Source organism: Streptomyces sp. NRRL WC-3626 (assembly GCF_000718785.1).
Classification (GTDB): Bacteria; Actinomycetota; Actinomycetes; order Streptomycetales; family Streptomycetaceae; genus Streptomyces; species Streptomyces edwardsiae.
In genome coordinates, this window is record NZ_JOCA01000003.1 from 111,598 (window position 1) to 168,412 (window position 56,815).

At 72.0% G+C, this 56,815-nt stretch carries 50 protein-coding genes and 3 pseudogenes (2 of these 53 running past the window's edge); 25 read left to right on the forward strand and 28 right to left on the reverse strand.

The features are described from left to right. Positions 1-497 carry the 3' portion of a polysaccharide deacetylase family protein gene (locus IF28_RS0106150; RefSeq protein ID WP_030215112.1) on the forward strand. Its footprint begins 277 nt before the window's first position, so 497 of the gene's 774 nt are visible here — the last part of the coding sequence; its start codon lies off the left edge, out of view; its stop codon occupies positions 495-497. 73 nt (positions 498-570) lie between these two features. On the opposite strand, the gene IF28_RS0106155 is transcribed toward IF28_RS0106150, so the two are convergent. The 5 genes from IF28_RS0106155 to IF28_RS0106180 form a co-directional block, all read right to left on the reverse strand. Beyond that, positions 571-1,767: an NAD(P)/FAD-dependent oxidoreductase gene (locus IF28_RS0106155; protein ID WP_030215114.1), complete on the reverse strand. Its 1,197-nt coding sequence runs from the start codon at positions 1,765-1,767 to the stop codon at positions 571-573. Between the two features lie 111 nt (positions 1,768-1,878). Next, the gene (sigJ, locus tag IF28_RS0106160) at positions 1,879-2,823 is read right to left on the reverse strand and encodes an RNA polymerase sigma factor SigJ (RefSeq protein WP_030215118.1); all 945 of its coding nucleotides are present in this window, start codon (positions 2,821-2,823) and stop codon (positions 1,879-1,881) included. An 86-nt stretch (positions 2,824-2,909) separates the two neighbouring features. After that, on the reverse strand, positions 2,910-3,113 hold the full coding sequence (locus IF28_RS0106165; protein ID WP_030215121.1) for a DUF4287 domain-containing protein: 204 nt from the start codon (positions 3,111-3,113) through the stop codon (positions 2,910-2,912). Positions 3,114-3,273: 160 nt separating this feature from the next. Then, complete coding sequence (locus IF28_RS0106170; protein ID WP_030215122.1) at positions 3,274-6,000, reverse strand: helix-turn-helix transcriptional regulator; 2,727 nt, start codon at positions 5,998-6,000, stop codon at positions 3,274-3,276. Positions 6,001-6,502: 502 nt separating this feature from the next. Beyond that, positions 6,503-6,943 (reverse strand): SsgA family sporulation/cell division regulator, encoded by a 441-nt coding sequence (locus tag IF28_RS0106180; RefSeq protein WP_051713661.1) that lies wholly within the window; start codon positions 6,941-6,943, stop codon positions 6,503-6,505. Positions 6,944-7,239: 296 nt separating this feature from the next. Here IF28_RS0106180 and IF28_RS0106185 point away from each other — a divergent pair, with 296 nt between their 5' ends. Next, positions 7,240-7,845 (forward strand): sigma-70 family RNA polymerase sigma factor, encoded by a 606-nt coding sequence (locus IF28_RS0106185; RefSeq protein WP_106981998.1) that lies wholly within the window; start codon positions 7,240-7,242, stop codon positions 7,843-7,845. A gap of 140 nt (positions 7,846-7,985) precedes the next feature. Beyond that, a complete protein-coding gene (locus IF28_RS0106190; protein WP_406710879.1) occupies positions 7,986-9,560 on the forward strand; it encodes a carbohydrate-binding protein in 1,575 nt (524 codons plus the stop codon). 61 nt (positions 9,561-9,621) lie between these two features. Here IF28_RS0106190 and IF28_RS0106195 read toward each other — a convergent pair whose 3' ends face one another. Further along, a complete protein-coding gene (locus IF28_RS0106195; RefSeq protein ID WP_030215130.1) occupies positions 9,622-10,770 on the reverse strand; it encodes a sugar ABC transporter substrate-binding protein in 1,149 nt (382 codons plus the stop codon). Positions 10,771-11,000: 230 nt separating this feature from the next. Here IF28_RS0106195 and IF28_RS0106200 point away from each other — a divergent pair, with 230 nt between their 5' ends. Next, positions 11,001-11,840, forward strand: coding sequence for an SCO2400 family protein (locus IF28_RS0106200; RefSeq protein ID WP_030215133.1), 840 nt, complete (start codon positions 11,001-11,003; stop codon positions 11,838-11,840). Between the two features lie 9 nt (positions 11,841-11,849). Here IF28_RS0106200 and bla read toward each other — a convergent pair whose 3' ends face one another. Together bla and IF28_RS0106210 are read right to left on the reverse strand one after the other, a co-directional pair. Then, entirely contained in the window at positions 11,850-12,758 is a 909-nt protein-coding gene (bla, locus tag IF28_RS0106205) for a class A beta-lactamase (protein WP_030215137.1), read from the reverse strand. Between the two features lie 31 nt (positions 12,759-12,789). After that, entirely contained in the window at positions 12,790-14,418 is a 1,629-nt protein-coding gene (locus tag IF28_RS0106210; protein WP_030215140.1) for a penicillin-binding transpeptidase domain-containing protein, read from the reverse strand. An 86-nt stretch (positions 14,419-14,504) separates the two neighbouring features. On the opposite strand from IF28_RS0106210, the pseudogene IF28_RS37545 reads away from it, so the two are divergent. Both IF28_RS37545 and IF28_RS0106220 read left to right on the forward strand, forming a co-directional pair. Then, positions 14,505-14,737, forward strand: a pseudogene (locus tag IF28_RS37545) (LysR family transcriptional regulator); the annotation flags it as partial. Continuing rightward, positions 14,738-14,977, forward strand: a pseudogene (locus IF28_RS0106220) (serine hydrolase); the annotation flags it as partial. A gap of 110 nt (positions 14,978-15,087) precedes the next feature. On the opposite strand, the gene IF28_RS0106225 reads toward IF28_RS0106220, so the two are convergent. The 3 genes from IF28_RS0106225 to IF28_RS0106235 form a co-directional block, all read right to left on the reverse strand. Further along, complete coding sequence (locus tag IF28_RS0106225) at positions 15,088-15,291, reverse strand: cold-shock protein (protein ID WP_003969786.1); 204 nt, start codon at positions 15,289-15,291, stop codon at positions 15,088-15,090. Between the two features lie 241 nt (positions 15,292-15,532). Next, on the reverse strand, positions 15,533-15,913 hold the full coding sequence (locus tag IF28_RS0106230; protein ID WP_030215148.1) for a MerR family transcriptional regulator: 381 nt from the start codon (positions 15,911-15,913) through the stop codon (positions 15,533-15,535). A gap of 167 nt (positions 15,914-16,080) precedes the next feature. Beyond that, the gene (locus tag IF28_RS0106235; protein WP_030215151.1) at positions 16,081-16,785 is read right to left on the reverse strand and encodes a TetR/AcrR family transcriptional regulator; all 705 of its coding nucleotides are present in this window, start codon (positions 16,783-16,785) and stop codon (positions 16,081-16,083) included. A 124-nt stretch (positions 16,786-16,909) separates the two neighbouring features. On the opposite strand from IF28_RS0106235, the gene IF28_RS0106240 reads away from it, so the two are divergent. Together IF28_RS0106240 and IF28_RS0106245 are read left to right on the forward strand one after the other, a co-directional pair. Continuing rightward, positions 16,910-18,085: a cytochrome P450 family protein gene (locus IF28_RS0106240; RefSeq protein ID WP_030215154.1), complete on the forward strand. Its 1,176-nt coding sequence runs from the start codon at positions 16,910-16,912 to the stop codon at positions 18,083-18,085. 201 nt (positions 18,086-18,286) lie between these two features. After that, entirely contained in the window at positions 18,287-18,658 is a 372-nt protein-coding gene (locus tag IF28_RS0106245) for a DUF6479 family protein (RefSeq protein WP_030215157.1), read from the forward strand. A 2-nt stretch (positions 18,659-18,660) separates the two neighbouring features. Here IF28_RS0106245 and IF28_RS0106250 read toward each other — a convergent pair whose 3' ends face one another. Together IF28_RS0106250 and IF28_RS0106255 are read right to left on the reverse strand one after the other, a co-directional pair. Then, positions 18,661-19,398, reverse strand: coding sequence for an Ig-like domain-containing protein (locus IF28_RS0106250; RefSeq protein ID WP_030215161.1), 738 nt, complete (start codon positions 19,396-19,398; stop codon positions 18,661-18,663). Between the two features lie 304 nt (positions 19,399-19,702). Then, positions 19,703-21,406: a glycoside hydrolase family 13 protein gene (locus IF28_RS0106255; protein ID WP_030215164.1), complete on the reverse strand. Its 1,704-nt coding sequence runs from the start codon at positions 21,404-21,406 to the stop codon at positions 19,703-19,705. Positions 21,407-21,865: 459 nt separating this feature from the next. Here IF28_RS0106255 and IF28_RS0106260 point away from each other — a divergent pair, with 459 nt between their 5' ends. After that, entirely contained in the window at positions 21,866-22,684 is an 819-nt protein-coding gene (locus IF28_RS0106260) for a hypothetical protein (protein ID WP_030215168.1), read from the forward strand. A gap of 49 nt (positions 22,685-22,733) precedes the next feature. Here the strand turns inward: IF28_RS0106260 and IF28_RS0106265 are convergent, their stop codons facing one another. Next, positions 22,734-23,489: a GAF and ANTAR domain-containing protein gene (locus IF28_RS0106265; RefSeq protein WP_030215171.1), complete on the reverse strand. Its 756-nt coding sequence runs from the start codon at positions 23,487-23,489 to the stop codon at positions 22,734-22,736. Between the two features lie 157 nt (positions 23,490-23,646). Then, complete coding sequence (locus IF28_RS0106270; RefSeq protein WP_030215173.1) at positions 23,647-24,990, reverse strand: helix-turn-helix domain-containing protein; 1,344 nt, start codon at positions 24,988-24,990, stop codon at positions 23,647-23,649. Between the two features lie 97 nt (positions 24,991-25,087). On the opposite strand from IF28_RS0106270, the gene IF28_RS39390 reads away from it, so the two are divergent. Next, positions 25,088-25,252, forward strand: coding sequence for a hypothetical protein (locus IF28_RS39390; protein ID WP_199808958.1), 165 nt, complete (start codon positions 25,088-25,090; stop codon positions 25,250-25,252). A gap of 17 nt (positions 25,253-25,269) precedes the next feature. Here the strand turns inward: IF28_RS39390 and IF28_RS0106280 are convergent, their stop codons facing one another. Then, positions 25,270-26,349: a hypothetical protein gene (locus IF28_RS0106280; protein ID WP_030215176.1), complete on the reverse strand. Its 1,080-nt coding sequence runs from the start codon at positions 26,347-26,349 to the stop codon at positions 25,270-25,272. Positions 26,350-26,413: 64 nt separating this feature from the next. After that, a complete protein-coding gene (locus IF28_RS0106285) occupies positions 26,414-27,625 on the reverse strand; it encodes a PP2C family protein-serine/threonine phosphatase (protein ID WP_030215180.1) in 1,212 nt (403 codons plus the stop codon). Between the two features lie 109 nt (positions 27,626-27,734). Between IF28_RS0106285 and IF28_RS0106290 the strand changes: the two genes are divergently transcribed. The 3 genes from IF28_RS0106290 (at position 27,735) to IF28_RS0106300 (ending at position 30,332) form a co-directional block, all read left to right on the forward strand. After that, complete coding sequence (locus tag IF28_RS0106290) at positions 27,735-28,157, forward strand: hypothetical protein (RefSeq protein ID WP_030215184.1); 423 nt, start codon at positions 27,735-27,737, stop codon at positions 28,155-28,157. A gap of 226 nt (positions 28,158-28,383) precedes the next feature. Beyond that, complete coding sequence (locus tag IF28_RS0106295; protein ID WP_106981999.1) at positions 28,384-29,289, forward strand: hypothetical protein; 906 nt, start codon at positions 28,384-28,386, stop codon at positions 29,287-29,289. 44 nt (positions 29,290-29,333) lie between these two features. Further along, the gene (locus tag IF28_RS0106300) at positions 29,334-30,332 is read left to right on the forward strand and encodes an endonuclease/exonuclease/phosphatase family protein (RefSeq protein ID WP_030215190.1); all 999 of its coding nucleotides are present in this window, start codon (positions 29,334-29,336) and stop codon (positions 30,330-30,332) included. Between the two features lie 172 nt (positions 30,333-30,504). Here IF28_RS0106300 and snpA read toward each other — a convergent pair whose 3' ends face one another. Then, the gene (gene snpA, locus IF28_RS0106305) at positions 30,505-31,200 is read right to left on the reverse strand and encodes a snapalysin (protein ID WP_030215194.1); all 696 of its coding nucleotides are present in this window, start codon (positions 31,198-31,200) and stop codon (positions 30,505-30,507) included. A gap of 202 nt (positions 31,201-31,402) precedes the next feature. Here snpA and IF28_RS0106310 point away from each other — a divergent pair, with 202 nt between their 5' ends. Continuing rightward, on the forward strand, positions 31,403-32,329 hold the full coding sequence (locus IF28_RS0106310; protein WP_030215196.1) for a LysR family transcriptional regulator: 927 nt from the start codon (positions 31,403-31,405) through the stop codon (positions 32,327-32,329). Positions 32,330-32,350: 21 nt separating this feature from the next. Here the strand turns inward: IF28_RS0106310 and IF28_RS0106315 are convergent, their stop codons facing one another. Further along, on the reverse strand, positions 32,351-34,435 hold the full coding sequence (locus tag IF28_RS0106315; protein WP_030215199.1) for a PhoX family protein: 2,085 nt from the start codon (positions 34,433-34,435) through the stop codon (positions 32,351-32,353). A 254-nt stretch (positions 34,436-34,689) separates the two neighbouring features. Between IF28_RS0106315 and IF28_RS0106320 the strand changes: the two genes are divergently transcribed. Together IF28_RS0106320 and metG are read left to right on the forward strand one after the other, a co-directional pair. Next, complete coding sequence (locus tag IF28_RS0106320) at positions 34,690-35,979, forward strand: VWA domain-containing protein (protein WP_030215202.1); 1,290 nt, start codon at positions 34,690-34,692, stop codon at positions 35,977-35,979. Between the two features lie 97 nt (positions 35,980-36,076). After that, positions 36,077-37,693: a methionine--tRNA ligase gene (gene metG / locus IF28_RS0106325; protein ID WP_030215204.1), complete on the forward strand. Its 1,617-nt coding sequence runs from the start codon at positions 36,077-36,079 to the stop codon at positions 37,691-37,693. A 65-nt stretch (positions 37,694-37,758) separates the two neighbouring features. Here the strand turns inward: metG and IF28_RS37550 are convergent. Beyond that, positions 37,759-37,887 (reverse strand): annotated as a pseudogene (locus tag IF28_RS37550) (DUF397 domain-containing protein); the annotation flags it as partial. Positions 37,888-38,178: 291 nt separating this feature from the next. Between IF28_RS37550 and IF28_RS0106335 the strand changes: the two are divergent. Further along, entirely contained in the window at positions 38,179-38,544 is a 366-nt protein-coding gene (locus IF28_RS0106335) for a PH domain-containing protein (protein ID WP_030215207.1), read from the forward strand. Between the two features lie 65 nt (positions 38,545-38,609). Beyond that, on the forward strand, positions 38,610-39,524 hold the full coding sequence (locus tag IF28_RS0106340; protein WP_030215209.1) for a hypothetical protein: 915 nt from the start codon (positions 38,610-38,612) through the stop codon (positions 39,522-39,524). 71 nt (positions 39,525-39,595) lie between these two features. Here the strand turns inward: IF28_RS0106340 and aspS are convergent, their stop codons facing one another. Continuing rightward, positions 39,596-41,359, reverse strand: a complete 1,764-nt coding sequence (gene aspS / locus IF28_RS0106345; RefSeq protein WP_030215212.1) for an aspartate--tRNA ligase — start codon at positions 41,357-41,359, stop codon at positions 39,596-39,598. A gap of 145 nt (positions 41,360-41,504) precedes the next feature. Between aspS and IF28_RS0106350 the strand changes: the two genes are divergently transcribed. Then, positions 41,505-43,655, forward strand: a complete 2,151-nt coding sequence (locus IF28_RS0106350) for an ATP-binding SpoIIE family protein phosphatase (protein WP_030215214.1) — start codon at positions 41,505-41,507, stop codon at positions 43,653-43,655. A gap of 10 nt (positions 43,656-43,665) precedes the next feature. On the opposite strand, the gene IF28_RS0106355 is transcribed toward IF28_RS0106350, so the two are convergent. From IF28_RS0106355 to IF28_RS0106365, 3 genes are all read right to left on the reverse strand, one after another. Beyond that, positions 43,666-44,277, reverse strand: coding sequence for a hypothetical protein (locus tag IF28_RS0106355; RefSeq protein WP_051713663.1), 612 nt, complete (start codon positions 44,275-44,277; stop codon positions 43,666-43,668). 90 nt (positions 44,278-44,367) lie between these two features. Continuing rightward, entirely contained in the window at positions 44,368-45,360 is a 993-nt protein-coding gene (locus tag IF28_RS0106360; protein ID WP_030215218.1) for a pirin family protein, read from the reverse strand. Between the two features lie 136 nt (positions 45,361-45,496). Then, positions 45,497-45,961 (reverse strand): SseB family protein, encoded by a 465-nt coding sequence (locus tag IF28_RS0106365; RefSeq protein WP_030215220.1) that lies wholly within the window; start codon positions 45,959-45,961, stop codon positions 45,497-45,499. A 164-nt stretch (positions 45,962-46,125) separates the two neighbouring features. Between IF28_RS0106365 and IF28_RS0106370 the strand changes: the two genes are divergently transcribed. From IF28_RS0106370 to IF28_RS0106385, 4 genes are all read left to right on the forward strand, one after another. Beyond that, positions 46,126-47,952, forward strand: coding sequence for an acyl-CoA dehydrogenase (locus IF28_RS0106370; RefSeq protein ID WP_030215222.1), 1,827 nt, complete (start codon positions 46,126-46,128; stop codon positions 47,950-47,952). Between the two features lie 130 nt (positions 47,953-48,082). Continuing rightward, complete coding sequence (locus IF28_RS0106375) at positions 48,083-49,381, forward strand: M18 family aminopeptidase (RefSeq protein WP_030215224.1); 1,299 nt, start codon at positions 48,083-48,085, stop codon at positions 49,379-49,381. A gap of 81 nt (positions 49,382-49,462) precedes the next feature. After that, positions 49,463-49,714: a DUF6458 family protein gene (locus tag IF28_RS0106380; RefSeq protein ID WP_030215226.1), complete on the forward strand. Its 252-nt coding sequence runs from the start codon at positions 49,463-49,465 to the stop codon at positions 49,712-49,714. Positions 49,715-49,980: 266 nt separating this feature from the next. Beyond that, complete coding sequence (locus IF28_RS0106385; RefSeq protein ID WP_030215228.1) at positions 49,981-50,478, forward strand: LURP-one-related/scramblase family protein; 498 nt, start codon at positions 49,981-49,983, stop codon at positions 50,476-50,478. 7 nt (positions 50,479-50,485) lie between these two features. Here IF28_RS0106385 and IF28_RS0106390 read toward each other — a convergent pair whose 3' ends face one another. After that, positions 50,486-51,280: a carbon-nitrogen family hydrolase gene (locus tag IF28_RS0106390; RefSeq protein ID WP_030215230.1), complete on the reverse strand. Its 795-nt coding sequence runs from the start codon at positions 51,278-51,280 to the stop codon at positions 50,486-50,488. Positions 51,281-51,462: 182 nt separating this feature from the next. Between IF28_RS0106390 and IF28_RS0106395 the strand changes: the two genes are divergently transcribed. Then, the gene (locus IF28_RS0106395; RefSeq protein ID WP_030215233.1) at positions 51,463-52,287 is read left to right on the forward strand and encodes a maleylpyruvate isomerase family mycothiol-dependent enzyme; all 825 of its coding nucleotides are present in this window, start codon (positions 51,463-51,465) and stop codon (positions 52,285-52,287) included. Positions 52,288-52,459: 172 nt separating this feature from the next. Here IF28_RS0106395 and IF28_RS0106400 read toward each other — a convergent pair whose 3' ends face one another. Continuing rightward, entirely contained in the window at positions 52,460-53,755 is a 1,296-nt protein-coding gene (locus tag IF28_RS0106400; RefSeq protein WP_030215235.1) for an MFS transporter, read from the reverse strand. Beyond that, the gene (locus IF28_RS0106405) at positions 53,752-54,405 is read right to left on the reverse strand and encodes a GntR family transcriptional regulator (RefSeq protein ID WP_030215237.1); all 654 of its coding nucleotides are present in this window, start codon (positions 54,403-54,405) and stop codon (positions 53,752-53,754) included. The genes IF28_RS0106400 and IF28_RS0106405 overlap by 4 nt, the downstream gene beginning before the upstream one ends. A gap of 246 nt (positions 54,406-54,651) precedes the next feature. Here IF28_RS0106405 and IF28_RS0106410 point away from each other — a divergent pair, with 246 nt between their 5' ends. Beyond that, a complete protein-coding gene (locus IF28_RS0106410; protein WP_406710462.1) occupies positions 54,652-55,500 on the forward strand; it encodes a D-alanyl-D-alanine carboxypeptidase family protein in 849 nt (282 codons plus the stop codon). 64 nt (positions 55,501-55,564) lie between these two features. Here IF28_RS0106410 and IF28_RS0106415 read toward each other — a convergent pair whose 3' ends face one another. After that, a protein-coding gene (locus IF28_RS0106415; RefSeq protein WP_078620937.1) for a dihydrolipoamide acetyltransferase family protein crosses the window boundary here: on the reverse strand, positions 55,565-56,815 show its 3' portion. 117 nt of this gene lie beyond the right edge of the window; the window shows 1,251 of its 1,368 coding nt (coding positions 118-1,368); its start codon lies off the right edge, out of view; its stop codon occupies positions 55,565-55,567.

Sequence of the window (56,815 nt, forward strand, 5' to 3'; positions counted from 1 at the left end):
TGCGGGAGTACGACGTCAAGGCCACGTTCTGCATGACCGGCCTGCAGGCCCAGGCCCACCCGGACCTCGTGAAGGACGTCGTCGCGGCCGGGCACCGGCTGTGCGACCACTCGGTGTCGCACGACACCGCCATGGACAAGAAGCCCGAGGCGTACCAGACCAAGGAGATCCTCGACGCCGAACGCATGATCACCGAGGCGTCCGGGGGCGTACGGCCGATGTACTACCGGGCGCCGGGCGGCGCCTTCACCCCCCACAGCCGTAAGATCGCGGCCTCCCGGGGCATGCGGCCGCTGGGCTGGAACGTGGACACCAAGGACTTCGAGCAGCCGGGCGCGGACGCCATCGTCGCCACGGTCAAGCGGGAGATCTCCAACGGGCCGACGATCCTCTTCCACGACGCGGGAGGCGAGCGCGCGCAGACCGTCGACGCCCTGCGCGAGATCCTCCCGTGGCTGGAGGAGCAGGGCTACTCCTTCGGCTTCCCGGTGCGTTGAGTTCCGGGGGCAAGAGCGCGTCACCGCGCAGGCCGCGGACCGGCGGCCGTGGCCACCGGTCCGCAGTGCGGGGTCAGGCCGCGGGCCTGAGCGGAGTGGCCGAGGTCTCCGGGGTGGCGGCCACGACGCCCCGGGAGCGGGTCGGGATACCGAGGGTCGGGTTGACCACGCCCCAGGCCGCGCCCTTGCAGACCAGTTCCTTGTAGAAGGCGGCGAAGCGTCCGGTCAAGGCCGCGTTGACGGCGCGGTCGTCGGCCGTGACGTACTGGATCAGGCCCTCCTTGCGGCCCAGCGAGACGCACTGGTTGAAGTAGCGCAGCGGTGCGTGGGGAATCTTTCCGCCGGTCAGACGGGCGGCGACGGAGTCGGCGGCCTGCCAGGCGGTGGGGACACCGGACGCGCAGGACATCCGCAGGGGCTTGTCGCCGGGGCCCATGACCAGGGCCGCGTCGCCGATGGCGTACACGTCCGGGTGCGAGACCGAGCGCATGGTGTCGTCGACCACGATCTGGCCCGTGCCGGTGGTCTCCAGGGCGGTGGCCCCGGCGAGCGGGTGGACGGCGAAGCCGGCGGTCCACAGGGTGACGGCGGCCGGGAGGGTGCGGCCGTCGGCGGTGGTCACCCGGTCGGCCCCGACGGAGGTGACGGCGGTGTGCTCGTGCACGGTGATGCCGAGCTTTGCGGTGACCTTCCGTACGTGCCGGCGGCCCTTGGGGGAGAGCCAGTCGCCGAGTTCGCCGCGCGCGGCGAGGGAGACGTCGAGGTCCGGGCGGGCCTCGGCGATCTCGGTCGCGGCCTCCAGGCCGGTGAGACCGGCGCCGACCACGACCACGGGCTCCCCGGCGGCCAGACCGGCGAGGCGTTCGCGCAGCCGGAGGGCGCCGGGACGGGCGGCGATGTCGTGGGCGTGTTCGGCCGTGCCGGGGACACCCTGGGTGTTCCAGCCGCTGCCGAGGGCGTACACGAGGGTGTCGTACGGCAGTTCCTCCGGCCCGTCGGCGTCGACGGTCACGGTCTTGCGGTCGGCGTCCACGCCTGTCACCTTCGCGAGCTTCAGCTCCACGCCGGTACCCGCGAACATCTCGCTGAAGGGGCGGGGCGTCAGCTCCTGGCCCACCGCCAGCTGGTGCATGCGGACGCGTTCCACGAAGTCGGGTTCGGCGTTGACGAGGGTGATGGCGACGTCCTCGCGGCGCAGCCGCCTGGCGAGCCGCCCGGCGGCGATGGCTCCGGAGTATCCGGCTCCGAGGACGATGATGCGGTGCTGCATTTTCCTGCTCCTGTCGTCGGCTCTACGGCTGCTCTTCGGCGGGTCGCCCCTTGAACCGGGCGGCCCGCCGTTTCCTGACAGGAGCAGGATGTGACGTGCGTCACATAAGGGTCAGAAGGCGATGAGCAGGGGTTCTCCGTGGTCGTCGGCCGCCCACAGCCGGGTCGCGCGTTCCAGCTTGTCGGGGTTCACCTGGCTGCGGATGGCGGTGATGCCGTCGGGCGTGATCGCGAGACACATGACCCCGATGACCCGCCCGTCCAGGACCGCCACCAGGGCGGGGTCGCCGTTGGCGGTCGTGGCGTAGACACCGGGCGAACCGCCCACGAGGTCCTGCTTGGCCTTGCCCGGCTTGAACAGGCCCCGCATGAACGTGGCGACCGCGAGCGCGCCCTCGAACGCCTTGGCGCGGGCCGGGACCTTTCCGCCGCCGTCGCCGACCGCGACCGCGTCCTGGGTGAGCAGCCGGACCAGCGGCTCCGTCCGGCCGCTGGTGGCGGCCGCGAGGAACTCGTCGACGACCCGCCGGGCGGCGGCCTCGTCGATCTCGGTACGCGCCTTGCCGTCCGCGACGTGCTTCCTCGCGCGGTGGAAGATCTGCTGGCTGGCGGCCTCGCCGATGTCGAGGATCGCGGCGATCTCCCGGTGCGGACAGCCGAACGCCTCCCGCAGCACGTACACCGCCCGCTCGTTCGGGGAGAGCCGCTCCAGCAGGACGAGGACCGCGTACGACACCGACTCGCGCTGTTCGGCGGTGTCGGCGGGGCCGAGCATCCGGTCGCCCGCGAGCAGCGGCTCGGGAAGCCATTCACCCACATAGGTCTCGCGCCGGGCACGGGCCGAACCGAGCTGGTTGAGGCACAGGTTGGTGAGCACCTTGGTCAGCCACGCCTCGGGCACCTCGATACGGCCGGTGTCGGCGGCCTGCCAGCGCAGGAACGTCTCCTGCACCGCGTCCTCGGCCTCGCTCGCGGAGCCGAGCAGGCGGTAGCCGATGGCCTCCAGCCGCGGCCTGGAAGCCTCGAAACGGTCCACGTCCTGTGCGCTCAACGCCATGTACCGGATCGTAGCTCCCGGACCTGGGGGGGGCGTCTTCGTGAGGGCTGCGGGCCCGGTGCCGTACGGCGTCGGCGCGGGGCCGGTCAGCCCTCGGCCAGGGTGTGGGCGACCAGGGCGTTGGCGTGGCCGTGGCCCAGTCCGTGCTCGGTCTTCAGCCAGGAGACGAGCTCCATGTGCTTGGTCAGCGGGGAGGAGCGGATCATTTCCTTCCACTCGGCGACCGGGCGGCCGTACTTCTTCTCGATGGAGGGGAAGTAGCTCGCCGGGCCCTTCACCGCGTCGCTCATGGGTGCTCCCGTTCCGTTGCTCGTCGGATGGTCTTCGCGGGATATGACCAGGGGCGGGGAGCGTTCTCATCGACCGAGTGATGTGTGGTGCGTCACACGCCCCGGGGGGGGCGTTGGCGGGTGGGGGCCGGCGCGTCCGGTTTCCGTGGCCGCCGGTTCCTCAGACGGCCGGCTGGTCCTCGCGCAGGGCCGCCAGGGCCGCGGCGAGCTTGCCCCGGCTGGTGATGCCGAGGCGCGGGTAGATGCGGTACAGGTGGGCGCCGACCGTGCGGTGCGAGATGAACAGGCGCTGGCCGATCTCGCGGTTGCTCAGGCCCTGCGAGGCCAGTACGGCGATCTGCATCTCCTGCGCCGACAGCCGCTCGCTGGTGTTCGTGTGCCGCCTTCCGCCCGCCTCACCGGCGGCGCGCAGCTGCTCGCGCGCCATCTCCGCCCACGGCTGCGCGCCGATCCGGTCGAACTCCTCACGGGCCAGTCGCAGCGGGGTACGGGCGTCGACGTTACGGCGCTGACGGCGCAGCCAGCGGCCGTGGTGCAGGTGGAGCCGGGCACGGGCCGGGGTCCAGGCGGCCGGGAGGGCGTCCAGGGCCCCGGCGTACGCCTTCTCGGCCGTCTCGTCCGGGGCCAGCACCGCGTCGGTGTACGCCCGCGCGACCACCATCATCTCCGAGGGCAGCCGCTCGGCCAGCTCCGGAAGGTCCGACAGCAGCTCGCGCGCCCGGTCGACGGTGCCGGCGGCCACCGCCGCGTCCGCCAGATCCGGGGCGAGCAGCCAGCAGCTCACCGAGTGGTGGTGCGGATCCCCTGGGTCGAACGCCCGTGCGAACATCTCGTAGGCCTCGGCGGGGCGGCCGTCGAAGAGCGCGAGCAGGCCGTCGACCTGCGTCGCCATCACCGCGGCGAAGGGCATACCGGGGAACAGGTGGTGGGTGCGCAGGTCACGGACCGCCCGTTCCGCCTCCTCCGTCTCCCCGCGCAACACCGCCACCAGGCCGGACGTCGCCTTCACTCCCAGCCAGACGATCGACTCCCCGGTCTCCTCGGCCAGTTCGACCCCCTCGCCGGCCTCCTCGCGGGCCCGGTCCAGCTGACCCAGATACACCCGCGGCCAGGAGCCCGCCAGCGAGCGGGCGAGCAGTCCGAGCCTGCCCTGCGCGCGCCACGCCGCGGCCGCCACCGTCAGATGGCGGGTGGCGCGGGCGCACTCCCCGACGACCATCGCGCCGCTGCCCAGGAAATGCATCGTCCGGCCGTCCTGCCGGTCGGGCTCGACGCCGTCGAGCCTCGCGAGCACGTCCGTGCCGTAGCGGTACGGCTCGGTGTACGCCCGTACCGTCAGGACGTGCGGGGCGTCCGGGCCGGGGTGCCACCGGTCCAGTTCGGCCGTGGCGCGGGCCCGTACCTCGGCGTCGCCGTCCTGGAAGAAGCAGCGTGCGGCAGCCCGCCACAGCAGGTCCTCGGCCACGCCCGCGCTGCCCGCGTCGAACGCTCCGGCCGCCGTGGTGACCATCTCCAGGATCCGCCGGTGCGGCTCGTCCGGCTCGAACGCGGACCGGTCCGACACCAGCATCAGCCGGGCCCGCTCCGGGGGGCCGAGTTCGCCCATGTCGGCGCGGCCCAGCAGAAGTTGTGTGTTGACGCGGTCGTTGACCTCGCTGGCCAGCTCGGCCGCCCGCACCAGGATGCCGGTACGGCGGCGGGCGTCGTGGACCAGTTCGGCGGCCTGGCGCAGGGCCGGGACCGCGGCCGCGGGCCTGCCCTGGGCCTGGGCTCCGTCGGCGAAGCGTTCCAGTCGTGCGGCCAGTTCCTCGTCCGGGCCCAGTGTGGACGCGGCCAGGTGCACGAGCTGGCGGTCGGGGCTGTCCTCCAGCACCGCCGCGAGGGCGCGGTGCGTGGCCAGGCGGTCGGTGACCGTGGCGCGTGTGTAGATCGCCGAGCGCATCAGCGGGTGCCGGAACTCGACACTGCGGCCGGCCAGGACGACGAGGTCCGCGTCGACCGCCTCCTGCAGCGCCGCCGCCGACACCGTGGCGTCGCAGAGCCGGCCGGCCACGTCGAGCAGCCTGCCCAGCGGTGCGGTCGGTTCGGTGGCCAGGGCCAGCAGGAACGTACGGCACTGGCCGCTGACCGAGTCGGTCCGTGCGGCGAACGCGGCCTCCAGGCGTTGGGTGAGGGGGAGGTCGTCCAGGTGTGCGGGGGCGCCGTGGACTGCCTTCGGCAGCTCCACCAGGGCCAGGGGGTTGCCCGCGGCCCGGTCCAGGATGAGTCCGCGTACCGGCGGCGGGAGGTCGGGGGCGCAGGCGTCGAGCAGTGCCGCGGCGGCCGTGTGGTCCAGTGGCTGCAGGTGCATGTCCGGGTTCATGCCCGGGCTGTACGAGGCGGCGGACGGGACCCTCGCGGCTCCGACGACCAGGATCGCGTGGTCCCGGGTGCGGCGGGCGACGAACCTGAGTACGTCACGGCTGGAGGAGTCGATCCACTGCACGTCGTCGGCGAGGATCAGCAGGGGCTGGCGGGCGGCCGCGTCGGCGAGCAGTTCCAGTACGGCGAGGCCGACGCGGAACACCTGGGGCTCGGTCTCGGTCTCCGTGGCGCCGAAGGCGGCGTTCAGGGCGAGGCGGTGGGGGGTGGGGAGGTTCTTGATGCCCCGTGCCGCCGGCTGCAGCAGGAGTTGCAGGGCGGCGAAGGGGAGCCACTGCTCGGTCTCGACGCCTGAGGTGCGCAGGATGCGGAAGCCGCTGTCGGTGGCGTCGGTGGCGAGGGTGCGCAGGAGGGCGGACTTGCCGACGCCGGCGCTGCCGTGCACCAGCACCGCGCTGCCGTGCCCGGCGGCGGCGTCCGCCAGCAGGTCACGGAGGGTACGGAGCTCCTCGTCCCGCCCGATCATCGCGCGCGGGGTGGCACCACAGCAGATATCCGGCTCACCGGGCACATGCTACCGGCCCCACGGAAACATCAGTCGAACGACTGCGGGATGACTCGGGGGGTGCCGGGGGTGCCGGGGGGTGCCTGCGGCGCCACTGTCCCTTCGGTGGGGGTTTGGGTAGCGCCCAGGCGTGGTGGGTGGGTCGGTGCCGGGTCGGGGGTGTCCGTCCTCGGACTGGCGCGACTGCGCTACTTGGAAGGGGTCGAGGGCGCGGACGCGCCAGCCGCTGCGGGCGGCCACCCCCGCCCCGTCCCCTCCCGCCGTACGCGCCCGCGCCCCCCGCACTCCGTCAACCGCGGGCAGTCGTGCCGCGTGGGCGGCAAACCCACCCCGCACTCCGTCAACCGCGGGCAGTCGTGCCGCTGGGGCGGCACGGGTGGGCGCGACGGCACCCCGTAAGCGCCGGGCCGCGCGACCCGGCCCCGGAGCACCCCGGCGCGGGGTACCCCGTACGACACCCCCCTCAGACATCGCCCAGCAACGACCTCATATCCCTCTCGACGTCCAAAAACCGTTCCTCCTCCCCCACCGGAACAGCCTCCAGCGTCCGCTGGACGAATACGTCGATCACCGCCCCCGGAACAGCCACCACATCCATTTCCGTCCCGGCTCGCAGAGAAATGAACACCAGGTCGTATCCCCGCACCCGCGACGGCCATATCCGTACGTCCCCGAGCCCGCTCAAGCCCTCCCGTCCGGCCAGCAGAAGTTCACGGCCGAAGCGCCATTCGACCGCCATTCCCGGACCCGCGTCCGCATTGAAGAGAATCGTCACCGCATAAGGATCCGCACGGTCGTACCGAAGATCCGTGACGACCGACAGGTGTGCCCGTTCCCTGACGAGGCGGACGGGTGTCCGGCAGGTCACCGGGTCCCGTCGGGTCTCGGAGGACCGACCGCTCATCGATACATCTCTCCCGTTCCCCCTCCCCCTGACGTGCGTTGATCCCAAGCCCCCACGTCAACGAGTCTGCTCCCGGACGAGGCCCCGGGCATCAGTCAAGCGACTGCACGGCGACCCTTTCCGCCGTCGTGCGCGTCACACGCGCGGGCCGACGTACGCCCTTGGCGGCCGCGCCGGCAGTCATCGCGAACAGTCGGATGACCGATGCCCGCGCACCGCGGAAACCGCATTAATGGGGTCCGGTAAAGACACGAATAGAGCGGCACCCGAGGAGAGACACCATGCATTCCGCACAGATGTCTTCCACCGATACCCTGACAGCCGCCGCAGCGGCCTTCACCGTAATCCGCCCGCGCCTTTTGCGGCTCGCGCGGCGCATTGTGGGAAACGCGGCCGAGGCAGAGGACGTCGTCCAGGACACCTGGCTGCGCTGGCAGAACACCGACCGTACGCGCGTACAGGATCCCCCCGCCTTTCTGACCCGGATCACGGTCCGGCTCGCCCTCAACGTCACCCGCTCCGCGCGGGTGCGCCACGAGACCGGGTTCGGCCCGTCGGCCGCCGAACCCGTCGACACCGGCGCGGACCCCGCCGTACGCGCCGAACGCGCGGAGGCGCTGGACGCCGCCCTGTGTCTGCTCGTCGAACGGCTCGGACCCACCGAGCGGGCCGCCTATGTGCTGCGGGTGGCGTTCGACTGCCCGTACAGCCAGATCGCCGAGGACCTCCGGATCAGCCAGGTCTACACCCGTCAGATCGTCAGCCGGGCCCGCAAGCACCTCGCCGGCGGACGGCGTACGACGGTGAGCCCCGGGGAGGGGCGGCGGTTCCGGGAGGCGTTCGCCGGGGCGGCGCGGTCGGGCGATCTCTCCGAACTGCGGACGGCACTTACCTGTTCATGAGTGTGAATCTGATTCAGTGTCAAGCCACTTGACGCGTCCACGGCAGGCCCCTACCGTCCCAGAAAGCGCTTTCCCCGTTCACGGATCCGAACGCTCAGCTCGTCCCACCAGCCGACCGAACCTGGAGACGAACGATGCACATGAGACCCGCCCTCGCCTGCGCCGGCCTGCTCGCCGGCACGCTCGTCGCGTTGTCCGGCAACCCCGCGCAGGCCGCGTCCGTACGGTACGAGGCCGAGGGGAGCTCGGCGGTCTGCACCGGCGCCATCGAGACCGAGTGGTCCGGCTACTCCGGCAGCGGCTTCTGCAACGGCACCAACGGGACCGGCGGCTACGCCCAGTTCACCGTCAGCGCCTCCGCCGCCGAGACGGCCACGCTCCGGGTGCGTTTCGCCAACGGCAGCGGCAGCGCCCGCGCCGCGAGCATCGTGGTGAACGGCAGCACGGTCGCGTCCGCCTCCTTCGAGGCCACCGGCGACTGGACGGGCTGGACGACGAAGACGTTCTCCGTGCCGGTGCGGTCGGGCAGCAACACCGTACGGCTGAGCCCGACCTCGTCCGCCGGACTGCCCAACATCGACTACATCGAGGTGGAGACGAGCGGCGACACCACCACCCCGCCGCCCACCGGCGGCACCCTCTACGTGGCACCGGGCGGCAGCGCCGGCGCGTCCGGCACGCAGTCCGACCCGACCACGCTCGCCTCCGCCATCGACCGGATCACCCCCGGCGGCACGATCTACCTGCGCGGCGGCACGTACAACCACTCCCAGACCGTCACCATCCCCGCGGGCAACAACGGCACCTCGGGCGACCGTACCGAGCTGGCCGCCTACCCGGGCGAGACCCCCGTACTGAACTTCTCGGCGCAGAGCGAGAGTTCGTCGAACCGCGGGCTCGCCGTGAACGGGTCGTACTGGCACGTCAAGGGGATCGTCGTCGAACGCGCCGGGGACAACGGCATCTTCGTCGGCGGCAGCAACAACGTCTTCGAGCGCACCGTGACCCGCTACAACCGCGACACCGGGCTGCAGCTCTCCCGGATGGCCTCCGACACGCCGAGCAGTCAGTGGCCGTCCAACAACCTGATCCTGAGCGCCGAGTCGCACGACAACGCCGACTCCGACGGTGAGGACGCCGACGGCTTCGCCGCCAAGCTCACCTCCGGCCCCGGCAACGTCTTCCGCTACGCCGTGTCGCACAACAACATCGACGACGGCTGGGACCTCTACACCAAGGACGACACCGGCGCGATCGGCGCGGTCACCATCGAGGACTCCCTCGCCTACGAGAACGGCACCCTCTCCAACGGCGGCCAGGCCGGCAACGGTGACCGCAACGGCTACAAGCTCGGCGGCGAGGACATCGCCGTCAACCACGTCGTCCGGCGCAGCATCGCCTACGACAACGGCAAGCACGGGTTCACCTACAACAGCAACCCGGGCTCGATGACCGTGTCGAACAACCTCAGCGTCGACAACGCCGAGCGCAACTTCAACTTCGACGCCGGCAGTTCGGTGTTCCGCAACAACACGTCGTGCCGCGGCGGCAGCGGGACGAACGACCGGATCATCGGCAACTCCGACAGCTCGAACCAGTTCTGGTCCGGCTCCAACGGCTCCCGGTGCGCCACCTACTCCGGTGCGCTGGGCTGGTCCTTCGCCTCCGACGGACGGCTGGTCGTCACTCTCGGCGGTCGGGTCGTGACGCTGTAGGTGATCGTGGTGCGCGTCGTGGCCGGTCCCGGGTCCGTCCGGGGCCGGCCGCTCCACGGGCCTAGGAGGTCAGGCCGATCTCCGCACAGGCCGCCTTGTAGGCGGCGGTGCAGATGTCCCCGACGGAGTAGACGCCGTCCTGGACCACCGTGGCCTCGATGTTCTCCCGGGTCAGCGCGACCACCGGGACCAGCATCGCCGGGATGTCCTTCCGGGTCGGGCTGTCGACCACGTCACGGGCGAGCGCGTCGAACTGGATCGACCGGTCCTGCACCTTGGCCACCGCGATGTCCGCGGCCCCCGTCGCCTCCAGCAGGAACGACTTGTACACCGTCATGTACTGCGTGCCCGCGACGACCCGCTGCACCCCCGCGAGGTCGGCGTCCTGCCCGGTCACCGGCGGCAGGTCGGTGACACCCGCGTCCTGCAGCACGTCGATGACCGCGCCGGCCATGCCGTCGTTCGCCGAGTAGACGGCGGCGATGTCGGCGGTGCCGATCTCCTTCATCGCCCTGCGCATGTTCTCCGCTGCGACCTCGGGCAGCCACTTGCGGGTGTCGTACGACTTGGCGATGTCGACGTGGCCGTTCAGTTCGGCGAGCGCGCCCTCCCGGAACAGTGCCGTGTTCGGGTCGGTGGGCGCGCCGTTCATCATGACGACCTTGCTCTTCTCGGCGTCCTCGCCGAGCGCGTTCACGAGGGCGCGGCCCTGTACCTGGCCGACGAGTTCGTTGTCGTGGGAGACGTACGCGTCGATCGGGCCCTGGGCGAGCCGGTCGTAGGCGATGACGGGTATGCCGGCCTTCTTCGCCTTCTCGACGTCCGGTGCGACGGCCGCGGAGTCCACCGCGTCCACCACGATCACGTCGACGCCGTCGGCGATCAGCCTGCCGAACTGCTCGCTCTGCTTCTCCTTGCTGCCCTTGGCGTTGGCGTAGACGACCTTGCCCTTCTTGTCGGTGAGGGAGGAGACGCGGTCCCTGATGAGGGGATAGTCGAACTTCTCGAAGCGTGCCGTGGCCGTGTCCGGCAGCAGCAGGCCCACGGTGATGTCGTAGCTCCTGCTCGGTGACTCGGACTCGTCGTCACCGCCGACGGCGCCGACGACCCCGCACGCGGTGAGGGTCAGGGCGGACAGGGCGGAGGTGAGGAGCACGGCGGAGCGGCGCACGACGGCGGACGCGGGGCGGGGGGTGGTACGGGGGTTCACGTGGGGGCCTTCCGGGCGAGTGCAGCGTGGCGTCCCCGTGACTGTGTCCGTTGTGCGGTGGTGCGACATGCGTGCTCACGGCCTTCTCGCGGGGTGCGCAGAGAATGTGCGCAGGAGCGGCACACAGGCTGCACACAGTGGGTCGCGGGCGTCGTTAGCGTGGCTGTTCCCTGTTCCGGACCGGCCGACCCCTCGGCGGGCGTCGGTACGTCAACTCAGGAAGACGGCGGATGGACTACTGCTCCACGTGTCGGCGGCATCTGAACGGCGCCCTGGTCTGCCCGGGCTGCGGCGCCTACGCCCCCGACATCGCGCCCAGCGTCATCGGCGGTCACACCGTCCCCGGTACGGCGACGGCCGCCACGGCGTCCGAGGCCGGCGTCCGTCCTCCCGCCCCGCGCCCCGACGACGTACCGGAGCCGGCCGCGGTGGCCGCGCCCACGGGTACGGGCCGGGCGGCGCGGCGGCGGCAGGTGGCCCGCTGGAAGAAGACGCAGCGGCGTGCCCTGGTCGCCACCGCGGTGGCCCTGGTGGGCGGCGGGCTCACCCTCGCCTCCATGGACCGGGGCGGCGGGGACCGCGCCCAGGCCGCCAGCGCACCGGATCTGCGGGGCATGGGCGGGGGCAAGGATCTCGCGGACGAGTACGACGACCTGGACGACGTGCCGAGCGCCTCCCCGGAGCGTGCGGAGCGGGCGCCCTCGGCCGGTGACCGGCGGTCCGCCGAGGCGGCTCCCGCGCCCGGCACACCGTCGGACACCCGCACGGAGAGCGCGGCCGTGTCGGACACGGCGGTGACCTCCCAGCCGTCCTCGCCGTCCCAGCGGCGGACGGCGTCCCCGGACACCGGCGCCCGCGCGGGTGCGGAAGCGGGTGCGGACAGTGGGTCCGCAACCCAGGAGAACGGCGGCTCCGGTACGGCCACCCCGCCCGCGACACCGCCCCCGGCGGCCGGTGACAACGGCGGCGGCAGTGGCAGCGGCACGGATCAGGGGCAGACCACGCCGTCCGCCCCCTCGACCACCGCGCCCGACCCGCAGCTCTGTCTCCTGGTGATCTGCCTGGGCTGACCGCGCCCGTCAGACGAGGGCCGCCAGCGTGCGCCGGGCCGCCTCGGCGACCAGGGCGTCGTCGGCGGCCGCGTCGCGGTCGGGGTGTTCGGTCAGTACGGCGATCACCAGCGGGGCGCCGCGCGGCGGCCAGAGTACGGCGATGTCGTGGGCGCGGCCCCAGTCGCCGGTGCCCGTCTTGTCGCCCACCTTCCAGTCGCCGGGCACCGCGGCCCGGATGCGCTTGCCGCCGGTGGTGCTGCCGACCAGCCAGTCCGTCAGCAGGGCGCGTTTCGCGGCCGGCAGGGCGTCGCCGAGGACCAGGGCGCGGTAGTCGGCGGCGACGGCCCGGGGGGTCGTGGTGTCGCGCGGGTCTCCGGGCGGATTGCCGTTCAGCTCGGGTTCGGTGTGGTCGAGGCGGCTGATCCGGTCGCCGAGTCCGCGCAGATGGGCGGTGAGCGCGGACGGGCCGCCGATGTCGCGCAGGAGCAGGTTGGCGGCGGTGTTGTCGCTGTGGCGGACGGCCGCGTCGCAGAGTTCCCGCAGCGTCATGCCGGTGTCGACGTGTCGCCCGGTGACCGGGGAGTAGGGGACGAGGTCGGCCCGGGTGTAGGTGACGCGCCGGTCCAGGCGGGTGAGCGGGCCCCGGTCCAGTACGGCCGCCGCGGCGAGTGTCTTGAAGGTGGAGCAGAGCGCGAGGCGTTCGTCGGCGCGGTGGATCACGGTGGCGCCGGTTCCGGTCGCGACGGCGTACACCCCGATCCGGGCGCCGTACTCGCGTTCGAGGTCGGTGAGGCCGCGGGGGTCGGCCGGGGCGGGGGCCGGGCGGCCGGGAGCGGCGGCTTCCGGGGCGCGTGCGGGGGTGTCGGTGGCACATCCGGCCACCGGGACGAGGGCCGCTGCGAGCAGCAACACGCGGCGGGAGGCTGCTGGTGTCACGGGGAGGATCTTTCGGTCGTCGGGGGGCGGGTCAGGACTCGGGTACGGCGGACAGCAGGGAGGCGATCACCGGTCCCGCCGAGCCGCCCCCGGTGACGCCCTCCTCGACCACGCAGGCCACGGCGACGTTGCCCCGGTGGGCGACCAGCCAGCCGTTGTTGTCCTGCTCGTCGGAGACCTCGGCGGTGCCGGTCTTGGCGCCGATGTCGCCGGGCAGCCCGGCCAGTACGCGGGCGGTGCCCTCGGTGACGGTCGCCCGCATGAGGGTGCGCAGCTGGGTCACCACCTCCGGCGGCAGCGGGGTCGTGGTGGTCTCGTCGTCGGTTCCGTCGACGAGCGAGGGCTGGCGGAAGGTGCCGGACACGGCCGTCGCCGTCACCGACGCCATGATCAGCGGGTTGGCCTGGACGCGGCCCTGTCCGATCATCGACGCGGCCTTCTCCGTCGCGTCGCGCGGCACCGGCACGGAACCGTCGTACGAGGGGACGCCCACGTGCCAGGTCTGGCCGACGCCGAAGTGCTTCTTCGCCACCTCCCCGAGTTCGCCGTCGCCGAGCTTGCCGCGCAGGCTGATGAACGCGGTGTTGCAGGACTCGGTGAAGTCCTTGCGGAAGGTGGCGCCCGGGTGTTCGGAGGTCTCCACGTTCTGGAACCGCTTGCCGACGGTGAGGTACTGGGGGCAGTCCACCACGTCGTCCGGGGCGACCGCGCCCTTCAGCAGCAGGGCCGCGCTGGTGACGATCTTCCAGGTGGAGCCGGGTGCGTAGGTGCCGGAGACGGCGCGGTTGAAGCCGGTGGCGGGCGAGTTGGCCACGGCGAGGATCTCGCCGTCGTCGATGCGCAGGGCGACGAGCGAGGCGTTCTTGCCGTCGGCCTCGCCGAGGGCGCGCTCCGCGGCGGCCTGCCAGTCGGCGTCGAGGGTGGTGCGGACGGGGCCTTCGTCCTTCAGGGTGTCGTCGCCGCCGAAGGACGCCTCCGTACGCTCCACCTTCCCCGTGGCCCGGTCGACGAGTTGCACCGTGCCGCGCGCTCCGCCGCCGTCCGTACCCCCGGCGAGCTGTGCCAGGACCGGGGCGAGGGACGGGTGGGTGGTGCCGGAGAGGGTCTCGCCGTCGCGGTCGGTGGCCTCGACCGGCGCGGTCTCCTCGCGTTCGAGGCGGAACTTCTCCGTGTCGCTGAGCCGGGGGTGGACCAGCGACAGTTTCCACTCCACCTTCCAGGAGCCGTCGTCCGCCTGCCGCAGCGGCAGCTTCGAGTCGTACGTCCAGACGCCCAGGCCGGTGACGGGCATCCGCGCGGTGAAGGGCACGGTGATCGTGCCGTCGCCGGTGTCCTTCGGTGTCCCGGCGGTGAGCTTCGGCTCCTCGATGTCGAGGCCGGCGGTGAAGCCCTGCAGCACCTCCTCGGCACGGTCGGGTCCCGTCGTACGGGCCGCGGCCTCGGGCAGGCGTCCGGCGGACCAGTCGGCGAGGAAGGCGCGGGCCTCGGCCACCGCCTCGGGATCGGGGCCGTCCTCGCCCCCGAAGGGACCGAGACCGGTCGCGTACGCCCCGCCGGCGGCGACCGCGGCCACCACCGCGACGGCGGTGAACGCCTTCGCCGTTCTGCGCGGGCGGCGACGGCTGGGGCCGGTGTGAGAGAAGTCGGCGTAGGAACTCATGCGGTCGACCACAGCAGCGGAAGGGGGCGTACGTCCAAGTCCACTATCAATCTTGGATCGATCAATACTCGATATGATGACTGGTCGTGGACCTGGTGAGGCGCCTGGAGTGCTTCGTGGCTGTTGCAGAAGAGTCACACTTCGGGCGTGCCGCGGCCCGTCCGGGGATGGCTCAGCCGCCGCTGTCGCAGCGCGTCCGGCGGCTGGAACGGGAGCTGGGCGTCCCGCTGTTCGAGCGACCAGCCGCCGGGTGACGATCACCGAGGCGGGCCGGCTGCTGCTGGCCGAGGCCCGGGAGGTCCTCGCCCGCTCCGACTCCTGGCCGGCGTCCGGCTTCCCCTTCGACGACGTGCATGTCGCCGGGAAGACCGGCAGTCTGCCGACGCTGCGCAACGAGGTCGGCGTCGTGGAGTACCCGGACGGGGGACGCTACGCCGTCGGCGTGTTCACCCGGACCGCGCACACCGCCGCCACCCTCCCGGCGGCCGACGCGGTGATCGGCACGGCCGCACGGATCGCGGTGGACGCGCTGCGGGCGAAAGCATTGCGATCACGTTGAGCCCGCGTGAAATGCGGGGGCCGTACGGAATTCGCCGGGGTCGCCGGGAATAAACGGAGCAGGGCCCCGCACCGAAGTGCGGGGCCCTGCTCTCAAACCCTGCGTACAGGTCAGGCGGGAACGATGTTCTCCGCCTGCGGGCCCTTCTGGCCCTGGGTGACGTCGAAGCTCACCTTCTGGCCTTCCTGGAGCTCGCGGAAGCCCGAGGTGGCGATGTTCGAGTAGTGGGCGAAGACGTCAGCGCCGCCGCCGTCCTGCTCGATGAAGCCGAAGCCCTTTTCCGAGTTGAACCACTTCACCGTACCGGTGGCCATATCAATTCTCCTGAGACAGTGCTGGGACTCGCACTTTACGAATCCCTTCATCGTCGCGATGATCACCTGCCCGGAGACCCGGTAGCAAACTGGCAACCACAACTGCAACTGGCGTCAGCCTAGCACGGAAATAGGCACCGGCAAGCGAGGAAAATCACTGGAATTAAACCCGGGCGGCGTGTTTAGGGAAAGAGATTTTCCGCAGCGGTTGGGGAATTTCTGGTCCGGCGGCGACAGGTTTTCACCGGGGCCCGTGACCCGCCCCCGCGCCCCTGCGGCGCAGCTCCTCGTTGGCGCGTTCGGCCTGCTCCAGCTGGTCCTCGAGGCTGATGATGCGGCACGCGGCGTCGACGGGGGTGCCCTGGTCGACCAGCTCGCGGGCCCGGACGGCCAGCCGCAGCTGGTGGCGCGAGTAGCGGCGGTGGCCGCCGTCCGAGCGCGTCGGGGTGATCAGCCGCGTCTCGCCCAGGGCGCGGAGGAAAGCGGGTGTGGCTCCGACCAGTTCCGCGGCCCTGCCCATGGTGTAGGCCGGGAAGTGGTCGTCGTCGAGCCGGTCCGCGACGGGGGACCGGTCCTGGTCCGGCTGCCGGCCGTCGACGTACGGCTGACTTTCGGAGGGCATGCGCACCTTTCCGCGGACCACGGTGGGCACGGTCCGCCACGGGGGACGGGTTCCCCACGGGGGAACTCTAGTCGGCCGGGCGGAAAACCTGTCGCGGCCGTGGCAGATGTCCTGGTGAGCCCGCGACGGCACGTTCCTGGGCGCGCGGCACGTCCCGTCGACGGCCGTCACGGCTTCTCGCGGGTCCTGGTGTCTTCGGCCGTACGGGTGCGGTGGGGACCCATTTCGGCGAGGACGTCATCGAGTTCGGGCTCCGTCAGCGCGGTGCCGGGGAGGGGGTCCGCGGCGGGGGCGGCCCGGAGGCCGTCGAGGAACAGGGCGAGGGGGCGCCGCCAGGCGTCCGTGGTGGTGGCCGCGGTGAGCGGAGGCACGGCGCGGCCGAGGGCGGCGAGGGCGAACAGCAGGTCCTCGGTGGTGACGTCGGCACGTACGTCGCCCTCCGCGCGGGCGCGGTCCAGCAGCAGCTCCACCGTCCGGCGGTTGTGGGCGTGCACGGAACGCAGGACCTCGACGTCCGGCAGACGGGTGGTCATCAGGTCGTTGGTGCCGCGGTCGGCGGCCAGGGTGGCGAAGACGGCCCCGAGGTAGTCGCGCAGTCCCGTCCAGGCGTGCGGGGCGGACCTGGCCCGTTCGCCGGCCGTCATGGTGTCCGTCAGCTGGTCGTGGAAGACCGCGTCGACGAGGGCGGCGCGGGTGGGGAAGTGCCGGTAGAGCGTGGCGTTGCCCACGCCGGCCCGGCGGGCGATGACGTCCAGCGGCGCGTCGAGCCCCTGCTCGCCGAAGACCGCGTGCGCCGCCTCCACCAGCAGGTCCCGGTTGCGCCGGGCGTCCCGCCGCTGCCGGGGCGCGGGCGCCTGATCACCGACGGGCATCGTCTTCCTCGTCTTCCGTCCGAGCGAAACGGGGATCGCTCCCCGACCGAATGCTATCGTCGGGCAGCGAAACGGGGAGTAGTCCCCATTTTTGTCGCGGCAGAGCGGCAGAGAGGACGCCGACGTGCGAGCACCGACCCTCGAGGAACTGGCACCCCGCGGTCACGACCCGGCGCACGACCCCTACTCCGTCCTCGCGGACCTGCGGCGGAAGGGCCCGGTGCACCGCGTCCACGTCCCGGGCAGCGGCGACGCCTGGCTGGTGGTGACGCGCGAGGGGGTGCGCGCCGCGCTCACCGACCCCCGGCTGCGCAACGACATCCGGCACTCCGCGACCTGGGAGACCGACGGCGGCCACGCGGTCGGCCGGAACATGCTGCAGAGCGACCCGCCGCACCACACCCGGCTGCGGAACCTGGTGGCGGGCCGTTTCACACCGGGCCGGATCGCCGCACTGCGGCCGGGCATCGAGGCGGTGGCACACGACCTGCTGGCGAGACCGTCCCGCCCGGACACCGCCGACCTGGTGAGCGCGTACGCGCTGCCGCTGCCGGTGACGGTGATCTGCGACCTCCTCGGCGTCCCCGTGACGGACCGCGCGGACTTCCACACCTGGTCGAACGAGCTGGTCGTGCCCACCGACGAGGCGACCGCCGCCGCCGCCTCCGCCGCACTGGCCGGCTACCTCACCGGCCTGATCGCCGAGAAGGCCCGCACCCCCGACGGCACCCTGCTCGCCGCCCTGGCCACGGACGCCAGGACCGACGCCGAGGAAGTCCTCGGCATGGCCTTCCTCCTGCTGGTGGCCGGCCACGAGACGACGGTCGACCTGATCTCCGCGACCGTGCACAGCCTGCTGACCCACCCGGACCAGCTCGCCCTGCTGCGCGCCGACCCGGCACTGACGGGCGCCGCGATCGAGGAGTCCCTGCGCTTCAACTCCCCCGTGCACTCGGGCGCGTTCCGCTTCGCGGCCGAGCCGCTGGAACTGGCCGGGACCCGGGTGGCCGCCGGTGACGCGGTCCTCGTTTCCCTGGCCGCGGCCTCCCGCGACCCGCTCGCCTTCCCCGACCCGGACCGCTTCGACCTCACCCGCCGCCCCCAGGGGCATCTGGCCTTCGGTCACGGCATCCACCACTGCCTGGGCGCCCCACTGGCCCGTACGGAGGCCGCCGTCGCCCTCCGCCTCCTCCTGGACCGCTACCCGGGCCTGGCGCTCGCCGCCGATCCCGCCGCCCTCACCTGGCGTACGAGCACCCTCCTGCGCGGGCTCACCGCACTCCCGGTCCGGCTGCGCTGACCGGGTGCGGGGCCGGGGGGACGGGAAGGCCGGGGGCGGGCCCCGAGCTGCACACGTGGGGACGCGACGGCCCGTCCCGGCCTTCCCTCCGGGCGCAATCTGCCATGTCACGGGGCCGGCCGCCCGCCGGGAAGGCCACCCGCGTGACAGAGTCGGGCATTCCGGGCGCTTTATCCTATTTCTTCATCCATACTCGGAAGCATGAACACGGCAACGTATGTGGTTCTGGCCGCGGACACGCACAAGTGGGCCGTCTTCGGCGCCTTCATCGGCGGGCTGATCGTGGCCGGCGCGCTGATCTGGGCCGTGCGTATCGGGATGCGCTACATGGACCAGGAGGAGCCCCGCCCGAAGGCCGAGGAGCAGCCACACCTCCCGGCCGGCGGCGCGGTGCGCGAGATGCGGGAGATACGGGAGCCGGACGAGATGCCGGACATGTCGAAGTCGGGCTCCCGGCTCATGCCCTACGAGCTCCATCACTCCGCGACGAGGACGGGCAAGGACCAGAAACGCAGGCGCTGGCTGCCCGGTTCCAGCGGCGCCTTCGGGAGCGGCGGTCCAGGGCACGTGTGACGTCACCGGGCCGGGGCGGCCTCCCCCACGGTGATCTGGATCTGCTCACCGGACGCGCTCACGCCGTTCAGGGCGGCGGTGGCCTGGAGCCGGTTGGGGCCGTCCGGCAGCGCCGCCCCGGGAGTGCAGGTCCAGTGACCGTCGGACCCGGCGGTGCCGGCGCACACCTCGTGGCCGTCCTTGTCGGAGACGGTGACCCGCGCGCCCGGATGGGCCGTACCGGCGACCGCCGGCCGCGCGTCCAGCGGCACCCCGGACTCCGGGCGGGTCAGGACCGGCTCGCCCAGTCCCACGGTCACCTGGCAGCCGCCCGCCGCGCGGGTCACGCCGTCCGCGTCCGCGAGGCGCAGGGCGCAGCCGCTCAGCCGGGTTCCGGGTACGGCGTCGGCGGGCACCGCCAGCACGAAGGGGAACCCGCCCGTCCGCCAGGGGTGTTCCGCCGAGACCGCGGTGTAGACGGCGCCGCGCCCGTCGGCGACCACCGCGCCCCGGTAGCCGGGGGTGCCGAGGGGGACGCCCGTCACCCGCGCCGCGGCAGGGGCGGTCAGGGTCAGCGTGGAGCCCTCTTTGAGGGCGGGCCCGGTGAAACCGGCGGCCTCGACGACGCCGTCCCGGCCGGGCGGGATCGTCACCTCCGCCCACAGCACCCGGTCGCCCGCCGCGGCGGGCAGCCACGCACCGGCCAGAATTCCGGCCGCCGTCAGCGCGGCGGCCGCCACTGTCCTGCTGGACCTGTTCATCGTGGGCGGTCTCCCTGTACGGCGGTCATGGACACCCCCTCCGCCGATTCTGCCGGGGTGTCCGCACGGGCCGCCCCTACTGGACGGCCGTACGGGTGCTCCACCGGGACGGCACCGCCGGGGGCGGGCCACGTGGCCGCCCACCGCGCCCGAGTCCTGCCGGGCACCTCCGACACGCCGCGCGGGCGCGTCCCCCGAAGGGCATCCACCGCCCGGGACCACCGCGCCCCACTCCTGGAAGCCGACGGCAGCCCCGAGGCGCTGAAGTCCCCGAGCCGCCCCGGTGCCGGGGCGGCTCGGGGACTCAGTGGCGGATCCAGGCCGTCGTGTCCGGGCCCAGGCGGCCGTCCTCCAGTGGGGCGCTGGTCAGGAGGACTTCGCCCGCCGGGAGGGGGACCGGTCCGGTGGACAGGTTGCTCACGCAGCTCCAGCCGTCGCCGCGGCCGAACCGCAGGACCCCCTCCGGGGTGTCCTCCGCCCAGGTCAGCGTCTCGCCGTCGATCAGTTTGCGGCGGGTGCGCAGGGCCGTTCGGTACAGCTCCAGGGTCGAGCCCTCCACCCCGTCCTGCGCCTCGACGGCGTACGCGGCGAACGACGGCGGCTGCGGCAGCCACGCGCCGGCCGCCCCGAAGCCGTACGACGGGCCGGTCGTGGTCCACGGCAGCGGCACCCGGCAGCCGTCGCGGCCCTTGCGGACATGCCCCGTCTGCTCCCAGATCGGGTCCTGGAGGACCTCCGTGGGCAGGTCGGCGACCTCGGGCAGGCCCAGTTCCTCACCCTGGTACAGGTACGCCGAGCCGGGCAGCGCCAGCATCAGCAGGGTGGCGGCGCGGGCCCGGCGCAGTCCGGCGTCCCGGTCGACGGAAGGGGCGTGGCCGCCGGAGAGCAGCCACGCGTTGTCGTCCGTGCCCGGCGGCAGCATCAGCCGGGAGGCGTGCCGTACGACGTCGTGGTTGGAGAGCACCCAGGTCGCCGGGGCGCCCGCGGTGTGCGCGGTCGCCAGCGACTCCGTGATGACCTGACGCAGCTCCCGCGCGTCCCACCCCGCCTGGAGGTACTCGAAGTTGAAGGCCTGGCCCAGTTCGTCCGGGCGGGCGTACAGGGCGCGGCGGGCACCGGGTACCCAGGCTTCGGCGACGGCCGTCCGGGGCGGCGAGTAGGCGTCGAAGATCTTGCGCCAGTCGCGGTAGATCTCGTGCACCTCGTCCCGGTCGTAGAAGGGGTGGGTGCCGGGCGCGAAGTGGGTGAGCCCGGCCTCGCCGCTCAGCTCGGGGGACCCGAGGTCGCGCAGCGGCTCGTCGAGGTCCTTGGCGAGAGCGTGCGCGACGTCGACGCGGAAGCCGTCCACGCCCCGGTCGGACCAGAACCGCAGGGTGGTGCGGACGTCGGCGCGCACGTCCGGGTGGCCCCAGTTCAGGTCGGGCTGCTCGGCGGCGAACAGGTGCAGGTACCACTGCCCGTCCGGCACCCGCTGCCACGCGCTGCCGCCGAACACGGACTGCCAGTCGGTGGGCGGCAGCTCGCCCCGCTCCCCCTTGCCGTCGCGGAAGACGTAGCGGTCGCGGGCCGGGGAGCCGGGCCCGGCCCGCAGCGCCTCCTGGAACCAGACGTGCTGGTGGGAGCTGTGGTTGGGGACGATGTCGACGATCACCTTGAGGCCGAGCCGGTGGGCCTCGGCGACGAGCTCGTCGAAGTCGTCGAGCGTGCCGAGGCGCGGGTCGACACCGCGCGGGTCGGCGACGTCGTAGCCGCCGTCGGCGAGCTCGGACGGGTAGAAGGGGCTCAGCCACAGGGCGTCGACGCCGAGGGCGGCGAGGTGGGTGAGACGCCGGGTGACGCCGCGCAGATCACCGAGCCCGTCGCCGTCCGCGTCGGCGAAGCTGCGGGGGTAGACCTGGTAGACGACGGCCTGCCGCCACCAGTCGGGGTTGCGGGAGGAGAGGTCGGGCGTGGCGTCGGGGGCGGGGTGCGGCGGCCGGGCGTCGGGCGTGAGGGTGCGGTCGGTCACGCGGTCTCCTCTGGGTGCGTGCGGGTACCGGCGGAGAATCTGTCCACACCACCCTAAAAACGAACACACCGGTGACGTGGAGACATTCCCCGCAGGTGTGTCGGACGACACTTTCGCCCTGTTCGTCCCTCGCGGAAGGACGCGCGGACAAAGACCCCGCGCCCATCAGGGGGTCGGTGTCGAACGGGCCGGGTCCACGGCCGAGGCGTCGGGGGGCGTGCACGGCGGGCTCCTCGTGCCGTGGGACGAACACCGCGCGCGACGGAGCCCCGGGGCTCGGTCACCGGCCGGATGCCGGCGCGCCGGGGGCGGGGACGGCGGCCGGGGGAGGACGCGACCCGTTCTCAGCGCGGGCGGCTCACCCGGACGGCTCGCCGCGCTGGTGGGGCGGGCGGCGGGGTGGTGCCGTGGGAGCACGTCCCGCTCGCGGACGGCCCGGTTCCCCCAGGAGGCACCCCGATGACGCATGCCCCGGCCGCCGCCCGCGCCCTCCTCGCCTCCGCGCTGTCGGTGACGGCCCTGCTGACCACGGCGGGGTGCATGGCGGGCGACCGGGACGTGCCGCGCGCACTGCCCGCGGCGGTGTCCGAACCCCCGGCCGCCCCCACCCCCACGGCCCCGTCGGCCGCCTCGCCCGCCGCACGGCAGCCCTCGCCCGGCCCGTCCGCGCTGAACGAGGAACAGCTGCGGGCCGCGCTGGTCACGGAGACGGACCTGGGTGAGCCGTGGATGGCGAGCCGGGGCGCGGCCACCTGGCGGGACGGGATGCTCAAGTCGAAGACGGACGACACCGACTGCCGCCGGCTGCTCGACACCCTGTACACGGAGGAACTGTTCGGCCCGCCGGCCGGACCGACCGCCACGGCCACCCTCGACGACGCCTACAACGACTCCCAGCTGCGTTACCAGGTCGCCGCGCACCCGCCCGCCGACGCGGACCGGGCGCTGGCCTGGCTGATGACGCTGCCGGAGAAGTGCGGACGGTTCGAGGCGACGCCCACCCGGGGCGGCGCCCAGGCCGTCGAGGTCACGGAGCTGCCGCTCCCGGAGGCGGGCGACGCGCGCGCGGGACTGCGGCTGACGATGACCGGCAAGGCGTCCGACGGTGTACCGACCCGCCTCACCGTCAACCTCGCGGCGATCCGCGTCGGCGAGGAGACGATCACCCTCACCAACGGCGGCCTCGGCGCGGTGCTCCCGGAGGTCACCCAGGCAATGACCCAACTCGGCGCGGACCGTCTGCGCGAGATCGGCCGCCAGGGACGGGTACAGGTCTGAGCGGGGGCGGAGACCGGCACGGTCCGATGAGGCCGGCGGTCCCCGCACCTCAGGGGGCGTCGAAGCGGCGGCCGTGGGTGATCACGTCCAGGGCGACCTCCAGGGCCGTGCGGTCGTGGGCGAAGGCGTCGGCGCGGAGACGGGCCAGGGCCTCGTCGGCTCCGACGTTCAGCTGGGCCATGATCATGCCGACGGCCTGGTGGACGCGGTCGTGGTCGGCGGCGAGTCCGCCGAGCCACGGTTCGTCGGCGTCCCGGAGGTCGTACGGCAGGTCCATCAGCGCCACCGTCATGACCCCGGCGACGAGCCGGGCGACCCGCAGCTGGCCGTCGGTGAGCCCGCCGGGGATACCGCGGTACAGGTCGAGGGTGCCGACACAGACGGCACCGCTGCCGAGGGGAAGGGCGTACACCGCGCGCACGCCCGCGCCGAGCGCCTGCTGGGCGAAGACGGGCCAGCGGCCGGCGCAGTCGGCGGCGGCGAGGTCACGCGCGAGGACGGGTTCACCGGTCTCCAGGACATGACGGCAGGGCCCGTCCCCCAGGGTGGCCTGGAGCTGGGCGAGCCGCGCGGCGCCCGGACCGGAGGCGCCGAGCTGGACGGGCATGCCGTCGCCGCGCAGCGACACGCTCGCGCCGCCGACCGGGAGCAGTTCGACGGCCACCGCGCACAGCCGTGCCGGTACGGCGGCCGGCTCGGCGCCCCGCAGCCCCGCGAGGACCGCGCCGATCACCCGCGCGTCCGCCCGGCCGCCGGTGCCCCGGCCCGGCTCGCCCCCAGGGTCGTCCCTGGGCCGCACGGCCACCGCCTCCCTCGCCTGTCGCCGGCCGATGAGTGCCCCGGTTTCCCACACCGCCCCGCATCGAAACCCGGACACCGGGCCGCACGGTACGGGACAGGCCGGCTCGGCGATCACTCCGCGCGCCGGGTACGCGCCCGTCGCGGCCGTCGCGTCGTACCGGTCAGACCGGCGGCTGTGCCGGCGCCGGGCCCAGGGTGGTCGTACCCGGGGCCGTGCGGTGGCCCAGGCCGGTGCGGTAGGCGTCCAGGGCGGCCTCCACGCGGCCGGTGCGGCGCAGCAGGTCGCCGAGGAGGCGGCACAGGTCGGCCAGGTCACCGGCGGCGCCCGCGCGTTCCAGCAGGCTCATCGCGCGTACGTAGTGCTCCTCGGCCCGCTCGGCCTCGCGGGCGTCCTCGGCGATGATGCCGAGCAGCCGGTGCGCGGCCGCCGCGTGCACCGCGCCCCGCTCGGGCGAGAGCCCGCCGAGGACGTCCTCCAGCAGGGCCGCCGCCTCCTCGGAACTGCCGCGCCGGTGCAGTACGTCGGCGAGTTCGACGGTCACCTGACTGCTGTAGAGGGACGCCCGCTTGGCCGCCAGCATCCGCAGCGCCTCACGCATCTCCGTCTCGGCGCGCTCCAGTTCACCGTTCTGCGCGTACACATAGCCGCGCATCCAGTGGCAGTTGGCCAGCTCCGTACGGAGCTGCAGCCCCCGGTACAGCTCCGCCGCCTTGGCCAGCGAGGCGTCCGCCTCGGCGAGGCGGCCCTCGGCGAGCAGGGTGCGGGCCACCGACCGGTGCATCCGCGCCACCAGCGCGGGGTCGCCGGACTGCGGGGCGAGCGCCAGCGCGAACTCCGCCGCCTGCGCGGCCCGCGCGTGCGCGCCCATGTCCATGTACGGGCCGATCGCGCTGGCGTACAGCAGCAGCAGCGCGTCCGGGTCGTGCAGACCGCCCCGGTTCAGTTCGTCGATGGTGGACTCGAGGAGGTAGACCGCGTACCGCAGTTCGCCCGCGAGGTAGTGCGCGACCGCCCGTCCGCGCAGCGCCGGCACCCGCGCGGGCAGCGGCGCCTCCGCGAGCCGGGCCTCGGCCCGCTCGAAGTACTCGCGTCCCTCGACGAGTTCGCCGGTCTCCAGCGCGCACTCCCCGAGCCCGAGCAGCGCGGCCGCCTCCTCCTCGGTCAGCCCCTGCGCCTCCGCCTCGGCGAGCAGCCCGGCGTACTGCCCGACCGCGGCCTCCGTCTCACCGACGGCGAGGGTGCGCTGCGCCTCGGTCAGCCGCAGATGCAGCTCGGTCACCAGCCGGGCGGAACGTCCGGTGGCCAGTTCGTCGAACGCGACTCCGAGACGGTCCGCGAGATGCCGTAGGGCGTCGTCGGAGGGGCGCACCCGGCCCGCCTCCAGAGTGGATATGTACGCGGGCGTGTACACCGGCTCGGCCAGCTGTTTCTGGGTCAGCCCGCGCTCCACCCGCAACTGCTGCACCCGCCGCCCGATGGTCCTCGGCTCGTCCCGCTCCCCCACGCCAACTCCCCCTGTGCCCCTTGCCGTTCGTGACCGCAAGCCCCTAGGTTAAACCGCGGATTAAACGTGCTTAACCCATCGCTGTTGCGAGGTCGCCGTGCTGGAACCCACACGCACCACCGAGCGTTACGCCCGTGGCCTGGCCGCGGCCGTCGCCGCGGTCGCGGCGCTGGTCCTGGCCGCTAACGCGGCCCCGGCCGAGGCCGACGACCCCGCGCCGGACCGGCAGACCACGGCACCGGTGGAAGCGGCGGTCCGTTAGACCACCTCGGGGGACATCTAACCCTGCGTCTGCAACTGGCGCAGTTGTTCGCGCACATGATCGAGGGCGCCCTCGCGCCGCCCCGGTACCCGGCCGCGCAACTCGGCGAGTACGGGGCCCAGTTCACGGGCCCGTACGGGGTCGCCGATCCGGCCCCACTGGTGGTGCGCGCGGTCCACGGCCGATTCGACGGCGGGCGCGTCCGCCGGCTGCCCCGCGGTCAGCCGGGTGGTGGCCACCGCCAGCCAGGAACGGCAGCTGCGGGCCGCGTCCCCGGCCAGCATCGCCAGGTCCGCCCGGACCTCCGTCCAGTGCAGCGCCTCCTCGGAGGCGGGCCCGTGCGCCAGCCGGGCCGCCTGCTCCAGCCGGGCGGCGAGCGCGTCGGCGTCGCCGTGCCGCCCGGACCGTACGGCGGCGGTGACGGCCGCGTGCGGATCACCCGGCAGCGGCCCGCGCTGCGCCAGCAGCAGATCGGTGCCCGCGCTCTCCGGCGCGATCCGGGTCAGCGCCTGCTGGTGCAGTTCCTCGTCCGGGGGACGGCGGCCGCTGCGCAGGATCGTCGCGACCGCCTTCATGTACGCCGGTGCCGCGACCCCGCGCCGGGACGGCGGCGGCGCGACCCGGCCGTAGACGGTGTTGTCCCGGCCGCAGTCCAGCGGGGACGGGCCCGGCGGGCGCGGCGCGCACAGCCACTGCCAGGTCTCCGCGTCGGCGTGCAGATCGAGGAAGAGCGTCGTGGCGCCCGCCGGCCGCAGCCGCAGCTCCTCCCGGAACCACTGCCAGGGCAGCGCCGTGTACCGCACCGTCGACGCGGTCGTCCGGGCCAGCGCCAGATGCGGCAGGCGCTGTCTGCGGTCGAGCTGGAGCTGCCCGGTGACGTACACGGTCAGCGGTCCCGGCGCCGCGGCGGCGGCCCTCAGCCGGGTCAGCACGGCCTGCGGCTCCAGCGGGTCGGCGAGTTCGACCACGTTCGCGGTGTCCGTTCCGGACAGCACGGCGGGCGGCACCGCCGCGAGGACCGGGAGCACGGAGGCCGCGTCCACCAGCCGCCCGCGGCCCAGCGGCGCGGCCGCCACCAGCAGCACGGTTCCGGGCATGGTCGCCTCCCCCTGTCGATCACCTACGGATGCACGGTAACCGCTGCGCCCGCGCGGGGTGGTGTCAGTGGCGTGAACGTCCCTCTTCGGGGCCTTCGCCCCGCGGCCCGCGGGTGCGCCGTACGGCGAAGGCGGTGGTGTCGTCGGCGAGATGCCCCCGGCTGTGCCGCAGCGTCCCGTCCCGTACGGCGACGACCAGCCTGCCCGGTGCCACGACCCGCGGGTCCGCCGCCACCGCCCGGGTCAGGGCCTCGGCGAGCCGGTAGAAGTCACCGTGCCCGTCCCGGGCCTCGGTCACCCCGTCGGTGACCACCAGCAGCGTCTCGTCGGCGGCGACCGGCACCCGGCACAGCGGCGGCGGGTCCGGGGCCAGGTCCCGGCAGCCGATCGGCAGCCCCCCGCCGGCCGCCAGCGACCGCACGCCGCGGGGGCCGACGGCCAGCGGGGCCTCGTGCCCGAACACGACGGCGTCCACGACGTCGGTACGGTCCACCGGGAACCCGAGCAGTACGGCGGTGGCGAACCGGTCGCCGTCGCCCCGGCCCAGCGCCGTCGTGTACTCGCGGTGCCGCAGCATCCGCTCCTCCAGCCGGTCGGCGACCTTCATCAGCTCGGCCTCGTGGTACCCGGCCTCGCGGAACGTCCCGAGCAGCACCGCCGCCGTCTCCACCGCCCCCAGCCCCTTGCCCTGCACGTCACCGACGAGGACCCGGGTGCCGTACGGGCCCGGCTGGATGTCGTAGAAGTCGCCGCCGACACGGGCCTGGGCGTCGGCGGTGAGATACACCCCGGCGTGCTCCAGACCGCCCCAGCCCCGCGGCAGGGGGCGCAGCACCGTGCGCCGTACGGTGTCGGTCACGTCCCGCATGTGCAGCGCGCGGCGCTCGGCGCGCACCCGCACCACACAGGCCAGCGTGGCGAGGACGCCACCGGTGGCGACCAGGATGAAGTCCGGCAGACCCGCCTGGAACTGGTGCGGCCAGGCGCTGTCCACGACGGTGTACACGGACATGGCGAGCACGGCGAACACGGCCGTGCCCCAGATCCCGCAGATCGCGGCGGCGATGCCCGGCACCAGCACGATCCACGAGATGATCCGGAACTCGCCGGTGGTGTTGTAGTCGGCGATCGCGATCGCCGTGAGCAGCACCAGCGGCGGCAGCCAGGTGATGCTGCGCCCTCGCAGCCGCAGCATCTCGTGGCGATGCACGACGTCCCTCCGGCCGGTCAGGGGATACCGGTCGTGCAGGCCGTGTCCTCCGCTGCCCCGACTCACGGCCCCAGCGAAACACGCGGCCGTGCGGCCCGCATCCGGTCCCCACTTGCCGACCGGGCCGGGGAGGTGTGCTCTTGGAGGGCGGGGGCGAGGCGAGAGGAGTGCTCCCATGGCGCACGCGGCACCCCGGTCCCGGGCGGCGATCGAACGGTCCGCCACGACCGACGTCTTCAGCGCACGGACCCATACGGCGGCGAAGATCGCGATCCCCGTCCTGCTCGGGCTCGTGTACGGCTACTGGGCGGCGGGCAACCGGCGCGACGCGGGACCCATCACCGGCTGGAACCTCCTGTTCGGCTTCCTGACCGCGCTGGTCTTCGCCGTGGTCCTCATGGCCCTGCTCGCGCTGGCCCCGAAACTCCCCCGCGAAGCCCACGCGGTGACCTGGGGAGCCTTCGCGGGCGCGGCGGTCGGCTTCCTCTTCAGCCAGGCCGGCGGCAGCGTCCTCCGCTCCACAGCCCTGGCCCTGGCGGTGGCAGCGGGAACAACCCTGCTCATGTTCTACCGCTACTACACCCACGAACCCACCTGACGCCCCACCCCCGCACCCCGCACTCCGCGGGCAGGCGTGCCGCACCCCCGCACTCCGCGGGCAATCGTGCCGCAGGGCGGCACGGGTGGGCGCGACGGCACCCCGCATGCGCCGGGCCGCGCGAACACCCCCCGGCCCACCCCCACCCGCCCCCGTTCGGGCCACCCGCACACCCGAACGCCCGCCTCCACTCGCGCGCACACCCCCCACCCCCTTGCCTGAAGGGGTGGCCCCCCGCAACGCCCTCTCCGCAACCCTCCTGACCCTCGCCTGCCTCCTCACCCCCTGCGCCACCCTCACCACCTGGGCGACCCACACCCTCACCGACACCCCCCGCTACGTGGACACGATGGCCCCCCTCGCCACCAACCCCGCCATCCGCGAAGCGGTCGCCGACGCCGTACAGGACGAGGTCGTACAAACCCTGTCCCCCCAGCCGGCCGCCGCCACCACCACCGACAACCCCCTCACCCCCTTCATCAAGGACGCGGTCCGCTCCTTCACCCGCACCCCCGCCTTCCGCACGGCCTGGACCGCCACGAACGAGGCCGTCCACGACGCCCTCCTGCGCGCCCTCCACACCGACACCCCCGGCCCGGTCACCATCGACCTCGCCCCCGTCACCGCCCAGGTGAGGGCGCAGCTCACCGCCGACCACATGCCCTACGCCCACCGCATCCCCGTGGAGCACACCGAGGTCGCGGTGGTGCCGGAGACCGAGGTGGCCGGACTCCGCAGGGGGTTCCACATGCTGGACGCCGCCGCGTTCTGGCTGCCGCTCGCGGCCGTCGTCCTCGCCGTCACCGGGACCGCCGTGGCCGCCTGCCGCCGCCGTGCCCTCACCGCGACCGGCCTGGGCACGGCCCTCGGCGGAGCCCTGCTCGCCGTGGCGGTCGCGGTCGGCCGCCGGCTCACCCTGGCCGACCTCCCCGACCGCATCCACCGTCCGGCCGCCGCCGCCGTCTACGACGCCCTGACCGCCACCCTCCGCACGGCGTCCTGGCTCCTCCTCGCCCTGGGCCTGACCGTCGCGCTGGCCTCCTGGCTCACCGGCCGCCGCGAACCCCCGCCCTCCACGACCGCGTCGGCCGCCCCTTCCCGGCAGCCGCCCGCCACCCTCCCCCGTCCCTGAGGGAGGATTCGGTCATCGCACCCGCGAGCGGAAGGCCGGAAACCTTGGACACTGCGACAGCCGACCCGTCGACCACCGGATACGAGACCGGGCGGACGGGACGACGGCGGTTCCGCACCTGGTCGGCGGCGCTGCTGTTCGCCGGGGTGAGCGTCGTCGTCGGCTGCCGGACCGCCGACACCGACGGCATCACCCCCGTGCCGCAGCTCCTCGCCTTCCTGCCCTGGCTGCTCGTACCCACCGCCGCGGGGCTGCTCTTCACCGTGCTGGCCCGCTGGTGGACCGGCGCCGTGTGGGGCGTGGCGCTGCTCGGCCTGCTGGCCTGGTTCATCGAGCCGTACGGGAAGACGGGCGACCCCTCGGGGCCGCCCGTCGCCGAGCTGCGTGTGCTGACGTCCAACGTGGAGTTCGGCCGGGCCACCGACGCGCTGATCGACGCGGTGCGCCGTGAGAAGCCGGACCTCGTGTTCGTCCAGGAGTGCGAGTACACGTGTGACGCGGCGCTGAAGCGGGAGCTGACCGACGCCTACCCGCACCGGCAGGCGGTGGAGGGCGGCGGCAGCGAGGGGTCGGTCATCCTCAGCCGCTTCCCGCTGCGGGCCACCGACGGGGTCCCGGGCACGATGGGCATGCCCGGCGCCGTGGCCGACGTGGACGGGCATCCCGTACGGCTCCAGCTCGCGCACCCGATGCCGCCGCTGCCGGACCGGGTGGGCCTGTGGCAGCGGGAACTCGGCCGGCTGCGCGACGCCGCCGCCGCGGACCGGGACACCCCGACGGTGTTCGCCGGGGACTTCAACGCCTCCCAGGACCACGCGGCCTTCCGCCGCATCCTGGACACGGGCCTACGCGACGCGTCCCGCCTGACCGGCGCCGACCGGACCCCGACCTGGCCCACCCGCACCACCCCGGCCTTCGGCGCCCAGATAGACCACATCCTGGTCTCGAAGACCTTCAAAGCGACCCGGACCCGCTTCCTGACCCTCGGCGACACCGACCACCGAGCACTCCTGACCGACCTGACCCTGCACCCAGCCCGCTGACGCAACTGCGGGCAGTCGTGCCTCCCCCAGTGCCTGAAGGGCCTGGGAGGTACCCCCAGGCGGCACGGGTGGGCGCGGCGGCACCCCGCAAACGCCGGGCCGCGCGACCCACCCCCGCCTCACCACAGCACACGGTCACCGGTGACAACCGGCCACCGAGCCCGAGCCCCGGTTAACGCGCGGACTTCTGCAACGCCTTCTCCGCCTTGTCCAGCGCAGCGGCGAACCCATTCGCCCACAGCTGATTCACCCGGGACCGCTCCGCGGAGTTCGGGTACGCGTTGGTGCACGACGTCCCCGGCCCACCCCCCGACATCAGCTCACTGCACGGCCCGGAGTAGTGATCCGGCAGCCCCAGCACGTGCCCCGTCTCATGCGCGGTCACCCGCGTCGAGTCGTACTGCTGGTTCTGCCGGTAGTCGAGGAAGATGTACCCCCGCCCGTGTCCGTCCGTGGACGCGTACGAGCCGCGGGAGTCGTTCCCCTCGTAGTACGTGAAGTCCGCACCCGACGTGCCGGCCTGGAGTCTCACGTTGGAGACCGAGCTGTTCCAGATCTGCGCGCTGCGGGATATCTGCGAGGCGAACGACGGCGCCCGGGAGGCGTTGTAGACGACGGTGACGGCGGCCGCGCTCGTGGGGTTCGCGGCCCGCTTCTCGGCCGCCGACTTCAGCACGGCCTCGAAGAAGGCCCGGTTGGCGGCGGCTTCCTCCGACGGCCCGTCGAAGGCGGCGTACAAAACGGACGAGGCCGCCGATCCGGCGTCGAGCGGGGCGGTCGCAGCGGTCGCCGGGGCGACACCGAACCCGAGAGCCGTGAGGCTCAGACCGGCGGCCGTGAGCACGGACATGGGCATGCGCATACGCATCGATGACTCCTAGAGGTGGGGGTGAGTCACATGTCACCGAGGAGTGTGTGCGCCTGTGCGCCCGCTGTGATGATGGCAACCGGTGATAGGACGGCCCTATCGCCCTACACCGGCCACCTGCCCGTGAGCGCCCGACTCGGCCGGAACGGGCGGGGTTTGTGTGTCTGGTGAAAGCTGAACTTCCGGCTTACGCTCCCAGGGCATGGAGCTCGAGGTCAGGCACCTCAGGGCGCTGTGCGCGATCGCCGACACCGGCAGTCTGCACCGTGCCGCACGTCAGCTCGGCGTGGCCCAGCCCTCGTTGAGCACCCAGTTGCGGCGCATCGAACAGGAACTGGGCGGCGCCCTGTTCGTACGCGCCCGTACCGGCTGCCGCCCCACCCCGCTGGGCCGGCTGGTGCTCAGCCGCGCCCGCCCCCTCGTCACGGAACTGCGCTCGCTGGTCACCGAGGCCCGCGCCGCCGCCGTGGGAGACCGTCAGCTGCGCATCGGCTCGACCGCCAGCCGCGCCCTGGCCGGCTGGCTGCGACGGCTGCGACGGCACTGGCAGGAACCCACCCTGCACATGGACGTCTCCGCCAACGCGCTGCTGCGCATGGTCGCCGACGGCCAGCTCGACGTGGCGTTCGTGCACGAGGTCGAGGGCTCACCGCTGCGCATCCCCGAGAACCTGCGCACCCGGGTCCTCGTCGAACGCGAACCGCAGTTCGTGTCGCTCCCGGCCGACCACCCGGCCGCCGCGCGTCCGGTCGTCCAGCTGTCGGACCTGGCCGAGGACCGCTGGATGATCGACCCGGCGGTCGACGGCGAGTGGGACGCCGTACGACGGGTCCTGCGCACGGCCGGAATCAACCCGCGCGTGCTGCACGGCGACTACCACACGGCCGCGTCGCTGGTCGCGATCGGCGAGGTCGTCACGGTGTGCCAGCCGACGTCGCCCTCCCGCCCCGAGACGGCGGTCCGCCGGCTGTACGGCGACCCGCTCGGCGTACGGCTGCTGCTGGCGGCGCGTACGGAGACGGAGCTGGAGGGCGTCTATCCCGACCTGGCCGACGCGTACCGGGAGGCGGCGCGGCAGGCACCGGCGTACCGGGAGTGGCTGGATCAGGACCTGGTCCCGGGCCCCTGACCCAGCCCCCGCTCCGCTGCCTCAGACGCCGATGTCCTGCCCGTCCGCGCGCCACACCGCGACGACCGCCGGGCGGACGTACGTGCCGGGCCCGTCGGGCCAGGCGCTGGCCGGCTGGTCCACGGTCGCCCCGTCCACCTCGCCCGGGTGCTGTACGGCGACCAGCACGCGCCGGTCCTGGATGACCGGGCCGCAGGTCTCGGCGCCGTTGGGCACGGTGAGGAACTGCTTCAGCTCGCCGCGCCGGTCACCGCGCGTGGCGACGCCGAAGAGGCCGTCGTGGGAGCCGAGGGCGCTGCCGTCGGTGGAGATCCACAGGTTGCCGTGGTCGTCGAAGGCGACGTTGTCCGGGCAGGAGATGGGGCTGACGGAGTCCTTCGGGAAGCCGGCGAAGTACGTCGCCGGGTCCTCGGGGTCGCCCGCGACCAGGAACAGCGACCAGGCGAAGCGGGTGCTCTCCGGCCGGTTCCAGCGCTCGGTCAGTTCGAGGACGTGGCCGTGCTTGTTGGCGTTGCGCGGGTTGGCCTCGTCCGCCTTGGCGTTGGAGCCGACACCGCGGTTGCTGTTGTTGGTGAGGGCGACGTACACCTTGCCGGTGACCGGGTTCGGCTCGATGTCCTCGGGGCGGTCCATCTTGGTGGCGCCCACCTTGTCGCCGGCGAGGCGGGTGAAGACGAAGACCTCCTCGGCGGTCATGCCGTCGACGTGCGAGACGGCGCCGTGGGCGGTGGCGGTGGCCAGCGGGATCCACTGGCCGCTGCCGTCGAACTCGCCGTCCTTCGGAAGCTTGCCGGTGCCGTCGATCTCGATGGCGGGGGAGTCGCCGGTGAGCTTGGCGACGTACAGCGTGCCCTCGTCGAGCAGGGTGAGGTTGTGCTCGCGGGCGGAGCGGCTGTTGCCGTGCCGCATCCTCTTGCTGCCGACGAACTTGTAGAAGTAGTCGAACCGTTCGTCGTCGCCGGTGTAGACGACCGGTCGCCCGTCGTGCGTCATGCGTACGGTCGCGGCCTCGTGCTTGAAGCGGCCGAGCGCGGTGCGCTTGCGCGGGGTGGAGTCGGGGTCGTACGGGTCGAGTTCGACGACGTAGCCGAAGCGGTGCACCTCGTTGGGCTCCTGGGCGAGGTCGAACCGCTTGTCGAACCGCTCCCACTTGCGCTCGGTGGCGCCGGTGCCGATGCCGTACCGCTTGTCGGTGGCGCTGCCGCCGTTGGCGAAGTACTGGTTGAAGTTCTCCTCGCCGTGCAGCGTGGTGCCCCACGGGGTGGTGCCGCCGGAGCAGTTGTTGAGAGTGCCGAGGACCTTGCTGCCGCGCGGGTCGGCGGAGGTCTTCACCAGGTCGGACCCGGCGACGGGGCCGGTGAGGCGGAACTCGGAGGTGGCGGTGAGGCGCCGGTTGAGCCGGTGCCGGCTGACGGCGGTCAGTTCGCCGGTGCGGCGCTCCTCCTCCACGGCGACGACGGCGAGGCCGTGCGCGGCCCAGGCGATCTCCACCTGCTCACGGGTGGGGTTCTCGGGGTCGTAGTCCCGGAACATGAGGATCTCGTCGGTGTACTCGTGATTGGCGACGAGGAGCTGGCGGCCGTGCTCGCCCTTGAGGGGGAGCAGGGAGAGGAAGTCGCAGTTGTAGCCGAACTGTCCGGCCTGTGCCTTGGCGCTCTGCCTGTCGCCGTTGAAGGCGGGCGCGCCGCGCAGGATGGGCTCGCCCCAGCGGATGACGACGTTCTGCCGGTAGCCCTCGGGCACGGTCACGGCGTCGTTGGTGTTCGGGGCGACGGGGGCGAACCGCAGACCGCGGGCGCCCTTGTGTTTGCCGTGCCCGTTGCCGTGTCCGTGGCCCTTCGCGGCGGGCGCGGCCTGCGCCTCGGGCGCGGCGACGACGCCGGCCGCCCCGGCGCCGGCGGCCGCCACGGTCACGACGGCGGCGGCACGCATCATGGAACGGCGGCTGAGGGCACCGGCGATGACATCACCGACGTACTCGTTGGACGTGGTGTTGGGCACCTCGTGGAAGCAGGCGTCACCACACCGGAAACGGCAGGTCATGGCGGACCGTCCGCCGGGGTGGGAACCGGACGGCGTTCCGATCAACGGCAGCAGCTTTCGCACGTTTTCACTCCTTGGGTACCCGTGGTGTCAGCGTGACCGTAGGAGCACATATGTGCGGTAGCCGGGCGCCCGGGTGAACGGCGAGTGAACCTGCCGCAGCATTACGGAAGGTGCCCCGGGCCGGATCGCGCCCTTGACATATACGATTCGGCCAACTCCGACCCTGCCCAAGATCGCCCTTGCGGGTCGATAACCTTACGTGTCCGTCCTGGCCAGGGATTGACGGGCATCAACTCATGCGAAGGGTTGCGCACATGGGCATTCTCACTCTCCTGCGGAACGCGTTCGGCCGGTCACGCAAGGCGAGGTCCGCCGAGGCGGAGGGTGCGGTGGACGCTTCCGCTCCGGTGGCGACGCCCCCGGAGCCCGAGGCGACCAAGCCGACGATCCCGTCCCCCTCCCCGGAACCGACCCCGGCATCCACCCCGTCGGTCCCGGAACCCCGAACGGAACACGACCTGGTCTCAGAAGCCTTCGACAAGGTCACCACCCCGGACCCGGCCCCCACCCCGGCCCCTGCGGCCAAGGCCGAACCGAAGCCTGAGCCCGAGCCCGAAGCCACCCCGGAGCCCGCGGCCAAGGCCGAACCCGCCCCGGAACCGAAGGTTGAGGCGGAGCGCGAACCGGAGCCGGAGCCCGAGCCGGTCATCGAGGCAAAGGCCGAGCCGGAGGCAACCCCCGAGCCCGCCCCCGCTGAGGAGCCTGCCGCAGCCGCCGACGGCGAGGACGTCCCACAGGGGCCACCCGCACCCGACGACGAGAGCCGCACGGGCGGTGCGGGTGGGAACGAATCCCCCGCCGAAGGCGAAGCCGAGGCCGAACCCGAGCCCGACGCAGCCGCCGCTGCCGAACCCGAGCCGGCAACCGAGGCGAAGCCCGAACCCGAGCCCGCCGCAGGCGAACCCCACCCCACCATCCCCCCCACCCTCACCACCGCCTACAACGCAGCCGCCACCACCCTCACAAACCACAACCTCACCGGCGCCCGCGCCAAGATCTACCTCGTCCTCGACCGCTCCGCGAGCATGCGCCCGTACTACAAGGACGGCTCCGCCCAGGCCCTCGGCGAGCAGACCCTCGCCCTCGCCGCCCACCTCGACCCGACGGCGACGGTCCACGTCACCTTCTTCTCCACCGAACTCGACGGCACCGGCGAGCTGACCCTCACCGACCACGAGAACAAGATCGACGAGCTGCACGCGGGCCTCGGCCGCATGGGCCGTACCAGCTACCACGCCGCCGTGGAAGCCGTACTCGCCCGCCACGCGGAAGAGGAAGCCGGCACCCCCGCCCTGGTGATCTTCCAGACGGACGGCGCCCCGGACGCCAAGACCCCCGCCACCCAGTCCCTCACCGCCGCCGCGAAGACCCACCCCACCGTGTTCTTCTCCTTCGTCGCCTTCGGTGAGCACGACAACAAGGCCTTCGACTACCTCCGCAAGCTGAAGACGGAGAACACCGCCTTCTTCCACGCCGGCCCCACCCCCCGCGAGCTCACGGACAGCGAGCTCTACGAGGGCGTCCTGGCGTCCTGGCGCCCGTAGTCACCACGGTGACCCAGCTCGGGGGGCGGACGGGAATCCCGTCCGCCCCCCGAAACGCGTGTGAGCCGACCTGCGCGGGGCCAGTAGGATTTCGACCATGGCGGCCACTGGATCCGAGAAGCAGGGGGCGAAGGCGTACTACGTCTCGACCCCCATCTACTACGTCAACGACGCTCCTCACCTGGGCCACGCCTATACGACCGTCGCAGGCGACGTGCTCACCCGCTGGCACCGCCAGCGCGGTGAGAAGGTGTGGTACCTCACCGGCACGGACGAGCACGGTCAGAAGATCATGCGCACGGCCGAGGCGAACGGGGTCACCCCGCAGGCCTGGGCCAACAAGCTCGTCACGGAGGCCTGGAAGCCCCTGTGGGAGCACCTCGACATCGCGAACGACGACTTCATCCGCACCACGCAGAAGCGGCACACCGACCGCGTCCAGGAGTTCGTGCAGGACCTGTACGACAAGGGCGAGATCTACAAGGGCGGCTACGAGGGCCCGTACTGCGTGGGCTGCGAGGAGTACAAGCTCCCCGGCGAGCTGCTCGACGGCGAGGGCGAGTACGCGGGCCAGAAGCTGTGCCCGATCCACAAGAAGCCGGTGGAGATCCTCAGCGAGGAGAACTACTTCTTCAAGCTGAGCGAGTACGGCGAGAAGCTCCTCGCCCACTACGAGGCCAACCCGGGCTTCATCCAGCCGGAGTCGGCGCGCAACGAGGTCGTGAACTTCGTCCGCCAGGGCCTCCAGGACCTCTCGATCTCCCGCTCGACGTTCGACTGGGGCGTGCCCGTCCCGTGGGACGACAAGCACGTCATCTACGTGTGGGTCGACGCGCTGCTGAACTACGCGACGGCGGTCGGCTACAACGAGAACCCGGAGAAGTTCGAGTCGACGTTCCCCGCCGACGTGCACCTGGTCGGCAAGGACATCCTGCGCTTCCACGCGATCATCTGGCCGGCCATGCTGATGGCGCAGGGCCTCCCGCTCCCCGGGAAGGTCGCCGCGAACGGCTGGCTGATGGTCGGCGGCGAGAAGATGAGCAAGTCCAACCTGACCGGCATCAAGCCGCAGGACCTGACCTCGCACTTCGGCGTGGACGCGTACCGCTGGTACTTCCTGCGGGCGATCGCCTTCGGCCAGGACGGCAGCTTCTCCTGGGAGGACTTCTCGGCCCGCTACACCAGCGAGCTGGCGAACGACTACGGCAACCTGGCCTCCCGTGTGGCCGCGATGGTCGGCAAGTACTTCGGCGGGGAGCTGCCGGCGTCGACGGCCGACGGTGACGCGGAGCGGGCGATCCAGGACGGCCTGACCAAGGCGGTCACAGAGGCGGACCGGAAGATCGGCGAGGAGCTGGACTTCCAGGGCGGCATCCTGGCCGTCTTCGACTTCGTGAAGCAGGTCAACGGCTACATCACGGAGCAGGAGCCGTGGAAGGTCGCCAAGGACGACTCACCGGAGGGCAAGGCCCGCCTGGCGACGATCCTCTACACGGCCGCGGAATCCCTCCGCGCGGTGGCGGTCCTCCTCAACCCGATCATGCCGGAGACCTCCCAGAAGCTCTGGGACTCCCTCGGCGCGGAGGCCGGCCTCGGCGCCCTCGCGGACCAGGACGTCACGGAAGCCGGCACCTGGGGCATCCTGCCCGCCGGCACGACGGTCACCAAGGGCGCGGTCCTCTTCCCCCGCCTCGAGGAGAAGCCGACCGCGTAGGACCCGCACGTACGTCCAGAGGCCCGGAAACACCACGTTTCCGGGCCTCTGCGCAGGTGAAGGGGTCAGCTCCCCGACGCGTGCGCCACGAACTCGGCCCACGCGCGGGGCGCAACGGCAAGCCGAGGACCTGCCACGTTCTTGGAGTCACGGACGTGCACCGCGCCAAGCGTGTTCGCGACCTCAACGCACTGGACCGCGACGGGACCTTACGCATCGGGGCCACGGACACCCGCGGTGACGACCTTGTGCTCCGCCGCGTACCCGACCCCGACACCGAGTCCGGACGCCGGCGCCGACCGCCGACCGCCGAAGGCATCTTCGACGACGCGAGTCGCGGCTGACGGCGGCGGCTTCGCGTATCGCGGAGAACCCGGCCGCGTAACGCGCTCGCTACAGCAGGGGCCCGGGAGAGGCGGAGGCTTCTCCCGGGCCCTCCGCCTGCGCGAAGATCGAACAAAGAACCAGATCACACGGGGGCACCCATGGCACTGTTCGGCAACGCGCACAGCATCGACCCGGCCCAGGCGCAGCAGGAGTACGCGCGTCTGCTCGGGCACGGCGAGCAGGTCAACGCCGCCTATCTGCTGATCCGCGACACCATCCTCTTCACCGACCGGCGACTGCTCCTGATCGACAAGCAGGGCATCACCGGCAAGAAGACGGAGTACCACTCGATCCCGTACCGCAGCATCACGCACTTCGCGGTCGAGACGGCCGGCCACTTCGACCTCGACGCCGAACTGAAGATCTGGCTCTCCGGCTCCCAGGCCCCCGTCCAGAAGACCTTCACCAAGGGCGTCGACATCTACGAGGTCCAGGCCATCCTCACCCAGTTCGTGGCGCGCTGACCCGATCGGGTGAACGCCCTTCATATGCCGGACGCATAGACCATGAGCGCACCAGGCTTGCGCTCATGGTCACAGCAACACACGAGGCCTCCCACCAGCTCTTCCGGAAGCACCCGGAGGCCCTCACACCCGTCTTCGACGCACTGGGCCTTCCACCGCCCGTGAAGACGGACTTCCACGAACTCTCCGCCGACGTCACCGAGATCCGCCCGATGGAGCGCCGCGCGGACACGGTCCTCATGTTCGAGCCCGATATGGGTGAGCACTTCATCCTGGCCGTCGAGGCACAGACGAAGAAGGACCCGGACAAGGCAAACAGTTGGGCGTACTACGTCGCATACCTGCGCGCGAAGTACGACCTGCCCGTACTGCTGGTCGCAGTGTGCCGCGACCGCTCGACGGCGGCCTGGGCGATGGGCCCGTTCGAGTGCGCCGTGGGCCCCTGGACGACCCAGGTCACCCGACCGTTCGTTCTGGGTCCACAGACTGTCCCTGAGGTCACCGACGAGACGGTGGTGGTCCAGCAGCCGGCCCTGGCGGCGCTCTCGGCCATCGTTCACAGCCAAAGCCGGCGGGCGGACGCCATACTGGAAACGGTCGCCCGCGGACTCGCGTCTTTCGAACCGGACATCACGAAGTACTGGTTCGAGGTGGTGGAGATCGGTCTTGAGTCGACTCCGACCAGGAAGAACTGGAGGAAGCTGATGCAGAACGTCGTCACCCACTTCCCGGGGCACGGAACGCTCTTCGAGGAGAAGTATCTGGAGGGCAGGGCCGAAGGCGAAGCCACAGGTGAAGCCCGGGGTGAAGCCCGGGGCATTCTGCGCGTCCTGGAGGTACGCGGTCTCCCCCTCTCCGACGACGTCCGCCGGCGCGTCACGACCTGCACCGACCTCGACCGCCTCAACGACTGGCTCGACCGCTCCGGCACGGTGGAGCGCGCCGAGGACCTCTTCGCCGAGGAGGGCCCGGCCGCCTGAAGGCCGCACACACGGAACGGGCCCGGAACCGCGGTGCGGTTCCGGGCCCGTTCGTCGCCGTGGCGGCGGGGTTACTTCGGCTGGGGCTTGCGGACCGTCAGGTGGAGTTCCTTCAGGCGGGCTTCCTCCAGCTCCGTCGGCGCGCCCATCATCAGGTCCTGGGCGTTGCCGTTGAGCGGGAAGGCGATGGTCTCGCGGATGTTGGGCTCGTCGGCGAGGAGCATGACGATGCGGTCCACGCCGGGGGCGATGCCGCCGTGCGGCGGGGCGCCGAAGCGGAACGCGCGGAGCATGCCGGCGAACTTCTCCTCGACCGTCTCGCGGTCGTAGCCCGCGATCTCGAACGCCTTGAGCATGATCTCCGGCTCATGGTTCCGGATCGCGCCGGAGGACAGCTCGACACCGTTGCAGACGATGTCGTACTGCCAGCCCAGGATGTCCAGCGGGTCCTGGGTCTCCAGGGCCTCCAGGCCGCCCTGCGGCATCGAGAACGGGTTGTGCGAGAAGTCGATCGCGCCGGTCTCCTCGTCCTTCTCGTACATCGGGAAGTCGACGATCCAGCAGAAGCGGAAGACGTTCTCCTCGAACTGTCCTGCGCGCTTGGCGGCCTCGACCCGCACCGCGCCCATGATCTTGGAGACCTCGTCGAACTCGCCCGCGCCGAAGAACACCGCGTGGCCGGGGGCCAGCGCGAGGCGCTTGGTCAGCTCGGCGACGTTCTCCTCGGTGAGGAACTTCGCGATCGGGCCGGTCAGCTTGCCGTCCTCGCCGACGCGGACCCAGGCCAGGCCCTTCGCGCCCTGCGAGACGGCGTAGTCGCCGAGCTGGTCGAAGAACTTGCGGGGCTGCGCGGAGACGTCCGGCACCGCCAGCGCGCGGACGTGCTTGCCGGCGAACGCCTTGAACTCCGAGCCCTCGAAGACATCGGTGATGTCGACGAGCTCCAGCAGGGCGCGCAGGTCCGGCTTGTCGGAGCCGTACTTGAGCATCGCCTCACGGAACGGGATGCGCGGGAACGGGGACGTCACATGACGCCCGTTGCCGAACTCCTCGAACAGCTCGGTCATCAGCCTCTCGATCGGCTGGAAGACGTCCTCCTGCTCGACGAAGCTCATCTCCACGTCGAGCTGGTAGAACTCGCCCGGCGAGCGGTCCGCGCGGGCGTCCTCGTCACGGAAGCAGGGCGCGATCTGGAAGTAGCGGTCGAAGCCGGAGATCATCAGCAGTTGCTTGAACTGCTGCGGGGCCTGCGGCAGCGCGTAGAACCGGCCCGGGTTCAGCCGGGACGGGACCACGAAGTCACGGGCGCCCTCGGGGGAGGTGGCGCTCAGGATCGGCGTCGCCATCTCGTTGAAGCCCAGCGCCGTCATCTTGTGGCGGATCGCCGAGATGACCGACGTACGCAGCAGGATGTTGCGGTGCATGCGCTCGCGGCGCAGGTCCAGGAAGCGGTACTCCAGACGCCGCTCCTCGTTGACCCCGTCCTCCGCGTTGATCGTGAAGGGCAGCGGAGCGGCGGCGCCCAGCACCTCGACCGCGCCGACCTCGACCTCGACCTCACCGGTCGGCAGTTCGGAGTTGACGTTCTCCGCACCGCGCGAGACGACCTTGCCGTCGACGCGGACCACCGTCTCCTTGGAGAGCTTGTCCAGCGCCTCGTACGCCTCGGTGCCCGGACGGGCCACCAGCTGCGTGATGCCGTAGTGATCGCGCAGATCGATGAAGAGGATGCCGCCCAGGTCGCGCCGATTGTGCAGCCAGCCACTCAGCCGGACGTCGGTGCCGACGTCAGAGGCGCGGAGCTCGCCGCAGGTGTGGGACCTGTACCGATGCATCGTCGTTCATCCAGCCTTCGCGGATCGGGGGCGTTGTTTCACGTGAAACTCGCCCCAAGCCTACCGGCCGGCCCAAGATCGCTTCTCCGTCATTACCCGTGGGACGCGGTGGCAGTTTTCGTCAGCATCTTCATAAAGTGGAGCAATGCGCACTGGTGAGCCCCTGCCCGCCCTGGGGGACGTCCTCGCCGCCCTCGACACCGGTCTGTGGCACTGGGACACCGCGGCCGGGGAGGTCACGGTCGACGCCGTCGCCGCACGGCTGCTCGGCCTGCCCGCCGAGCAGGTCACCCTCACCGAGGCCCAGGTCCGCGCGCGTCTGCACCCCGTCGACTGGAACGAGATCACGGGAGTGGTCCAGCTCGCCGTCGCCGAGGGCACCCTCGCCGAGGTGCGGATCCGGATCATGGACGACCGCAAGCGCGTCGTGCGTGTCGTGCGCAGCCGCTCCAAGCCCTCCTTCGACCGGGACCGCAAGGCGTACGTCCTCACCGGCAGCCTCCAGGAGGTCACCGAGCCCACGCCCGGTACGCCCGCCGGACGCAGCGCGGTCACCGGCGACTGGCGGCGCTCCCGGGAGGCGTTCCTGCTGGACGCGGGCCGTGCGCTGGCGGAGGCCCGGTCGACGCAGGAGGTGCTGCGCGTCGCGGCCAATCTGTCGATGCCGGGCTTCTCCCCGGACGGACTGGCCGTGTTCGGTGTCGAGGGCGACCGCCTCACGATCATCGGTCACCACGGGCACGAGCCCGGCTCCGACCACCCGTTCACCTATATGCCGATCGACACGGACTACCCGGCCGCCGAGGTGGTGCGCACGGGCCGCGCGGTCTACCTCTCCTCCCCGGAGCAGTACCGGACCCGCTATCCGCTCACCTGGCCGCTCGCCCAGCGCTTCGGACGGCAGTCCTGGGCATTTCTTCCGCTGACCGCGTCCGGCCGCACGATGGGCGCCTGGCTTGCGGCCTTCGCCTACCCGGTCGCGTTCACCCCCGACGAGCGGTCGGTGCTGACCACCGTCGCCCGGATGCTGGGCCAGGCGCTGTCCCGCGCGGGCACCGCCGAGACCGAGCGGGAGCTGAGCGAGGGCCTGCAGCGCACGATGCTGCCGAAGCTCGGCCCGAGCATCCCGGGCATGAGCATCGCCGCCCGCTACGTCCCCACCGGCGGCGGGCTCCAGATCGGCGGCGACTGGTACGACGTGATCCCGCTGCCGGGCGGCACCTCCCGGACGACGTCCCGGGGCGGGCGGTTCGCCCTGGTCATCGGGGACGTCCAGGGCCATGACGTACGGGCCGCGGGGCTGATGGGCCAGCTGCGGACAGCCCTGCGGGCGTACGCCTCGGAGGGGCACCGGCCCGACGCCGTGCTCTCCCGCGCGTCCCGTTTCCTGCACGGGATCAGCGACGGGGACCTCGGCGACCTGCGCTTCGCGACCTGTCTGTACGTCGAGGTCGACCCGGCGACCGGGGTGCTGGAGGTCGCCCGCGCGGGGCATCCGGACCCGGTGATCCGGATGGCCGACGCGACCGTGCTGACCCGGCCGACGGCGGGCGGGCTGCCGCTGGGCATCGACCCGGACACCGACTACCCGATCACCCGGCTGGTCCTGGAGTCCGGCGAGACCCTGCTGATCTGCACGGACGGGCTGATCGAGACCGGCGGCCACGACCTGGACACCGGCTGGCAGCGGCTGCGCGGCATCCTCGAGGAGCACAAGGGCGACCAGGAGGAACTGGCCGACGCCCTGGTGCAGGCGGTGCACGGCCCGTCCTCGCACCACACCACCGGCCCGCTCGCCGACCGCCGCGAGGACGACATCGCCATGATCCTGCTGTCCCGGGAGGGCGAAGGCTGCGGCTGCGGTGTGCAACCGGACACCGCGGAACCGCCGGTGCGCCGTACGGCGCTGACGGTGGCGCAGGCCGAGCCCGAGCGGGTCTCGGTGGCCCGGCAGCAGTTGCGGGAGCTGCTGCACGACTGGTCCTCGTCGGACCAGGTGGACTCGGCGGTGCTGCTGCTGTCGGAGATGCTCACCAACGTCCTCGTGCACACCGACACGGACGCCCTGCTGCTCGCCGAGGTCACCGACGGCGTCGACGGCCGCCGGATGCGTATCGAGGTGACCGACTCCGGCGACGATCTGCCGCACATGCGCAGACCGGGCGAGCTGGCGTCCTCCGGACGCGGCCTGATCCTGATCGAACTGCTGGCGCACGCGTGGGGCGTCGCCCCGCGCGGCAGGGGCAAGAGCATCTGGTTCGAGCTCTACGAGACGGAGGAGGCCGGGGCCCGCTGAACGGCCCGGCTCAGGTGGCCCTGCCGCCCGCCGGCACATACCGCGTCCGGCCCGACGGGTCGGTCTCCGGTGTGAAACCGGCCGACCGCAGTATCGCTCCGTACCGGGTCCGGTGGCGCCGGTTGGCGGCTAGCCCGAGCGGGACGAACGCCATCAGCGCGGCCCAGAGGACAGCGGTGAGCACGGCCTCCCAGACGCCCGAGCCGAGGAGCAGGCCGAGCGGCAGGGCCAGCGGCACGGCGGCGACGGCGCTGAGCAGGATCAGCTGCCTGTCGCTGTACATCGTGGCGAGGTCGAACGTGATGCGGGCCTTGAGGAGCTCGACCGCCTCGGGCGCGACGCGCGGCAGCTCGCCGCCGGCGGCGGCCCTCGGATACCGCGTACGGTTCCGCTCCGCCCGCGCGCGGGCCTCGGGGGAGGGGTCCGGCACGATCACGATCAGATAGCCGTCGCCCCGGGGACCGCCGCCCCGTCGCACATCCGCGTACGCGTACCCGAACTGCTGGGCCACGGCGGCGAGCCGGGCGAGCCTCGTCGTGGTCGCGAAGGCGCGCGACGCCCGGACGGGCTCCCCGCTCTCCATCCGCCGCAGCATCTTCCGCACCACCCGGCGCTCACCCATCGGTACCGCCCCTCTCCCACGCGATCCGGCCGCGTACGGACATCATCGGGTCCGTACGCGGCCGGGATCACTTCCGGAAGCGGGCAGTGTTCAGGCGCCGTCGTTGCCGACCGCGGGGCCGCTCCCGGTCATGCCGTGCACGGCCGGGACCGTGCCGAGCCGGCCCTTCTGGAAGTCCTCGAACGCCTGCTGCAGCTCGTCGCGGGTGTTCATCACGAACGGGCCGTAGTGCGCCATCGGCTCCCGGATCGGCTGCCCGCCGAGGAGGACGATCTCCAGGTCCGGGGTGGGGGAGTCCTGCTTCTCGTCCGCGCGGACGGTCAGCGAACCGCCGGCGCCGAAGACCGCGGTCTGGCCCAGATGGATCGGACGACGCTCGGCACCGACCGAGCCCTTGCCCGCCAGCACGTACGCCAGACCGTTGAACTCCTCCCGCCAGGGCAGGGTGATCTCCGCGCCCGGCGCCAGCGTCGCGTGCACCATGGTGATCGGCGTGTGCGTGATGCCGGGGCCCTCGTGGCCGTCCAGCTCACCGGCGATGACGCGCAGCAGCGCGCCGCCGTCGGGGGAGGTGAGCAGCTGGACGCTGCCGCTGCGGATGTCCTGGTAGCGCGGGGCCATCATCTTGTCCCTGGCGGGGAGGTTCACCCACAGCTGGAGCCCGTGGAAGAGCCCGCCGGACATCACGAGCTGCTCCGGCGGCGCCTCGATGTGCAGCAGGCCGCTGCCGGCCGTCATCCACTGGGTGTCGCCGTTGGTGATGGTGCCGCCACCGCCGTTGGAGTCCTGGTGGTCGAAGATCCCGTCGATGATGTAAGTGACGGTCTCGAAGCCGCGGTGCGGGTGCCAGGGGGTGCCCTTCGGCTCTCCGGGCGCGTACTCCACCTCACCCATCTGGTCCATCATGATGAACGGGTCGAGATGGCGGTAGTTGATCCCCGCGAACGCCCGGCGCACCGGGAAGCCCTCGCCCTCGAAACCGCTCGGCGCGGTCGTGACGGTGAGTACGGGGCGGGCCACGGCGTCGGCGGGTGCGGTCACGCGGGGCAGCGTCAACGGGTTCTCGACGGTCACTGCAGGCATGTCGGTACCTCCTCGGGTACGCCCACTTTAGTTGAGCGTTGAACTTCTTGCCACCCCGAACGCGAAAAGCCCGGAGGGCATTCCCTCCGGGCTCCATGTCGGGGCGGCGCTGTCGACCGTCTGCGCGGTAATGGATTCAGCCATACATGCGGCGCATCGCGAACTCGACCATCTGCTCCACGGCCTTGGCGTCGAACACCATCCGGTGCTCGCCCTCCATGTCGAGGACGAAGCCGTACCCCGTGGGCAGCAGGTCGATCACCTCGGCGCCGGTGATCACGAAGTACTTGGACTCCTTGCCCGCGTACCGCCGCAGCTCCTTCAGCGAGGTGAACATCGGGATCACCGGCTGCTGGGTGTTGTGCAGGGCCAGGAATCCGGGGTTGTCGCCGCGCGGGCAGTACACCTTGGAGGTGGCGAAGACCTGCTGGAAGTCCTCGGCCGCCAGCTGCCCGGTGGTGAAGGCGCGCACCGCGTCGGCGAGCGAGGGCGCGGACGGCTCGGGATAGGCCGGCGCCTGCTGCCCGTACCCGCCCGGCATCTGCTGCTGAGGCGGAACGTAACCCTGCTGTGCGCCTGCGTTCTGGTCGTAGCCGTACATGCCGCACAGACTACTGACCCGGCGGGAGGGCTGGGTCACAGATGTCCGGAACGGGGTTGCTTCTTATTACCGACGGGTAGCATCATCGTAGCTACTTGCCGGTACGTGAATCAGCTGCGAGGAGTCAGTGCCTCGCCGATACCTCTCCAACGGGAGCCGTCGCCATGGGGCACTACAAGTCGAATCTCCGCGACATCGAGTTCAACCTCTTCGAGGTGCTCGGCCGCGACAAGCTGTACGGCTCGGGTCCGTTCGAGGAGATGGACGTCGACACCGCGAAGAGCATCCTCGACGAGCTGACCCGGCTCGCGGAGAACGAGCTGGCCGAGTCGTTCACGGACGCCGACCGCAACCCGCCGGTGTTCGACCCGGAGACCAGCACCGCGCCGGTGCCGGCGTCCTTCAAGAAGAGCTACCAGGCCTTCATGGACTCCGAGTACTGGCGCCTGGGCCTGCCCGAGGGCATCGGCGGCACGACGGCTCCCCCGTCGCTGATCTGGGCGTACGCCGAGCTGATCCTGGGCGCCAACCCGGCCGTGTGGATGTACTCCTCCGGTCCGGCGTTCGCCGGGATCCTGCACGACGAGGGCAACGAGACGCAGAAGAAGATCGCGAAGATCGCCGTCGAGAAGCAGTGGGGCTCCACCATGGTCCTCACCGAGCCCGACGCCGGCTCGGACGTGGGCGCCGGCCGCACCAAGGCCGTGCCGCAGGAGGACGGCTCCTGGCACATCGAGGGCGTGAAGCGGTTCATCACGTCCGGTGAGCACGACATGTCGGAGAACATCCTCCACTACGTGCTCGCGCGTCCCGAGGGCGCCGGCCCCGGCACCAAGGGCCTGTCGCTCTTCCTCGTCCCCAAGTACGAGTTCGACTTCGAGACCGGCGAACTGGGCGAGCGCAACGGCGCCTACGCCACGAACGTCGAGCACAAGATGGGCCTGAAGGCCTCCAACACCTGCGAGATGACGTTCGGCGACCGCCACCCCGCCAGGGGCTGGCTGATCGGCGACAAGCACGACGGCATCCGCCAGATGTTCCGCATCATCGAGTTCGCCCGCATGATGGTCGGCACGAAGGCGATCTCCACGCTCTCGACGGGCTACCTCAACGCGCTGGAGTACGCCAAGGAGCGCGTCCAGGGTCCGGACCTGGCCAACTTCATGGACAAGGCCGCGCCCAAGGTCACCATCACCCACCACCCCGACGTGCGCCGCTCGCTGATGACGCAGAAGGCGTACGCGGAGGGCATGCGCGCGCTGGTGCTGTACACGGCGTCGGTGCAGGACGCGATCGCGGTGAAGGAGGCGGCGGGCGAGGACACCAGGACCGAGCACGCGCTCAACGACCTGCTGCTGCCGATCGTCAAGGGCTACGGCTCCGAGAAGGGCTACGAGCAGCTCGCCCAGTCGCTGCAGACCTTCGGCGGCTCCGGCTTCCTCCAGGAGTACCCGATCGAGCAGTACATCCGGGACTCCAAGATCGACACCCTGTACGAGGGCACCACCGCGATCCAGGGCCAGGACTTCTTCTTCCGGAAGATCGTCCGCAACCAGGGCGCGGCGCTGAACTCGCTGGCCGAGGACATCAAGAAGTTCCTGGCGCTCGGCGAGGGCGGCGAGGAGCTGGGCGCGGCCCGCGAGCACCTGGCCAAGGCGGCCGTCGAGCTGGAGGCCATCGTCGGCCTGATGCTCACCGACCTCGCGGCCACCGAGCAGGACGTCAAGAACATCTACAAGGTGGGCCTGAACACCACCCGTCTGCTGATGGCGTCCGGTGACGTGATCGTCGGCTACCTGCTGCTGCGCGGCGCCGCGATCGCCGCCGAGAAGCTCCCGACGGCCTCCGCGAAGGACGTCGCCTTCTACACCGGCAAGATCGCGGCGGCGAAGTTCTTCGCGTCCGACGTCCTGCCCGGCGTCACCCTGGCCCGCAAGGTCGCCGAGGGCGTCGGACTGGACCTGATGGAACTGGACGAGGCGGCCTTCTAGGACCCTTCCGGGACCCTCCCGGACCTCCCAGGACCTCCTGGGACAGACCCCACGAGATTCGGCCGGACCTCGTACGAGGGCCCGCTCCCGCACCGGGAAGCGGGCCCTCGTCCTCGTTAAGGTGAACCCCATGAGCGCACCCTCCCGCTTCGACCGCGGCCACACCGACGATCTGATGTCCTTCCTCGCGGCGAGTCCGACGCCGTACCACGCCGTGGCGAACGCAGCCGAGCGGCTGGAGAAGGCGGGCTTCCGTCAGGTCGCGGAGACGGACGCCTGGGACGGGGCGACGGGCGGCAAGTACGTGCTGCGCGGCGGTGCGATCATCGCCTGGTACGTCCCCGAGGGCGCGGACGCGCACACGCCCTTCCGGATCGTCGGCGCCCACACCGACTCCCCCAACCTGCGTGTGAAGCCCCGTCCGGACAGCGGGGCGCACGGCTGGCGCCAGGTGGCCGTGGAGATCTACGGCGGGCCGCTGCTCAACTCCTGGCTCGACCGGGATCTGGGCCTGGCCGGGCGGCTGTCGCTGCGCGACGGCTCCACCCGGCTGGTCAACGTCGACCGCCCGCTGCTGCGGGTCCCGCAGCTCGCCATCCACCTGGACCGCTCGGTCAACGCCGACGGCCTCAAGCTCGACAAGCAGCGGCACATGCAGCCGGTGTGGGGCATGGGCGACGACGTCCGCGACGGCGACCTGATCGCCTTCCTGGAGGAGACCGCCGGGCTCGCCTCCGGTGAGGTCACCGGCTGGGACCTGATGGTCCACTCCGTCGAGGCACCCGCCTACCTGGGCCGCGACCGCGAGCTGGTGGCCGGCCCGCGCATGGACAACCTGCTCTCCGTGCACGCCGGTACGGCCGCGCTCGCCGCCGTCGCCGCCAAGGGCTCCGCCCTCTCCTACATCCCGGTCCTCGCCGCCTTCGACCACGAGGAGAACGGCTCCCAGTCCGACACCGGCGCGGACGGCCCGCTGCTCGGCGGCGTCCTCGAGCGCTCGGTGTTCGCGCGCGGTGGATCGTACGAGGACCGGGCGCGCGCCTTCGCCGGCACCGTCTGCCTCTCCTCCGACACCGGTCACGCCGTCCACCCCAACTACGCGGAGCGGCACGACCCGACGCACCATCCGCGGATCGACGGCGGCCCCATCCTCAAGGTCAACGTCAACAACCGCTACGCCACCGACGGTTCCGGCCGGGCGGTGTTCGCGGCGGCCTGCGAGAAGGCGGACGTCCCGTTCCAGTCGTTCGTCTCCAACAACGCGATGCCGTGCGGCACCACGATCGGCCCGATCACGGCCGCCCGGCACGGCATCCGCACCGTCGACATCGGCGTGGCCATCCTGTCGATGCACAGCGCCCGCGAACTCTGCGGCGCGAAGGACCCGTACCTGCTGGCGAACGCGCTGGTCGCCTTCCTTGAGGGCTAGTCAACTGCCCGACAACGCATGGGTGTCGCCCGCCCGGGTACCCGGTTGCCACCGGAACCACCGGACAGGGAGGCGACACTCATGGGCCTCGGCGGCTGCATCATCCTCATCGCCGTAGGAGCAATTCTCACGTTCGCCACCGACTGGGACATGCAGGGTGTCAACCTTGACCTGGTCGGCGTCATCTTCATGATCGTCGGCCTGATCGGCGTCGCGACGTTCAGCAGCATCGCCCGCCGCAGGCGGGTCGTCGTACCCCCGGCCACCCCGGTCGTGGACGACACCACCCGCCCCCACACCCGCGACGGCTACAGCGACGGGTACGGGGTCTGAGCTTCTGCCGGAGGCAGGAGACGAGTTCGGCCACGGACGGGACCAGGACGCAGGTCTTCCGGGCCCGGGCTTCAACCGTCACCGGGCGGCGCGGGACGGCATGGCGTCCCGCCGGTCAGCCGAGCGCGTGGTCCGTCGTCGTGTCGACGTGATCCGCCCCCCGCCGTGGCGGTCGCCGACGGTGAGGGGGCGCTGCGCGGGGCGGGACTCAGCCCGTCGGCCTACCGGCGGCGTTTCGGAACGCGTGGCGGGGAAGCGGTGGAACCATGAGATTCCTTGTGCGGGACCGGATCCTCGGGATCGGGGACGACTACTGGATCGAGGACGACCACGGGAACAAGGTCTTCCTCGTCGACGGCAAGGCGATGCGGCTGCGGGACACCTTCGAGCTGAAGGACACCGAGGGGCGCGTGCTCATCGACATCCGGCAGAAGATGTTCGCCCTGCGGGACACGATGGTGATCGAGCGGGACGGGGAGCCGCTGGCGACCGTCCGCCGCAAACGGCTGTCGCTGCTGCGCAACCACTACCGCGTCGCGCTGGCGGACGGCGGCACCGAACTGGACGTCAGCGGCCGGATCGCCGACCGGGAGTTCGCGGTCGAATACGACGGTGAACTGCTCGCCGTGGTCTCCCGCCGTTGGCTGCACATCCGGGAGACCTACGGCATCGACGTCGTCCGCGAGGACGCGGACCCGGCGCTGCTGATCGCGGTGGCGGTGTGCGTGATCCACCTGGCGGAGAGGGAACGGGAGGACGACTAGGGCCCGGTCAGTGGCCGGGGCGGGCCAGGCCCAGGACCCGGTCCTTCAGGGCCGGGAAGCGTTCGCGGGTGCCCGTGACCGTGGCCGGGTCGAAGTCGACGGTGAGGATCTCCTCGTCGGGGCCCGCCTCCGCGAGGACCTCGCCCCACGGATCGACCACGATCGAGTGACCCGCCTGCGGAACTCCGTCGTGCGTCCCCGCCGTTCCGCACGCGAGGACGAACGACTGGTTCTCCACCGCGCGGGCCTTCGCCAGCAGCGTCCAGTGGGAGCGGCGGCGCTCCGGCCAGCCCGCCGGGACGACGAAGGTCTCGGCGCCCGCGTCGACGAGACCGCGGAAGAGTTCGGGGAAGCGGAGGTCGTAGCAGGTCGCCACACCGATGACGGTGTCCGGCAGACGGACCGTCACCAGTTCCTCGCCCGCCCCCATCAGCACGGCCTCGCCCTTGTCGAAGCCGAAGCGGTGGATCTTGCGGTAGGCGGCGGCGAGTTCACCTGCGGGGGAGAAGACGAGGGAGGTGTTGTAGAGGGGACCGTCGGGGTCGCGTTCGGGGATCGACCCCGCGTGCAGCCACACGCCCGCGTCGCTCGCGGCCTTGGCCATCGCCTCGTGGGTGGGGCCTTCGAGCGGTTCCGCCTCACTGCCGAACGCCTCGTACGCGAACGCGCCCGTGGTCCACAGTTCCGGCAGGACGACGAGATCGGCCCCGGCCTGATCCCGTACCATCCCGGCGACGCGCAGCCGCCGCGATTCGACCGATTCGCCCTCGTTCACGGCGACTTGAAGCAAGGAAGCGCGCACACTACCACCGTCCTGGCATTCGACCCGGGTACACGGGCCTACGATCGTCACACGAAAGCACTGCCGGGGTGCCTCACAGCAGCGTAACTTAGCGACTCGAGACACCCACGCAGTGCAGCCACCGCCCACTGGCACGCCGCCGCAACCTGCCCGTGTACCGACCGCCGAGGGGTCCCGTTTCCGTGAGCCTGCATCCCGCCCTCCAGCCCTACGCCGACGCCTGGACCCATTCCATCGAGGCGATATCCGAGCTGGTGCAGCCGCTCCCGGAGGCCGACTGGAACCGGCGGACGCCGTGCCCGGGATGGTCGGTCCGGGACGTGGTCTCGCACGTCATCGGGCTGGACTCCGAGATGTACGGCGACCCGCGCCCCATCCACACGCTGCCGCGCGACCTGTTCCACGTCACCAACGACCACCAGCGGTACATGGAGATGCAGGTCGACGTGCGCCGCCACCACACGGCGCCGGAGATGACCTCGGAGCTGGAGCTCTCGATCATCCGCCGCAACCGTCAGCTGCGGAACGAGACGCGTGAGCCGGGCACCACGGTGCGCGGTCCGCTCGGCACGGAGCTGACGCTGGAGGAGTCGATGCGCCGGCACGCGTTCGCCGTATGGGCGCACGAGCAGGATCTGCGTACGGCCCTCGGCCGGCCGGGCAACCTCGACTCCCCCGGCGCGCACATCGCCCGTGACGTGCTGCTGGCCGAACTGCCGCGCGTGGTCGCGGAGCTCGCGCAGGCGCCGCGCAGCTCGGCCGTGGTCATCGACGTGCACGGTCCGGTGGAGTTCCTGCGCACGATCCGCGTCGACATCCAGGGCCGGGGCACCCTGGAGACGGCCCCCGCCCTCGGCCCCGCCGCCACCCTCACCCTCGACTGGGAGACCTTCGTCCGCCTGGCCTGCGGCCGGGTGACACCGGAAGCGGTCTCGGACCGCCTGAAGACGGAGGGCGACCCGGACCTGACCTCAGCGATCCTGCGCCACTTCGCAGTGACGCAGTAACCCGCACGATCCGCGATCCGCGATCCGCGATCCGCGGGCAATCGTGCCGCAGGGCGGCACGGGTGGGCGCGACGGCACCCCGCAAGCGCCGGGCCGCGCGCCCACCCCCCGCCCAGCCTCGACACCGGGCACCCGCCCACCCCCTCCGCACGGGTGGGCGCGACGGCACCGGTCACGGCACCGGCACGTGCACGGACGAGACCCGGCTCGGGGCCAACCGCTCCCGCTCCGCCCGAGCCGCCCGCTTCCGCAACCGCAGAATCTGACCGACCCCCAGAACCTGCAGCACGAACACCGACGAGAACGCGACGCCGTAGTCGTCCCCCGTCGCGTCCAGCAGCACCCCGACCGCGAACAACGTCGTCATGGACGCCACGAATCCCCCCATGTTCGTGATCCCCGACGCCGTGCCCTGCCGCTCGGCGGGATTCGCCGGCCGGGCGAAGTCGAACCCGATCATCGACGCCGGCCCGCAGGCCCCCAGCACCGCGCACAGCACCACCAGCAGCCACATCGGCGCCGTGTCCGCCGGATAGACCAGAGTGACCGCCCACACCACGGCCGTCGCCCCCACCGTCCCCAGCGCCAGCGGCAGCCGCGCCCCGTGGTGCCGGGCGATGACCTGCCCGTAGACGAGCCCGAAGGCCATGTTGGACAGCACGACGAGGGTCAGCAGCTCACCGGCGGCCGCCCGGGACAGCCCCTGCGCCTCCACGAGGAACGGCATCCCCCACAGCAGCAGGAACATCATCGCCGGGAACTGCGTGGTGAAGTGCACCCACAGCCCCAGCCGCGTCCCCGGCTCCCGCCAGGACAGGGCGATCTGCCGGCGCACATAGGCGGCGCCCTGATGCACAACCGGCTCCGGTTCGTACCCCTCGGGGTGATCCCTGAGGAACAGCACCAGCAGCACGAACACCACGACACCCGCCACCGCGCTGCCCGCGAACGCCGCCGTCCAGCCGACGCCGTGCAGCAGCCGGGCGATGACCAGCGTGGAGACGAGGTTGCCCGCCATCCCGGCCAGCCCCGCCATCTGCGCGACCAGCGGTCCGCGCCGGGCCGGGAACCACCGCGTGCCCAGCCGCAGCACGCTGATGAACGTCATCGCGTCACCGCAGCCCAGCAGCGCCCGTGAGGCGAGCGCCATGCCGTACGACGGCGAGAGCGCGAAGCCGAGCTGCCCGGCCGTGAACAGCACGACACCGATGCCCAGCACCCTCTTGGTGCCGAGCCGGTCGACCAGCAGCCCGACGGGTATCTGCATGCCCGCGTAGACCAGCAGCTGGAGGATGGAGAACGTGGAGAGGGCCGAGGCGTTGACGTGGAAACGGTCGGCGGCGTCGAGGCCGGCGACCCCGAGCGAGGTGCGGAAGATGACGGCGACGAAGTAGACGGAGACGCCGACCCCCCACACGGCGAGCGCGCGCCGTCCGCCGGGAGGGTCCCCGGGCAGCGTGCCCTTCATCGCACCTCACCCCTGGCCAGGTGGGAGAACCAGCCGACGTGCCGGTGGACGACCCCGACGGCCGCCTCCGCGTCGCCGGAACGCAGCGCTTCGAGGATCTCCTCGTGTTCGGCGAGGGTCTTGGCGATCCGGTCGGGGTGGGAGTGCATCACGGCGACACCCATCCGCAGCTGCCGGTCGCGGAGCTGGTCGTAGAGGCGGGAGAGGATCTCGTTGCCGCCGCTGCGGACGATCTCGGCGTGGAAACAGCGGTCGGTGACGGAGGCGGCGGCGAAGTCACCGGCGGCGGCCTGCTCCTTCTGCCGGGCCAGCAGTTCCTCCAGGCGCGCGATGAGCGCGGGCGGCGCGGGTACGGCCTTCCTGGCGGCGTGCTCCTCGACGAGCAGCCGGGTCTCGACGACGTCGGCGATCTCCTGCGCGGAGACCGGCAGCACGAGGGCGCCCTTCTTCGGGTAGAGCTTGATCAGCCCCTCGGCCTCCAGCCGGAGCAGCGCCTCACGCACGGGGGTGCGCGAGACCCCCGTGGCCTCGGCCAGCTCGCCTTCGGTGAGCAGCGTCCCGCCCTCGTAACGGCGTTCCAGGACGCCCTGCTTGACGTGGGTGTAGACGCGGTCGGCGGCGGGGGGTTGCCTCACGGCGGCCATGCTCATGCGGACAGGATAGATACAACACGTACGCGTGGAAGAATCCGTCCACGATGCGGACCTGGAAGCCGGGAGAATTCACCTCCCCCTCCGCACAACCATGCGCCCCGCGTACGAGTCAGTTAGGTGCGGCCCCCTGCCTGCGGCCGCATCTGACTCGGCCGCACGGTACGGCCATTCCAGGTAATCGGGGTATTCGACTTGAAGATCGACATTCGGGGCGTCCGGCTCCGCAGAACCGTCGGCGCCGCCATGACCACCGGTGCCATGCTCGCCTCCGGAGCCCTCTACGCCGCGCCCGCGCAGGCCGCCGCCGCGCCGTCCGTCGTCGCCAAGGGCGGCTACGTGATGAACAACGCGAACGGCAAGTCGCTGTACACGAAGGCGGCGGACACCCGCCGCTCGACCGGTTCGACGACGAAGATCATGACGGCGAAGGTCGTGCTCGCGCAGAAGAACCTGAACCTGGACGCCAAGGTCACGATCCAGATGGCGTACAGCGACTACATCGTGAAGAACAACGCGTCGTCCGCGCGGCTGATCGTCGGCGACAAGGTCACCGTGCGCCAGCTGCTGTACGGGCTGATGCTGCCGTCGGGCTGCGACGCGGCGTACGCGCTGGCCGACAAGTTCGGCTCGGGCTCGACGCGTTCGGCCCGCGTGAAGTCGTTCATCGGCAAGATGAACTCCGAGGCGAAGAAACTGGGCCTGAAGAACACCCACTTCGACTCCTTCGACGGCATCGGCAAGGGCAAGAACTACTCGACGCCCCGCGATCTGACGAAGATCGCGAGCAGCGCGATGAAGAGCTCCACGTTCCGCGCGATCGTGAAGACGAAGAAGTACACGGCGAAGACGAAGACCAAGACGGGCAGCACCCGCACGATGGCGCCGTGGACCAACACGAACACCCTGCTCAGCAACTACAGCGGCACGATCGGCGTGAAGACCGGCTCGGGCCCGGAGGCCAAGTACTGCCTGGTCTTCGCCGCGACCCGGAACGGCAAGACGGTCATCGGCACGGTCCTCGCCTCCTCCTCGTCCACCCAGCGCGAAGCGGACGCGAAGAAGCTCCTGTCCTACGGCTTCGGCAAGATCTGACCCACCGCACCGCAAAAAGGGGCCCACCCGGAAACCGGGTGAGCCCCTGCTGCGTCCATGGGCCTCAGGCCCAGCTGATCAGCCTCTTCGGCTGTTCCAGGATCGCCGCCACATCGGCCAGGACCTTGGAGCCCAGCTCGCCGTCGACCAGGCGGTGGTCGAAGGAGAGGGCCAGGGTGGTGACCTGGCGGGGCTTGACCTTGCCCTTGTGGACCCACGGCTGGAGCTTGATCGCGCCGACCGCGAGGATCGCGGACTCGCCGGGGTTCAGGATCGGCGTGCCCGTGTCGACGCCGAAGACGCCGACGTTGGTGATCGTCACCGTGCCGGCCTGCATCGCCGCGGGTGAGGTCTTGCCCTCCCGCGCCGTGGAGACCAGTTCGCCCAGGGACTCGGCCAGTCGCGGCAGCGTCTGGGCGTGGGCGTCCTTGATGTTCGGCACGATCAGACCGCGCGGAGTGGCCGCGGCGATGCCCAGGTTGACGTAGTGCTTGACCACGATCTCCTGGGCCGCCTCGTCCCACGACGCGTTGATCCCGGGGTGCCGCTTGATCGCGACCAGCAGGGCCTTGGCGATCAGCAGCAGGGGGTTCACACGCAGGCCCGTGAACTCCTTGTCCTGCTTCAGCTCCTCGACCAGCTTCATCGTGCGCGTCACGTCCACCGTCACGAACTCCGTGACATGCGGTGCCGTGAACGCGGAACCGACCATCGCCGCCGCCGTGGCCTTGCGGACGCCCTTCACCGGGATACGGGTCTCACGCGCGGTGTCGTACGACACCGGGGCGGGAGCCCGCACCGCCTCGGGGGCCACCGGGGCGGCCTCCGGCTCGGGCGCCACCGCCGCGTGGACGTCCTCGCGGGTGATGACGCCGTCCGGGCCGGTCGGGGTGACCGTCGCCAGGTCGACGCCCAGGTCCTTCGCCAGCTTGCGCACCGGGGGCTTCGCCAGGGGGCGTTCCCCGGTGACGCCGTGGCCGTTCAGCTCCGGCCGGGCGGCCGTCTCCGGGGCCGCCGTCTCCGGGGCCGCCGCCTTGCGGGGGCGGCGGCGCGTCGAGGACGTGGCCACGCCGTAGCCGACCAGGACCGGCTGACGTGCCGCCGGCTTCTCCTCGGGCTCGGCCGGCTCCTCGGCGGGGGCGGGGGCGGGTGCCTCCTCCTCCGCCACCGGCGCCGTGCCGCCCGACACGTCCACCGCGATGATGGACGTGCCCACGTCGACCGTGGTGCCCTCGGGGAAGTGCAGCTCGCGGACCACACCGTCGTACGGGATGGGCAGCTCGACGGCCGCCTTCGCCGTCTCGACCTCGCAGAC

Bases quoted from the DNA above. Each gene is read 5' to 3' on its own strand.
- IF28_RS0106225 (WP_003969786.1), bottom strand. From the start codon at position 15,291: ATGGCCACCGGTACGGTGAAGTGGTTCAACTCGGAAAAGGGCTTCGGC.
- IF28_RS0106320 (WP_030215202.1), top strand. From the start codon at position 34,690: ATGGGCATTCTCACTCTCCTGCGGAACGCGTTCGGCCGGTCACGCAAG.
- IF28_RS0106210 (WP_030215140.1), bottom strand. From the start codon at position 14,418: ATGAGTTCCTACGCCGACTTCTCTCACACCGGCCCCAGCCGTCGCCGC.
- IF28_RS0106230 (WP_030215148.1), bottom strand. From the start codon at position 15,913: ATGCCCTCCGAAAGTCAGCCGTACGTCGACGGCCGGCAGCCGGACCAG.
- IF28_RS0106350 (WP_030215214.1), top strand. From the start codon at position 41,505: ATGCGCACTGGTGAGCCCCTGCCCGCCCTGGGGGACGTCCTCGCCGCC.
- IF28_RS0106365 (WP_030215220.1), bottom strand. From the start codon at position 45,961: ATGTACGGCTACGACCAGAACGCAGGCGCACAGCAGGGTTACGTTCCG.
- IF28_RS0106310 (WP_030215196.1), top strand. From the start codon at position 31,403: ATGGAGCTCGAGGTCAGGCACCTCAGGGCGCTGTGCGCGATCGCCGAC.
- IF28_RS0106245 (WP_030215157.1), top strand. From the start codon at position 18,287: ATGAACACGGCAACGTATGTGGTTCTGGCCGCGGACACGCACAAGTGG.
- IF28_RS0106385 (WP_030215228.1), top strand. From the start codon at position 49,981: ATGAGATTCCTTGTGCGGGACCGGATCCTCGGGATCGGGGACGACTAC.
- metG (WP_030215204.1), top strand. From the start codon at position 36,077: ATGGCGGCCACTGGATCCGAGAAGCAGGGGGCGAAGGCGTACTACGTC.
- IF28_RS0106340 (WP_030215209.1), top strand. From the start codon at position 38,610: ATGGTCACAGCAACACACGAGGCCTCCCACCAGCTCTTCCGGAAGCAC.
- IF28_RS0106200 (WP_030215133.1), top strand. From the start codon at position 11,001: ATGGACTACTGCTCCACGTGTCGGCGGCATCTGAACGGCGCCCTGGTC.
- IF28_RS0106405 (WP_030215237.1), bottom strand. From the start codon at position 54,405: ATGAGCATGGCCGCCGTGAGGCAACCCCCCGCCGCCGACCGCGTCTAC.
- IF28_RS0106165 (WP_030215121.1), bottom strand. From the start codon at position 3,113: ATGAGCGACGCGGTGAAGGGCCCGGCGAGCTACTTCCCCTCCATCGAG.
- IF28_RS0106250 (WP_030215161.1), bottom strand. From the start codon at position 19,398: ATGAACAGGTCCAGCAGGACAGTGGCGGCCGCCGCGCTGACGGCGGCC.
- sigJ (WP_030215118.1), bottom strand. From the start codon at position 2,823: ATGGCGTTGAGCGCACAGGACGTGGACCGTTTCGAGGCTTCCAGGCCG.
- IF28_RS0106370 (WP_030215222.1), top strand. From the start codon at position 46,126: ATGGGGCACTACAAGTCGAATCTCCGCGACATCGAGTTCAACCTCTTC.
- IF28_RS0106155 (WP_030215114.1), bottom strand. From the start codon at position 1,767: ATGCAGCACCGCATCATCGTCCTCGGAGCCGGATACTCCGGAGCCATC.
- IF28_RS0106260 (WP_030215168.1), top strand. From the start codon at position 21,866: ATGACGCATGCCCCGGCCGCCGCCCGCGCCCTCCTCGCCTCCGCGCTG.
- IF28_RS0106235 (WP_030215151.1), bottom strand. From the start codon at position 16,785: ATGCCCGTCGGTGATCAGGCGCCCGCGCCCCGGCAGCGGCGGGACGCC.
- IF28_RS0106335 (WP_030215207.1), top strand. From the start codon at position 38,179: ATGGCACTGTTCGGCAACGCGCACAGCATCGACCCGGCCCAGGCGCAG.
- IF28_RS0106375 (WP_030215224.1), top strand. From the start codon at position 48,083: ATGAGCGCACCCTCCCGCTTCGACCGCGGCCACACCGACGATCTGATG.
- IF28_RS0106290 (WP_030215184.1), top strand. From the start codon at position 27,735: ATGGCGCACGCGGCACCCCGGTCCCGGGCGGCGATCGAACGGTCCGCC.
- IF28_RS0106190 (WP_406710879.1), top strand. From the start codon at position 7,986: ATGAGACCCGCCCTCGCCTGCGCCGGCCTGCTCGCCGGCACGCTCGTC.
- snpA (WP_030215194.1), bottom strand. From the start codon at position 31,200: ATGCGTATGCGCATGCCCATGTCCGTGCTCACGGCCGCCGGTCTGAGC.
- IF28_RS0106180 (WP_051713661.1), bottom strand. From the start codon at position 6,943: ATGAGCGGTCGGTCCTCCGAGACCCGACGGGACCCGGTGACCTGCCGG.
- IF28_RS0106410 (WP_406710462.1), top strand. From the start codon at position 54,652: ATGACCACCGGTGCCATGCTCGCCTCCGGAGCCCTCTACGCCGCGCCC.
- aspS (WP_030215212.1), bottom strand. From the start codon at position 41,359: ATGCATCGGTACAGGTCCCACACCTGCGGCGAGCTCCGCGCCTCTGAC.
- IF28_RS0106400 (WP_030215235.1), bottom strand. From the start codon at position 53,755: ATGAAGGGCACGCTGCCCGGGGACCCTCCCGGCGGACGGCGCGCGCTC.
- IF28_RS0106170 (WP_030215122.1), bottom strand. From the start codon at position 6,000: ATGATCGGGCGGGACGAGGAGCTCCGTACCCTCCGTGACCTGCTGGCG.
- IF28_RS0106280 (WP_030215176.1), bottom strand. From the start codon at position 26,349: ATGCCCGGAACCGTGCTGCTGGTGGCGGCCGCGCCGCTGGGCCGCGGG.
- IF28_RS0106185 (WP_106981998.1), top strand. From the start codon at position 7,240: ATGTCTTCCACCGATACCCTGACAGCCGCCGCAGCGGCCTTCACCGTA.
- IF28_RS0106355 (WP_051713663.1), bottom strand. From the start codon at position 44,277: ATGGGTGAGCGCCGGGTGGTGCGGAAGATGCTGCGGCGGATGGAGAGC.
- IF28_RS0106380 (WP_030215226.1), top strand. From the start codon at position 49,463: ATGGGCCTCGGCGGCTGCATCATCCTCATCGCCGTAGGAGCAATTCTC.
- IF28_RS0106360 (WP_030215218.1), bottom strand. From the start codon at position 45,360: ATGCCTGCAGTGACCGTCGAGAACCCGTTGACGCTGCCCCGCGTGACC.